General features: G+C 58.6%; 38 protein-coding genes and 1 riboswitch (1 of these 39 running past the window's edge). Of the genes, 24 read left to right on the top strand and 14 right to left on the bottom strand.

The window, feature by feature from the left end; all coding sequences use genetic code 11:
* The 4 genes from H7C18_RS27425 to H7C18_RS27410 all read left to right on the top strand — a co-directional run.
* On the top strand, positions 1–1,325 hold the 3' portion of the coding sequence (locus H7C18_RS27425; RefSeq protein WP_185132325.1) for a sensor histidine kinase. Its footprint begins 220 nt before the window's first position; 1,325 of the gene's 1,545 nt are visible here — the last part of the coding sequence; the start codon falls outside the window, past its left edge; the stop codon is at positions 1,323–1,325.
* The gene (locus H7C18_RS27420; protein ID WP_185132324.1) at positions 1,322–2,125 is read left to right on the top strand and encodes a hypothetical protein; all 804 of its coding nucleotides are present in this window, start codon (positions 1,322–1,324) and stop codon (positions 2,123–2,125) included. The genes H7C18_RS27425 and H7C18_RS27420 overlap by 4 nt, the downstream gene beginning before the upstream one ends.
* A 142-nt stretch (positions 2,126–2,267) precedes the next feature.
* Positions 2,268–4,277, top strand: coding sequence for a beta-galactosidase (locus tag H7C18_RS27415; RefSeq protein ID WP_185132323.1), 2,010 nt, complete (start codon positions 2,268–2,270; stop codon positions 4,275–4,277).
* Between the two features lie 239 nt (positions 4,278–4,516).
* Positions 4,517–5,668 carry a Ger(x)C family spore germination protein gene (locus tag H7C18_RS27410; RefSeq protein WP_238357995.1) on the top strand — a complete coding sequence of 384 codons (1,152 nt, stop codon included), beginning with the start codon at positions 4,517–4,519 and terminating at the stop codon, positions 5,666–5,668.
* A 116-nt stretch (positions 5,669–5,784) separates the two neighbouring features.
* On the opposite strand, the gene H7C18_RS27405 is transcribed toward H7C18_RS27410, so the two are convergent.
* The 3 genes from H7C18_RS27405 to H7C18_RS27395 are packed head-to-tail and all read right to left on the bottom strand — an operon-like array spanning position 5,785 to position 9,602.
* Positions 5,785–6,876: an endospore germination permease gene (locus H7C18_RS27405; protein WP_185132321.1), complete on the bottom strand. Its 1,092-nt coding sequence runs from the start codon at positions 6,874–6,876 to the stop codon at positions 5,785–5,787.
* Positions 6,877–6,918: 42 nt separating this feature from the next.
* Positions 6,919–8,070 (bottom strand): Ger(x)C family spore germination protein, encoded by a 1,152-nt coding sequence (locus tag H7C18_RS27400; protein WP_185132320.1) that lies wholly within the window; start codon positions 8,068–8,070, stop codon positions 6,919–6,921.
* On the bottom strand, positions 8,067–9,602 hold the full coding sequence (locus tag H7C18_RS27395; protein ID WP_185132319.1) for a spore germination protein: 1,536 nt from the start codon (positions 9,600–9,602) through the stop codon (positions 8,067–8,069). Before H7C18_RS27395 ends, H7C18_RS27400 begins: the two co-directional genes overlap by 4 nt.
* Before the next feature lie 197 nt (positions 9,603–9,799).
* Here H7C18_RS27395 and H7C18_RS27390 point away from each other — a divergent pair, with 197 nt between their 5' ends.
* Entirely contained in the window at positions 9,800–11,347 is a 1,548-nt protein-coding gene (locus H7C18_RS27390) for a malate:quinone oxidoreductase (RefSeq protein ID WP_185132349.1), read from the top strand.
* 80 nt (positions 11,348–11,427) lie between these two features.
* On the opposite strand, the gene H7C18_RS27385 is transcribed toward H7C18_RS27390, so the two are convergent.
* The 4 genes from H7C18_RS27385 to H7C18_RS27370 are packed head-to-tail and all read right to left on the bottom strand — an operon-like array spanning position 11,428 to position 18,175.
* A complete protein-coding gene (locus H7C18_RS27385) occupies positions 11,428–13,179 on the bottom strand; it encodes an allophanate hydrolase (protein WP_185132318.1) in 1,752 nt (583 codons plus the stop codon).
* Positions 13,179–16,793: an urea carboxylase gene (gene uca / locus H7C18_RS27380; protein ID WP_185132317.1), complete on the bottom strand. Its 3,615-nt coding sequence runs from the start codon at positions 16,791–16,793 to the stop codon at positions 13,179–13,181. Before uca ends, H7C18_RS27385 begins: the two co-directional genes overlap by 1 nt.
* Positions 16,786–17,451 (bottom strand): urea amidolyase associated protein UAAP2, encoded by a 666-nt coding sequence (locus H7C18_RS27375; RefSeq protein WP_185132316.1) that lies wholly within the window; start codon positions 17,449–17,451, stop codon positions 16,786–16,788. The genes uca and H7C18_RS27375 overlap by 8 nt, the downstream gene beginning before the upstream one ends.
* Position 17,452: 1 nt before the next feature.
* The gene (locus H7C18_RS27370) at positions 17,453–18,175 is read right to left on the bottom strand and encodes an urea amidolyase associated protein UAAP1 (RefSeq protein WP_185132315.1); all 723 of its coding nucleotides are present in this window, start codon (positions 18,173–18,175) and stop codon (positions 17,453–17,455) included.
* A 71-nt stretch (positions 18,176–18,246) separates the two neighbouring features.
* A riboswitch (guanidine-I (ykkC/yxkD leader) is annotated at positions 18,247–18,351 on the bottom strand.
* Positions 18,352–18,516: 165 nt separating this feature from the next.
* Here H7C18_RS27370 and H7C18_RS27365 point away from each other — a divergent pair.
* The 7 genes from H7C18_RS27365 (at position 18,517) to H7C18_RS27335 (ending at position 32,019) form a co-directional block, all read left to right on the top strand.
* A complete protein-coding gene (locus H7C18_RS27365) occupies positions 18,517–19,851 on the top strand; it encodes an APC family permease (RefSeq protein WP_185132314.1) in 1,335 nt (444 codons plus the stop codon).
* A 124-nt stretch (positions 19,852–19,975) separates the two neighbouring features.
* A complete protein-coding gene (locus H7C18_RS27360; RefSeq protein ID WP_202887536.1) occupies positions 19,976–22,006 on the top strand; it encodes a glycoside hydrolase family 2 protein in 2,031 nt (676 codons plus the stop codon).
* Positions 22,007–22,128: 122 nt separating this feature from the next.
* Positions 22,129–24,492 (top strand): AraC family transcriptional regulator, encoded by a 2,364-nt coding sequence (locus tag H7C18_RS27355; RefSeq protein WP_185132313.1) that lies wholly within the window; start codon positions 22,129–22,131, stop codon positions 24,490–24,492.
* Between the two features lie 124 nt (positions 24,493–24,616).
* Entirely contained in the window at positions 24,617–28,420 is a 3,804-nt protein-coding gene (locus H7C18_RS27350) for an Ig-like domain-containing protein (protein WP_185132312.1), read from the top strand.
* Positions 28,421–28,588: 168 nt separating this feature from the next.
* A complete protein-coding gene (locus H7C18_RS27345) occupies positions 28,589–29,557 on the top strand; it encodes an ABC transporter permease (RefSeq protein WP_185132311.1) in 969 nt (322 codons plus the stop codon).
* 13 nt (positions 29,558–29,570) lie between these two features.
* Positions 29,571–30,467 (top strand): carbohydrate ABC transporter permease, encoded by an 897-nt coding sequence (locus tag H7C18_RS27340; protein WP_185132310.1) that lies wholly within the window; start codon positions 29,571–29,573, stop codon positions 30,465–30,467.
* Positions 30,468–30,492: 25 nt separating this feature from the next.
* Positions 30,493–32,019 (top strand): ABC transporter substrate-binding protein, encoded by a 1,527-nt coding sequence (locus H7C18_RS27335; RefSeq protein WP_185132309.1) that lies wholly within the window; start codon positions 30,493–30,495, stop codon positions 32,017–32,019.
* Between the two features lie 171 nt (positions 32,020–32,190).
* Here H7C18_RS27335 and H7C18_RS27330 read toward each other — a convergent pair whose 3' ends face one another.
* The 4 genes from H7C18_RS27330 to H7C18_RS27315 are packed head-to-tail and all read right to left on the bottom strand — an operon-like array spanning position 32,191 to position 36,256.
* Positions 32,191–33,291 (bottom strand): GerAB/ArcD/ProY family transporter, encoded by a 1,101-nt coding sequence (locus tag H7C18_RS27330; RefSeq protein ID WP_185132308.1) that lies wholly within the window; start codon positions 33,289–33,291, stop codon positions 32,191–32,193.
* Positions 33,292–33,307: 16 nt separating this feature from the next.
* Positions 33,308–33,535 (bottom strand): hypothetical protein, encoded by a 228-nt coding sequence (locus tag H7C18_RS27325; RefSeq protein ID WP_185132307.1) that lies wholly within the window; start codon positions 33,533–33,535, stop codon positions 33,308–33,310.
* A 22-nt stretch (positions 33,536–33,557) separates the two neighbouring features.
* Entirely contained in the window at positions 33,558–34,736 is a 1,179-nt protein-coding gene (locus H7C18_RS27320; RefSeq protein WP_185132306.1) for a Ger(x)C family spore germination protein, read from the bottom strand.
* The gene (locus H7C18_RS27315) at positions 34,733–36,256 is read right to left on the bottom strand and encodes a spore germination protein (RefSeq protein ID WP_185132305.1); all 1,524 of its coding nucleotides are present in this window, start codon (positions 36,254–36,256) and stop codon (positions 34,733–34,735) included. The genes H7C18_RS27320 and H7C18_RS27315 overlap by 4 nt, the downstream gene beginning before the upstream one ends.
* 201 nt (positions 36,257–36,457) lie before the next feature.
* On the opposite strand from H7C18_RS27315, the gene H7C18_RS27310 reads away from it, so the two are divergent.
* The gene (locus H7C18_RS27310; RefSeq protein WP_185132304.1) at positions 36,458–37,036 is read left to right on the top strand and encodes an acetylglutamate kinase; all 579 of its coding nucleotides are present in this window, start codon (positions 36,458–36,460) and stop codon (positions 37,034–37,036) included.
* A 14-nt stretch (positions 37,037–37,050) separates the two neighbouring features.
* Here H7C18_RS27310 and H7C18_RS27305 read toward each other — a convergent pair whose 3' ends face one another.
* Positions 37,051–37,926: an AraC family transcriptional regulator gene (locus H7C18_RS27305; RefSeq protein WP_185132303.1), complete on the bottom strand. Its 876-nt coding sequence runs from the start codon at positions 37,924–37,926 to the stop codon at positions 37,051–37,053.
* A 140-nt stretch (positions 37,927–38,066) separates the two neighbouring features.
* Here H7C18_RS27305 and H7C18_RS27300 point away from each other — a divergent pair, with 140 nt between their 5' ends.
* Positions 38,067–40,958, top strand: a complete 2,892-nt coding sequence (locus tag H7C18_RS27300) for a family 78 glycoside hydrolase catalytic domain (protein ID WP_185132302.1) — start codon at positions 38,067–38,069, stop codon at positions 40,956–40,958.
* A 49-nt stretch (positions 40,959–41,007) separates the two neighbouring features.
* On the opposite strand, the gene H7C18_RS27295 is transcribed toward H7C18_RS27300, so the two are convergent.
* On the bottom strand, positions 41,008–43,260 hold the full coding sequence (locus H7C18_RS27295; protein WP_185132301.1) for an AraC family transcriptional regulator: 2,253 nt from the start codon (positions 43,258–43,260) through the stop codon (positions 41,008–41,010).
* Positions 43,261–43,558: 298 nt separating this feature from the next.
* On the opposite strand from H7C18_RS27295, the gene H7C18_RS27290 reads away from it, so the two are divergent.
* From H7C18_RS27290 to H7C18_RS27275, 4 genes are read left to right on the top strand one after another with little or no spacing between them, the layout of a single operon-like run.
* Positions 43,559–44,473, top strand: coding sequence for an ABC transporter permease (locus H7C18_RS27290; RefSeq protein ID WP_185132300.1), 915 nt, complete (start codon positions 43,559–43,561; stop codon positions 44,471–44,473).
* Positions 44,474–44,491: 18 nt separating this feature from the next.
* Positions 44,492–45,403, top strand: coding sequence for a carbohydrate ABC transporter permease (locus tag H7C18_RS27285; protein ID WP_238357993.1), 912 nt, complete (start codon positions 44,492–44,494; stop codon positions 45,401–45,403).
* Between the two features lie 13 nt (positions 45,404–45,416).
* Positions 45,417–46,973, top strand: coding sequence for an extracellular solute-binding protein (locus tag H7C18_RS27280; protein WP_238357992.1), 1,557 nt, complete (start codon positions 45,417–45,419; stop codon positions 46,971–46,973).
* A 25-nt stretch (positions 46,974–46,998) separates the two neighbouring features.
* Positions 46,999–47,703: an SGNH/GDSL hydrolase family protein gene (locus tag H7C18_RS27275; protein ID WP_185132298.1), complete on the top strand. Its 705-nt coding sequence runs from the start codon at positions 46,999–47,001 to the stop codon at positions 47,701–47,703.
* Here H7C18_RS27275 and H7C18_RS27270 read toward each other — a convergent pair.
* Complete coding sequence (locus tag H7C18_RS27270) at positions 47,666–48,748, bottom strand: LacI family DNA-binding transcriptional regulator (RefSeq protein WP_185132297.1); 1,083 nt, start codon at positions 48,746–48,748, stop codon at positions 47,666–47,668. The two genes, H7C18_RS27275 and H7C18_RS27270, sit on opposite strands and share 38 nt — an antisense overlap.
* A gap of 460 nt (positions 48,749–49,208) precedes the next feature.
* On the opposite strand from H7C18_RS27270, the gene H7C18_RS27265 reads away from it, so the two are divergent.
* From H7C18_RS27265 to H7C18_RS27240, 6 genes are all read left to right on the top strand, one after another.
* The gene (locus tag H7C18_RS27265) at positions 49,209–50,843 is read left to right on the top strand and encodes a hypothetical protein (RefSeq protein ID WP_185132296.1); all 1,635 of its coding nucleotides are present in this window, start codon (positions 49,209–49,211) and stop codon (positions 50,841–50,843) included.
* Positions 50,844–50,868: 25 nt separating this feature from the next.
* Positions 50,869–51,705, top strand: a complete 837-nt coding sequence (locus H7C18_RS27260) for a sugar phosphate isomerase/epimerase family protein (RefSeq protein WP_185132295.1) — start codon at positions 50,869–50,871, stop codon at positions 51,703–51,705.
* Positions 51,706–51,772: 67 nt separating this feature from the next.
* Complete coding sequence (locus tag H7C18_RS27255) at positions 51,773–52,687, top strand: ABC transporter permease (protein WP_185132294.1); 915 nt, start codon at positions 51,773–51,775, stop codon at positions 52,685–52,687.
* Between the two features lie 77 nt (positions 52,688–52,764).
* Positions 52,765–53,607: a carbohydrate ABC transporter permease gene (locus tag H7C18_RS27250; protein ID WP_238357997.1), complete on the top strand. Its 843-nt coding sequence runs from the start codon at positions 52,765–52,767 to the stop codon at positions 53,605–53,607.
* 24 nt (positions 53,608–53,631) lie between these two features.
* On the top strand, positions 53,632–55,278 hold the full coding sequence (locus H7C18_RS27245) for an extracellular solute-binding protein (RefSeq protein ID WP_185132292.1): 1,647 nt from the start codon (positions 53,632–53,634) through the stop codon (positions 55,276–55,278).
* A gap of 71 nt (positions 55,279–55,349) precedes the next feature.
* Positions 55,350–57,671: glycoside hydrolase family 38 C-terminal domain-containing protein (locus H7C18_RS27240; RefSeq protein WP_185132291.1), on the top strand; the 2,322-nt coding region annotated here is incomplete at its 3' end.

Genomic DNA, 57,671 nt, shown 5'->3' with positions numbered 1-57,671 from the left:
CCGACGATTTTTTTAGCCGGAACGCCTCCAAGTATCTGAAATCCTTCGACCCCGACCATGTCTCCATTGAAATCCGAAACGAGCGCGATCAGACGGTATTTTCCAACTTCTCCGAAACGATTGCCGGCCCGAGACCGGAGCTGGATAATGAAAAACCCGCCGTCAGAAAATACATCATTCGCAGCGTCGGCCGCAGGAGCGTTCTGTTTGTCTCCGGCGAACTCGCTGTGAGCGGGCGCGATTTCAAGCTCACGTACATCCGGGATTTGACGGGCATTTATGAGGATAAACAAGCGCAGATCCGGAATTTTGTCAAAATCAACATCGTCATCGCCGTCGTCCTGGCCGGCGGCTTGTACGGCCTGATCTGGTTCCTGACACGTTCCGTCCGCCAGCTCACCAGATCCGCTCAGACGATCGCTTCGGGCCAGTATTCGCATCGCGTCAATGTGCTGTCGAAAGACGAGATCGGCCTGCTGTCGGAAAATTTCAACGCCATGGCCGAGGCGATCGAGGAAAAAGTCGTGGCCTTGGAGACGGCTGACCGGAACAGGCAGCGGTTTATCCATTACTTGACGCATGAATTAAAGACGCCGCTTACTTCGATCATCGGTTACGCCGATTTTCTTAGAACGACGCCATTTAAGGAAGAAGTGTTTTACAAATCCCTCCATTATATTTACGGCGAAGGAAAAAGGCTGGAAAGCCTCGCTTTTAAGCTCATGGACCTCATCCTCGTTGAAAACAGCCAGCCCCGCATGACCGTCGGGGAGATCGGGCCGGTATTCGAAGAGATCGCGCTAACGATGAGACCGCAGCTGGAAAAGGCGCAGGCGGAGCTGATGATGTCCGTGGAAACCGCGAAGCTTCCGATGGAAAAGGATTTGCTCCAAATCCTCTGCACCAATCTGATCGACAATTCCATCAAAGCTTCGAAAGCCGGGAGCAGCATCTTTTTCCGCGGCTATCGGACTGAGGACTCCCGATATGTCATCGAAGTGCAAGACGAGGGAATCGGGATCCCGCAGGAAGATATCCCGAAGGTGTTCGAGCCGTTCTTCACCGCGGGGCGGTCCCGTACGCAGCCGAATCGCGGCGCCGGACTGGGGTTGGCCATTTGCGCCGAGATCGTCCGGCTGCATAAGGGGCAGCTCGACATTCAGAGCCGCCTGAACGAAGGAACCATTGTCCGGATCCTCTTGCCGGATGATACAACTAATTTACAACTTGCCGATCCTTATGAAATATCGCGTTCTTATAATGAAAGTGCAAGTAGGAACTGCGCATTCCAAACGCAAATCACAAATCCGGAGGGAAAGACATGAAACTTCTCGAAGCAGTCAAAAGCAAAAAAGTAGCGGGAACGGTCCTGGCGTCGGCGCTCGTCGTAGCCAGCTTCGGCACTATCTCCGCATTCGCGGCAAACGGAAGCGACGCGATTCCGAAAAATACGGTCATGACGGCGTCTGCGCCGACGGATGCGCCGGTCGCAACGGACAAAGCCCAAGGGACGATCGAGTACAGCAAAGATACTTATTCGAGAACCGACGGCAGCCAGAACTTCACTTTGGAAAACTGGTATGATCCGCAAACGAAAAATTTCAGAACGGATGTAAAGGATTATTCGGCCGATCATCAGCTTCTGGACTATCGAAGCACTTATTTCCTCAACGGCAGCGACATGGTCGTGATTCAACGTAATTCTAACGGCGATCCCATCAGCGGAAAATGGGTCAAGAGAACGGATGATTCGCACACATTCGATATTCTGGAGAAAAAAACGCTCGGCTTCAGCGGCGTGAAGCAGAATTACAAAGCCGACTATTGGACTTCCGTCGGCACCGGGCAAACGCCCGACGGGAAGACTCTGAACAAGCTCATGAACAGCTATCAGTCCTATATCGATGACAACACGCTGGCCAATATGCAGAACATCGTGTATGTCGATCGGCAGACCGGCCTTCCGGCCAAGGAAGAGCTTTATGAAGATTCCACCGGCACCTTCAAGCTCTTCAGCAGCGATACGGAAGAATACCAATATGTCTCGGATGACGGGTCTATCTTCAGCACGGACGGGGTAACGCTGGAATCCGTCAAGACGGAGAAAGATGCTTTGGCCAAATAACGCTGTCTCATCGCACCAAAGGTTTCAGCTCTCGCGGCTGAAGCCTTTTTTGCGGTCGTCGATACATTCGTAGATATCTCCATTGAATTCAAGGACGTTTGGATTATGATGAGGGTAACCGATTCCGAATGGAGATGAGAAAATGAAGATCGATTTTGAACGTTCGGACGCAAGGGATGCGGTATTCCTCTACCGAAGCGCCGATCGCTGCGAGGTTGCGTTGGGAGCCGAAGGCGGCGGAATCTCGCTGCACGAAGTCAAGCATTCCGGGAAGCGCTTTATTGTCGGCGACGTCGAAGTGCTGGAGGAGCATTCGGCCGCGATGATGTTCCGCTGTTTTTTGCCGGGAGCCGTCAAGGAGCGGATCTTTATGCGCTTTGGCCTTCTGCCGAAATTCAAGACCAGGATCTGTCTCGATCTTCATTGGCTGGACAACAGCACGATCTTCACGAACCGCACGCCAGGCACGCTCAAGTTGGTCATTCACGGCCAGCGCACCGACATTCGGGAGGTCGATCGGTTCGAGCTCGGTATAGAGCGCGCCTTCCACGATGTGAAGCTGCGGTTTGAAAACTTTTATTTGACGGATGAGAAGCCCGAGGATTTTCCGCTTCCCCAGCGGAAAATGGTCGATGAGTTCGGCCAATGGAAGGAGAAGGAATGGCCCGGCAAGATTCATTCGATGAAGGAATTAAGCGCGGCGCTGCAAGCCCATGAAGGTGCGGCCGAATATCCGTTTCCCGAATGGAACCGGTGGGGCGGCGACGCCGGGCGGAAGCTGAAGGAGGGAACGGGCTTCTTCTCCACCTTCAAATCGGAGGACGGGCGTTGGCATCTGACGGATCCGGACGGCTGCGACTATTTTTCCCTGGGCCCGTGCGGAACTCGTCCGGGCGACCGGTGCCGGGTGGACAGCTTCGAGCCGGTGTGCGATTGGCTCCCGGACGAGGAGGACCCGGAATTCAAGGAGCTGTACAGCAGCGGGACGATCCGCCGCGCCGCATACATGCCTTTGGACCGGTTTAAAGCGATCAGCTTCACGGCTCTGAATTTGAAAAGAGTGTACGGCGACAAATGGCGGGAGAAGTGGGAGGAGATCTCCTACCGCGTCCTGATGAAGAGCGGGATAAACTCCCAGGGGAATTTTCCGGGACTGGGCGTCAACGACGGCCGAAGCAAGCTGCCTTACGTGCGGGAGCTTCCGGGCTTTCCGACCACGAACGCTTTGATTTTCAGAGATTTCCCCGACGTGCTGTCGCCCGAATACCGCGAAAAGTCGGAAGTGTACGCCCGGACGCTTGAAGAATGGAAAAACGACGCGTGGCTGATCGGTTATTTCCTTCGGAACGAGCCGGAGTTCAACTTTGTGGAAGGGCTGGCCATCGCGGACGAGGTTCTGCGCCATCCGGCGCAAACGTATTGCCGACTCGGTTTGATTCAGTTTCTGAAGATCGCCTATGGAACCATTGAAGCCTTGAATCGGGCCTGGGGATCCCGGTTCGCCGGCTTCGCCGATCTGGAGCGGCCGATCGAAAACTGCTCGTCCGCCTATCCGGGCTCGCAGCCGGATATCCGGAAATACTCGGCTCATCTGATTCGCGAATATGTCAAGATTCCTTCCCTCGCGTGCAGATCCGTGGATCCGAATCATTTGAACCTGGGTCTGAGGTGGTCCAAGGCGTACAATCTCGACATGATGGCGGGCTGGGAATATTTCGACGTATTCTCCATCAACTGCTACGACTTCGATCCGACCCGGGATATGGATTTTGTCAAGAACGCCGGCGTCGATCTGCCGATTCTGCTGGGAGAATACCATTGCGGAGCGCTCGACCGGGGTTTGTCCGCCACCGGCCTGAAGGGCGTCGTCAATCAGGAGGAACGGGGCGTGATGTGGCGGCACTTCGTGGAGAAGGTAGCCGCCCATCCCTACGGCGTAGGCGCGCATTGGTTCCAGTACAACGATCAGTTCTGCCTGGGAAGGTACGACGGCGAGAATTACCAGATCGGCATGGTCGACATCTGCATGCAGCCCTATCCCGAACTGATGGCCGCGGCTTATGAAACGTCCAAGATCCTCTACAAGGTCAAGAACGGTGAGGCGGAGCCTTACGCCAGGCAGTCGCAATCCATCCCGATGATCGGCTATTGAGCATGGCGAATTCCCGAGATGCTGCCGGCTTCCATGTTTAAACAGCTGCATTAAACCAAAGAATGAAACAAGCGGGCATTCGCCGGGATGGAGCTAGCCGACATCGTTGCTCGTTTTTCATGGTCCCGGAAGAAATGAGGGAATCCGTTCTGAAGGTTACAGCTGCTTGGACTAAACCCATCCTATTGTTCACGGCTTTGCTTACAGCGGTGCCGGCGCTGACCGGGTGCTGGGACCGCTTGGAGATCGAAGACCGGGCGGTGGTTCTCGGAATATCCGTGGATACGGTCGAACCTTCCGAGGCGGAGCATGTGGACGAAATTACTCATCTTCCGGGCAGTTATTTGGAGCCGGGGAGGACGATGATCCGGCTCGGAGTCCAGATTGCGGTTCCGGGAAGAATTCCGCTCGGTCCCGGCGAAGGAGGCGGAGGCGGACGTTCGGCATCGAACCGTACGGTTTGGGTGATGGACGTTCCGGGCTATACGGTCGACGATGCGCTGATGAATTTGCAGCAGCAGTTGTCCGGGGAGCTGTTTTTAGGCCATGTGCGGGTCATCGTTGTCTCGGAAGCGATGGCCCGCAAAGGGCTGCAAAATTTGAACGATTATTTACGGCGCAATCCTCAGTTGAGACGGATGGCCTGGATGATGGTCTCCAAGGGCAATGCGCTGGAATTCATGAAGTCGACGCCGGAGCTGGAACGGATCCCGACCCTTTATTTAATGGCAACGATGGACAGCGCGGTCCGGATGGGCAAATTTCCTGCAAATTACATCGGCATGTTTTGGAGCCGATCGTCGAGAAAAGGGCAAGAGGGTTACCTGCCCTATGTAGAGATGAAAAAAGAACAAAACGTCGAAATCAAAGGCCTTGCTTACTTCCAAAAGGATCGCTTTGTTGGCGTTACGAGCCCAATCGAGATCTCGTCGTATATGTCCATTATGGGAATGAATCCGGGCGGTTACCGCGGATTATTCAAGATTGGAAACTCAAAGCAGGTAGTGAATATCGGAGCGTATTCGCGTAAATCGCAAATCAAAGTCGATATTCGAAATAAGATGCCGCACTTCACGGTTAATGTGTTCGACGAGTTTATTCTTGAAGAAAAAAACAGCGAGGATCTGATCGTCAACGATCCAAAGTTATTGATGGAACTCAACAAAAAAGTGGAGGAAAGTGTTTCCAAACATGTGAAAGGATTAATCGAGAAGACGCAGCGTGCGCATAGCGATATTTTCGGCTTCGGCGAACAGTTGCGCGCCAAGAAACCGGGTTACTGGCGAAAGTATGTGAAGAGCAAAGAAAAATGGGAAGAAATGTACGAAAACATAACGGTCGAAATTCACATTGAGTGCAGAATCAGACGAATTGGAATGAAGGCGAAGTAGAAGCATTGGCTCGAGTAAAGCCCGCAAACATGCGGGCTTTTTTCATGATCGGTTAATCGATCAGGTTGATTTCGATTGGAGAGGAGTATACATCTTCGACCGTCATCTGTGTATGGTTAAAGGCGACGAGCCTCCCGGCGTTTGGAGATCGCTGTCGCGAGCAAGAGCAGCATGGGGATGGCGATGCCGCACAAGGGAATGACAATCAATCTCCACAATTTCTGCAGCATTTCAATCGCCGTTTCGTTCGGAATCGCCACTGCGATCGCCACGATGAGAGGCGCGCTGAACCAGACGACCTTGCGCCAGTTTTTCAAGCCGAGACAATTGGCCATTTCGAAGCTGGTGAGGAACAGGTAGAACGATATTTTGGCGCAAACGCCGAACACCCAGATGAACAGAACGAAGATGTCCACGTTCTGGATGAAATCGAGAATGTTGATCGACCTTACAAGCGTGAAATACGGGAATCTCATCTTGGCCGATACGTTCGGTCCGAAGACAAACAGCACCATGATCGTCGAGACGAGCACGATTCCGACGATGGTTATGATGCTCGTCATGGATCGCAAAAGCGCCTTGTCCGAACGCTGCACCATCGACACGATGACGAGCAGCAGGAACGACTCGCCAAAAAAAGAGGCGGGAGGGTAAGCAGCCTTGAGAATGTTTTTCCAGCCCGTATCGGCGATGACTGGAAAAAGATTCGACAAGTTCACATTTCCGATGTTAAGCAAGAAGCTGAGGATCAACGTGATCAGCGTGAGGGGGCCGGCGATCTCGCAAAATCGGGCGATGCCGTTCATGCCTATAGCACCCGTCATTACCGTCATCATGGCTGCCATCAGGAACATGATGACCCACAGAGGCGTACGGTCGAGGAGGATCAAATGAACGAAATCGGCGAACGTGCGCAGGACATCTCCCGCCAGGATATACCAGGAGGCCAAATAAGGAAGGACAAGCAGGCCGCCTACCCATTTGCCGAGCAGCTTGCGGCTGAACACGGCCAGGCTTTGCCCTGGATGCTGCAAGCTTAGGCAAACGACCAGAAAGGTAATGGCGGCTCCGATCATCCCCGCGACCAGCATGGAAATCCATGCATCCTGCCGCGATACTTCAATAGCAGGCGAAATTCGGAGCCATACGGCCATGACGACTTCGACCGTAAACAAGATCCAGAAAAGCTGGGTGCCGGTTATTTTCACGGTGATCTCTCCTGATCGGACTTCCTGTTTTCGCGGCTTCTCTTAGATGAACCGCTTCATGGCTGAATTGCTCTGCCCGGGATCCTTCACATGCAGGGTAACTTGAACCGATACCGGAAGTTTGGAAAAGCTTTGGTCCCAATCTCTCTTCAACGTCTTCCATCGCTGAGGATAACGGCGATGGATGTGATCGCCGAACCCGAACACGTCCGTTTTGTATTGGTGCTGGACCTGATCGATCAATTGCTCCACCTTTTGGCGGGTTGAATCGGAGAGCTTCTGTTCAATGATCCGCCGATCGGGGCCTTTGGACGGATCCAAGTTTGAGTTGTTCTCGATAACGGAGCCCCCCCCGGACAAACGAACTTCGATGGCCGGCTTGCCGCTATCCGTCAGAATAACGCGGATGCGGCTTTTCAAGCTTCCCAATCTTATGGTTGCGAGCCCGCCGTCGCGGTCGACAACCGAGGTAACGGAGATCGTCGATTGTCTGCCGATCATCCAGTAAGCGAGAAACGATTGCTCCGCGTTCAAAAACCCCTTCAATTTCAAGTCGGCCGTGTTGTCGAGCATAGCCGCGCCCACGCAGGCAAATTCATTCTTACCGACGATATGGAAGGCCGGCACCAGCGGAGTCATGCCTTCGTTCAACGCATCGGATAGAAAATGCCGATAGAAATACGGAGTCGAACCTACCGACGACTGGACGCGGAGAATCGCCAGGCCCGAGAAGGGATCGAACTTCGGCTTGATGTTCAGCAGATCTTTCGCCGTTCCGTCCTTTACGACGGCTACCGTAGAACGTATTTCCGACTTCGGATTGCGTACGAACATGTCGAGCATATCTCCGACTCCGCGCTGGGCCATGCTCTGTCCAAAGATAATCGCCTGGCGATGCTCGTAGAATAAGCTGCGGGACAACTTTCCTTGCATGGTGCGGCCCGCATCCATCACATTTTTGCCCATGGCGCTCACGACGAGAAAGCTTTTGCCGATGCTGCTCTGATTCTGCTGGACGTCGATTGCCGAAGGAACCGCGATTTGAGAGCTGATCTCGATCCGTCCGTCCGGCGCGGCGTCCATTCCCGCGGCGGTAATGAAAGCAAGTTCGTCCGGTTCCGTCAGGTTCCAGCATCCCGTCGTGCACGTTATGACGAAGAAGAGCACGATCCCCAGCTTGATGATTCGCTTCATGGCGAATCTCCCTCTCGGATGGGATTGGCCTTCATGGCACGCTTGTGCGGGAAACGGACAAAAACCTTCTTGATTCGGCCGAACATGATCGGCGTCACCGGACTCAAATAGGCCGTACCGAACGGTTTGAGATGGATCAGGTGAACGAGAATCGTGATCAAACCAAGCGCGATGCCGAATAAACCGAACATGCCGGTAAGAATCAGAAGCGGAAAGCGCAGCATTCGCAGGGGAATGCCGAACCGGTACCGCGGGATGACGAAAGAGGAGATGCCGGCGGCGGATACGACGATGACGATCGGCGCGGAGATGATGCCGGCCTGAACGGCCGCCTGTCCGATGACCAGGGCGCCGACGATGCTGACAAGCGGACCGATCTGCTTGGGCAGGCGGATGCCCGCTTCCCGCAGGCCTTCGAACATGAACTCCATGATGAAGACTTCGATGACCGTCGGAAACGGCGACTTTTCCCGAAGAGCGGAGATGCTCAGCATCAGCTTGGGCGGGACCATCTCCGGATGAAAGCTGGTCAATGCAATATAGATCGATGGAAACAAGACCGAGAAGATGGCAAAAGCATATCGGATCCAACGATTCAGCGTGACGTACATAAAGCGCTCGAAGTAGTCGTCGGGCGCCTGCAGGCCATCCCAGAACGTCATGGGCACGATGAGCGCGTTCGGAGTGCCGTTCGTTAGAATGGCTACCTTGCCCTCCAGAAGTCCAGCCGCTACGGCGTCGGGGCGCTCGCTGCTCATCATTTGCGGGAACGGCGAATAATTCGTGTCCTCGATCGCCTCCTCAATATACCCCGATTCGAGCACGCCTTCGAGACGAATCCGCCGGACACGGTCGCGCACTTCCTTCAGCACAGGTTCCGCAACGCTTCCTTCGATGTAGGCGACGACGACTTCCGTATTCGTCAGCTTGCCGACGCGGTACGCTTCCAGCTTCAGCTTCGGAGTTACGATGATCCGGCGGAGCAGCGTCGTATTCGTCCGGAGCAGTTCCGTAAAGCTTTCCCTTGCGCCGCGAAGCGTCGCCTCGTTGGTGGACTCCTCGATGCTTCTCGTCTCGAAGCTCGAGACGTCCGCCAGCAGCGCCTCGTTCTCCCCGTCGGCCAGAAAAGCGGTATGTCCTCTCAAGATGAGATCTGCAATTTCGAAGACATCGGAGCTTTTCTTCACTTGAAGGATGCTCATGAGTTCGCGTCCGCACATTTCGGCGATGCTGTCGATCATGCCCAGCCCTTGCGGCAGCCCCTCGTACAGGAGCGGCTTTAAGACGGCGGATTGCAAAATATCGCTGTTGACCATGCCGTCGGTGAACATAATCAGCAGCTTCGTACGGCCTTGAACCTCAAGATCGCGAAACACGATATCCGAGCAATGCCGGAACAGATCCTGGAACGTGCGCTCGTTCTCGTCCAGGTCGAAGCTGATCGGCTGCGACGGCTCCAGATCGAAGGCGTCGGTCTCTTGAACCGGGGGTCGGTTGTCGTTCGAAGCGTTCGATTTTCCACGCCTGTTCATAAGTTGGCCGCCTTCGCTTTGGATTGATTCCCATAATATGCCCTATAAAAGCACGGTTTAAGCACGAGGCAAGACGGCCTATAACGATCGTTTATAGCGTGATCAAATATAATTATTTATCAATTTGATCGATTCGCTATGATATAATTATTCCTGACAAGCAGCGCGACGAGGTCGCGCCTTTGGTTTGCCGTTTGATGGCTTTCTTTAAATTTCAGGTTATAAGGACGGTTAACATGAGCAACGAACAAACGAAATCAGACGTGATCTTAATCGGGGCCGGAATCATGAGCGCGACATTGGGAACGATGCTCAAGCAGTTGGCGCCGGATTGGAAAATTACCGTGTTCGAGAAACTCGGCAAACCGGGAGAAGAAAGCTCGAACGAATGGAATAACGCGGGAACGGGGCATGCCGCCCTGTGCGAGCTTAACTATACGACCGAAAAATCGGACGGATCCATCGACATCAGCAAAGCGATCAACGTAAACGAACAGTTTCAGGTGTCCAGACAGTTCTGGTCTTACCTGGTAGACAGCAAGCTGATCCGCAATCCGCAGGACTTTATCGTGCCGTTGCCTCATATGAGCTACGTGCGCGGGGAAAAGAACGTATCGTTTTTGAAAAAACGGTTTGAAGCATTGTCCCATAATCCGCTGTTTCAAGGAATGGAGTATTCCGACGATCCGGCCAAACTGGCGGAATGGATTCCGCTCATGATGAAGGGCCGCTCTTCCAGCGAGCCGATCGCGGCTACCAAGATCGATTCCGGAACGGATGTCAACTTCGGCGCGCTGACGCGTATGCTGATCGAGCACCTCAAGAAGCATGACGTCGGAATCCATTACAACCACTCCGTCAAAAACATGAAACGCGCGAGCGACGGATCGTGGGAATTGAAAGTGAAAAATCTCGGCAGCGGATCCGTGGAGCGCCATACCGCGAAGTTCGTCTTTATCGGCGCGGGCGGAGGAAGCTTGCATATTCTGCAAAAATCCGGAATTCCCGAAGGCAAGCATATCGGGGGCTTTCCGGTCAGCGGGCTCTTTATGGTGTGCAACAATCCGGAGGTCGTCGAGCAGCATCACGCCAAAGTGTACGGCAAAGCTTCGGTCGGCGCTCCGCCGATGTCCGTTCCGCATCTGGACACCCGGTTCATCGACAACAAAAAATCGCTGTTGTTCGGACCGTTCGCCGGCTTCTCGCCGAAGTTCTTAAAGACAGGATCCATGTTCGACTTGATTACATCCATCAAGCCGCATAATCTTCTCACGATGATGGCGGCAGGCGTCAAAGAGATGTCGCTTACCAAGTACCTGATTCAACAGCTGATGCTGTCGAAAGAACAGCGCATGGAGGAATTGCGCGACTTCATTCCGAACGCCCGAAGCGAGGATTGGGACTTGATCGTTGCCGGCCAACGCGTGCAGGTCATCAAGGATACGGCCCAAGGCGGCAAAGGAACGCTTCAGTTCGGTACGGAGGTCGTGAGCGCCGCCGACGGCTCGATCGCCGCGCTGCTCGGCGCATCGCCGGGCGCTTCCACCGCCGTGTCCGTTATGCTTGAGATTATCAAAAGATGCTTCCCTCAGCATCTCAAAGCCTGGGAGCCCAAGCTGACGGAAATGATTCCTTCGTACGGCTTGTCCTTGCTCAAAAATCCGGAACTGATCCGGGAAATTCATACTTCGACGGCACGGTCGCTGGGTCTTAGCGAGAACGAGCCGTTGCAGGCAGCGCGCTAAATCGCAGCGTGAACGAAAAACCGTCGTCTACCGGGACGACGGTTTTTTTGTGTTCCTATTATATAGAAGAAATACGCAGCCTATTCTCGAATCGACTCCTGCTCCATCGTTAGGGCCGCACGCCATCCGCCGGCTTCGGTGATGTCGACGGCTCCTCCGCCGGCATACGCTTCGCACAAGAAGCCGGAGACGATTCGGCCGTCGTCGAGCTCGATTTTGCCGATGCCGAGCGGGGCGGGGATCGAGGCCGCGAAGGCGCCGAAGGAGGCGGCGGGCATCCGCCACAGTTCAACCGCGATGGCGGCGCCGCCTTCTGCGACCCGCACCAGACCCGGCTTGGCGGGAGAGGTCGGAAGCTTATACAGCCTGTAACGCCCGGCGGTTCGCGCTTCCGCAACGAACTCCGCGCGCAGTCCCGTCATCTGGGGTTCCAGGCCGAAATCGCGCATATGCAGCCCGCAGACCGCTACGGTAACGGATTCCGCCGCTCGTTCAAAGAACGAAGCGGCCGGGTCAAGATTCGCTTCTTCTTCCGGCACGGTGAAGAGGGTGATGCCGAAGGGCAGCCGATCGCCGGCATCGTACGAAGGGATGGCGACGGCGCTCAAGTCGAGCAGGTTGCAGTGATTCGTATACCAACCCATTTTGCTGTTCGCGGCGATCGGATCGGCTTCGACTTGCTCGCGCGTCCAGGTGCCGCCGCAGGTGGGCAGAACGAGCACGGAACCGCGCAGCATTTCCCGCGTCGACTGCCGGATGGCCGCCAGCCGATGCTGAGCCCGGAACAGAGTGGGGGCGTCGAAGTCCGGCCGGACGCCGGAACGAAGAACCGTCTCGGTCGCCGGATAGAGGGCGCCGGGATGAGCGTCGGCGAACGGTCCGAGATCGGCCCACCGCTCGGCGACGAGCGGGCCTTCGTAGAGCAGGGCGGCCGCCTCGCGCAGCAGTCCGGTGTCGACTTTCCGCACGCGGACGCCGGCATGCTCCAGCGTCTCGAGGGTCCGTTCCCATGCCGCTTCGTATTCCGCCGCGAACGGACCGTAAAATTCCGGCTTCTGCTCCGGCAGGAGCCACGTCTTCGGCAGTTCGGCGCGGCGGAGCGGACGATCCGCCGAATAGGGATCGTCGCTGGCCGGGCCGCGGACGACGCGGTCCACTTCCTTGGCGTCCGTCATCCGATAGGCGAAGACGGTGACGCAGTCGATGCTGCGGCAGGCGGGGAGCACGCCCCGCGTCGGCCAGGCGCCGACCGCCGGCTTGTAGCCGACAAGCCGGTTGAGGGCGGCGGGCACCCGTCCGGAACCGGCGGTGTCGGTGCCGAGCGCGAAAGCCGCCTGGCCCCGCGCCACGGCGACCGCCGACCCCGAGCTGGAGCCGCCGCTGATCAGCTCGGGCCGCAATGCGTTATGGGTCGCGCCGTACGGGCTGCGGGTGCCGACGAGCCCCGTCGCGAATTGATCGAGGTTGGCCTTGCCCACCGGAATGGCGCCTGCCGCCAGCAGCCGTTCCACGACTTCGGCATGAGAGCCCGGAATCCGCTCGAAGGCGGGACAGGCGGCGGTGAGCGGCCAGCCCGCAACCTCGATGTTGTCCTTGACGGCGAACGGGATGCCCCATAGCGGGCAGTCCAGCGGGTCGAGATCCGCCAGCCGAGTCAGATAGGGAACGATCCGCTCGTACGAAGGCGGAACGATCCAGATGTTCATGCCGCTGTCCCGCCGCGCCCGGTCGACGATGACCCGGACGACTTCCTCCGGGGTGAAGCTTCGGGAGCGGTAACCTTGCCGCAGCGCGTCGACGGTCATTTCGAACGGAACGGAATTCGCGGCCATCAGCTTCTCACCTCTTCCATGGCGTAGATCGCCGCGATGCAATCGCCGGCTCGAACCTGATCGCCCGTCTCGACGAAGACGGATGCGATCACGCCGTCGAACGGCGCCAGCTGGGAGAACTCCATCTTCATGCTCTCCTCGACGATCAGAACGTCGTTCTTTTTCACCGATTGGCCCGGCTGCACCAGCACCTTCCATACGCTCCCCGACATCAGGCAGTTCACGCCGACGCTTCCTTCCGGCAGATCGTCCTGCCCCTGAGAGGAGGCGGACTCCGGCTCGGATACGTATTCGGCGATGCCGAGTTCCTTCCAACGCGCGCGCTCCTCTTGGAACGCCCGCTGCTGCCGGCTCCGAAATGCAGCGGCAGGCTCCTTGATGCCGTCGAGCCAAGCCAGATAATCGCCCAGGCGGAAGGTCGTCTCCTCGATCTCGACGACGAAGTCGCCGCGCGGGAAGTCTTCCCGCATCCGGAGCAGCTCCTGTTCGGATACCGGATAGAACCGGATCTGATCGAAGAAGCGCAGCAGCCAGGGCTTGCCCGGCTCGAAGTTCGATGTGGCGCGATGCTTGTTCCACATTTGGACCGTGCGTCCGACGAATTGATAGCCGCCCGGGCCTTCCATGCCGTACACGCACAGGTAAGCGCCGCCGATGCCGACGGCATTCTCTGGCGTCCAGGTGCGCGCCGGATTGTACTTGGTCGTCACCAGCCGGTGCCGTGGATCCAGCGGGACCGCGACCGGCGCTCCCAGATATACGTCGCCGAGTCCCATGACGAGATAATTCGCGTTGAAAACGACTTCGGCCACTTCCTCAAGCGAGCCGAGACCGTTCATCCGACGGATAAACTCGAGGTTGCTCGGGCACCACGGCGCATCGGGCCGGACGTTCTGCCGATACCGTTCGATCGCAAGCCGCGTGGCGGGGTCATCCCACGACAGCGGCAGCTTCACGATGCGCGACGGAACCTCGATCGTTTCCAGTCCCGGCAGACGCAGATCCAGCTCCATGACTTTCGCCGCAGCTTCTCTGACGGTGATGAGGTCCGGCTTCAGATGAATCTGCAAGGAGCGGATGCCGGGCGTCATCTCGACGTACGGAATGCTGCCGCTTTCCTTGATCGCCTGCATAAGAACGTAAACCTGGAACCGGTACAGCAGGTTCAGCTCCCGTTCGCCGTATTCGACCAGAATGTTCTCGTCGCCCGAGCAGCGGACGGCGATCGGGAATCGGCGGCCTTCTTCCTCGTATGCGAGCAGCGGCGCGTAACGTCCGCTTGAGGATTCAGGCAGGGAGGGGAGAGGGGGATTCCCGGTCGGTAGTCCGTTCAAGAATCGTTCCTGAGCGTGCCGCAGCGCTTCCGCTTCTTCGACCGTGATCAAGACGAAACGCACCTTGTCGCCCGGATGGAGCTGGCCGATCTTCCACAGCTCCGCCGAAGCGGTCGTGACCGGGCAGACGAAGCCGCCGAGACTCGGGCCGTCCGGGCCGAGCAGGATGGGCATGTCGCCGGTCAAGTCGAGCGCGCCGACGGCATACGCGTTGTCATGGATGTTCGAGGGATGAAGCCCGGCGTCTCCTCCGTCCTCGCGTGCCCATAGCGGGGCGGGCCCGATCAGGCGGACGCCCGTTCGCGAGCTGTTGAAATGAACTTCCCAGGAAGTTGAGGTCAGCTGCTCCAGATAGGCGGGCAGCAAGTATTCCTCCGTGCAATGCGGGCCCGGGATGACGCCGATCGTCCATTCCTTCGCCGGCTCGGGACGCGACGCCGGAGCCAAGGGAGAGAGGGGGCGCGCCGGATCCGCCGGCCGGTTCACGCCCAATACGGCGCCGGTGCGAAGCGCGCCGCCCGAGTGGCCGCCGAATCCGCCTAGCGTGAAGGTCGAGGCGCTGCCGAGCGTCAACGGCATATCGAGCCCGCCGGCGACGAGCAGGTACGATCTCATGCCGGCGGCCGCCTCGCCGAACGCGAGCACCGATCCGGCCGGCGCCTGAATCGGCGCGTACATCGGAATCGGTGCTCCGTCGAGCGTTGCCCCCATGTCCGCGCCTGTCAAGCAGATCAGCATATCGTCGCGGAAGCGGTAAGAGCCGCCGCGCAACGTCATCTCCAAGCCCGGCGCGGATTCGTCGTTGCCCAGAAGGCGGTTGCCGATGCGGAAGGACAGACTGTCCATCGGTCCGGAGGGAGGGACGCCGATGTCCCAATAGCCGTTCCGGCCGGGATAATCCTGAACGGTCGTCTGCACGCCGCCGTCCAGTACCTCGATCGCATGCTCGCGCGGCGTATAGCCCTGCAGCATCGAGGTGTATACGTGCCCCTCGCGAAAAGAGGCCGTTCGCAGAAACGACTCGATGTACGATTGGTTCGTCGCAAGCCCATATACGCGAAGTTCTCCGAGAGCCGAGATCATCCGGTCGATGGCCGCTTCGCGGGTCTCGGCCCGGACAATGATCTTGGCCAGCATCGGATCGTATAGCGTCGTGACGTTCAGTCCGGGCTGAATCCATGTCTCGATGCGCACGTCGGGGAAGCGTACATCGTCGATCCGGCCGTCGCTCGGACGGAAGTCATGCACGCTGTCCTCGGCGTAAAGGCGAACCTGGAGGCTGTGTCCCGCGGACTTGCCGGCCAGATCCTCGAGTCCGCGCAGCGATCCGTCGGCCTCGCGAATCATCCACTCGACCAGGTCGATGCCGAACGCCTCTTCCGTGACCCCGTGTTCGACTTGAAGCCGCGTGTTCACCTCGAGGAAGTAATAGCGCTCCTCGTCCGGATCGTACAGAAATTCGACCGTTCCCGCGCTGCGGTAGCCGGCCGCATGGGCAAGCCGTCGCGCATGCTCGTGCATGTCGGTCCGGACGGCTTCGGGGAACAGAGGAGCCGGCGTCTCTTCGACGATTTTCTGATTCCGCCGCTGTACGGAGCAGTCGCGTTCGCCGAGCGCCACGGCCTCGCCGTACGCATTGCCGAAGATCTGCACCTCGACATGACGCGCGCGGCGGATATATCTCTCAAGGAAGACGCCGCCGTCGTTAAAGTTGGCGGCCGCGAGACGCGTGACCGAATCGAATGCCTCCCGCAGCTCGCGCTCGTCCTCGCAGATGCGCATGCCGATCCCGCCTCCGCCGGCCGTGCTCTTGAGCATGACCGGATAACCGATCTCGGCGGCAAGCCGGAGGGCTTCTTCGATCTCGCCGACAAGCCCGGTGCCCGGGAGCAGCGGGAGCCCCGCTTCCATGGCGATCGCGCGGGCCGTATGCTTGAGGCCGAACAGCTCGATCTGTTCGGGCGAAGGGCCGATGAACGCGATGCCGCGCTCCGCGCAGGCGCGGGCGAACGCCGTGTTTTCGCTGAGGAAGCCATAGCCGGGGTGGATAGCTTCGGCGCCTGTCTCCAGCGCGGTCCGCAGAATAAGCTCTGCGTTCAAATAACTGTCTTTGGCGGGGCCGTCTCCGATCCGGACCGCCTCGTCGGCGTGCGAGACGTGCAGGCTGTCGCGGTCGGCGTCGGTGAAGACCGCGACGGAGGTGATGCCCATTTTTTTGAGCGTTCGGATGATTCGGACGGCAATGGCGCCGCGGTTGGCGATCAGCACTTTATTAAACATGGGCATCTTCTCCCTTATCCCAGATGAGAACTTGAGCCGGCGTCGGGTTGTACGCATTGCAAGGGTTGTTGAGCTGCGGGCAGTTGCTGATCAGCGCCGTGACCGGCTCAAGCGCGTGCAGCTCCACGTAACGGCCGGGACCGGAGACGCCGTCGGCGAATTCCAGACCGCCCTCGGGCGTCACCGGAACGTTCATGAAGAAGTTCACGTTCGGCGCAAGGTCGCGCTTGCCGTATTCGCTTCGCTGCGACAGCATTTTCATGAAGGTGTCCCGGCAATTGTGCATCGGCAGCTTCTCGTGCGCGTAGCGGACCGTATTGCTCTGGGCCGAGCAGGCGCCGCCGATGGTGTCGTGCCGGCCGCAGGTGTCGGCCGTGATCTTCAGCATCGGGCGTCCGGATTCCGACACGAGGACGGAGCCGGTCGTCAGGTACAAATTGCGCTGACCGGTAATCGTCCGGATCGCGCTGTAGCGATCGCCCGGGTCGTCCGTCAAGTAGAACAGCGTATCGACGGCCTGGTTGCCCTCCAGATCCACAATCCGAAGCGTCTGACCGGGCAGCAGGTCGTAGATCCAGCCGTCTCCCGCCGGAATGACGCGAGAGTAGACGGCGTCTTCCTCGCGAAGCTGGCTCGTTGCGTTCCGATATTCGCTCATCTCAGTAAGCCCCCTTCAGCAGCATCTTTGCGTTCCATGTATTCTCGAAGGCCCGGCGGTTCTCGCCGCACCGCGTCAAGCATGGGTCGTCTTCCCGGACCGGCATCGCATCCTCGATCCGCAGCTCGATCGCGGCGTCGGGATAGACCCCGGAAGGATCGAGCGGGTTCGGAGTATTCGAGAGGACGATCAGCAAGCTCATCTCCGTGCGCAGCGTCACCGATCGGCCCGCCGCGGGCTGGGGCACGTACCGCATCGTGCCGTCGGCCTCGCATGCGACTTGGGAGAAGAAGTTCACCGGCGGCGCCAGATCGCGAACGCCGAGGCCATGGCGGAACAGCTCGACCGTCAGATTTTCTTCCCCGCTTCTCAGCCATTCGTTGCGGTTCGTCTGGTAGGACGTATGCCCGTACCTGTCGTCCGTGCCCTGTCTTGTGGAGTAGCCGGACAGCGGGTCGTGCCAGCCGACCTCATCCTCGACGATCGAGACCATGGCTTTGCCCTGGTCGCTCATCAGAATGTGGCCCGCGGTCAGGCGGGCGGTATGCTGGGCCTTCAGCGTGTCCGGCATATTGTAGCGTTCGGACGGATGCGCGGCGTTGAAGAACAAACCGGACAGATTGGCTCGGTCTCCATGCGCGGTCATGCGGATCGTTTTCCCGCTTCCGACGCAGGCCGACCATTTGTGGCCCGGGCCTAGCGTGATGGCATACAGTTTCGACATGGGAAATCCTCCTCGAAGAAAAAATAAAAAAGCCCTGGAAGAATCGTCAAAAAGAAAATCTTTCTGAACGGTTCTCCCGGGCTTTTATCCCGCCGTGTACATCGGTTCGCGGACCGATGCGTTTTCTCTCGGTCCAGGCGATTGCGGGGCAATCCGGAACCCTAGAAAACATTTGGTTATGAAGTTTTGTTATGTCATGAATGTTAACACCAAATTTAGAGATTGGCAATACGGAAGAAAAAAAATAAATTTCTCACTTGATTTTTAAGAATTTCCGCCTTAATAATGTGAAGTATTATCACGCCGATTCCGTTGGGGAGTTGACGAGGGGGACAATTGCGATGATCAAACCCGTTAGTCTGAAACGAAACCTGTCATTGTACCATGTCGTAGCCATGGGGCTAGCCTGGATGTCGCCGATGATCTTTTTTACGAGCTTCGGAGTGCTGAGCGAAGGGGCCCATGGCATGCTGCTCGCCGCTTACGTCCTGGCATTCGTCGCCATCCTGTTTACGGCGGGGAGCTACGGCGAGATGTCGAAGGCTTATCCGGAATCCGGGTCCGCCTATACGTACGTATCCAGGTCGATGCATCCGTTCCTCGGCTTCGTCGTCGGCTGGGCCATTCTGCTCGATTATTTGTTCTCCTGCATCATCGCCGTTCTGATGTTCGGCATCAACCTTCACGCCCAATTTCCGTCCGTTCCTTCGGCCTTCTGGATCGTATTGATCACGCTGATCGTGATGATCGTCAACATTATCGGCATCAAGACGTCCGCCAACGTCAACCGGATCTTCGTGCTCCTGCAAATCTTCTTTATCGCCGGATTTTGCGCCCTTCTCGTCTACAAAGCGGTGCAGGGCGGCTTGAGCGCGGGCTTCAACCCGTTCGGCGGCGCGGACGGCGTTACCGTCTCCGAGCTGCTGGCCGGAGCATCGCTCGTTTGTTTCTCTTTCCTCGGATTCGATTCCGTGACGACGATGGCCGAGGAGACGAAGGACCCCCGCCGAACGATTCCCCGGGCGATCATGATCATCGTCGCCGTCGCGGCGCTGCTATACTTCGCCACCGCCTACTTGATTCAACAGATGTACCCGGGCTACTCTTTCAAAAACATCGATTCGGCGGGCTTCGAGCTCATGGGAACGATCGGCGGCAGCGCTTTGGCCTCCATCTTCACCTTCGTCATCATCTTCTCGATTCTCTCCCAATCCATGTCCTCGATGACCACCGTTTCCCGCATGATGTTCGTGATGGGCCGGTCCCATATCCTTCCGGCCGGAAGTTTCGGCTCGGTGCATTCCCGGTTTCGCACGCCGGTCTTCAACATCGTCCTCGCCAGCGTCGTCTCGCTGTTCGCTCTTTTTATCCATCTGGATACGGCGATCAAATTCGTGAACTTCGGCGCCTTGACCGCGTTTCTGTTCGTGAATCTGTCCGTCGTCTTCCACTACATCGTGAGGGAGAGAAGGCGCTCCGCCGGCGACTGGATTTTCCGGTTCGGCTGCCCGTTGATCGGGGCCGGATTCGTCTTTTACCTGATTACCCGGCTGGATCTGGCATCCTTGATGCTGGGCGCGGGATGGCTGGCGTTCGGCCTCGTCTATTACGGGATCGCCAAGCTTGCAAGAGGGGGAAGAGAAGTCGCATTCGTCCATGTGGAGGAAGCACAATAGAGGACGAAGCCAACTTAGCCCGATGATGTGGCTGGACAGCCGGATATTACGTTCGCTACCGCGAAGAGAGGATTATACTGGGAGGTGAAAATAAAGAACCGACGAAGGAGAGGTGCAAGTTGCAATGAAGTTGTCACGTGCGAAAGCGCTAGTCGTCCCGCTGCTGGCCTGCATGATCGGATGGCCGGCAGCCGCCTCGGCGGAACCTTCTTCAACCGGAATTTTGGAAGCGGATTCTTTCGCCAAGGAACCGATGGACACCGTCGTCAAGCCGATTGACGGCATCAATGTGGTCTATCAATACGGCAAGCCGGTGCCCGCGTTCGATACGTGGGATTCTCCGGAAGCGGCCAGAGACTACCTGTCGTTGGACGGAATGTGGAAATTCGCCTTCGACCCGCAAGACCAAGGACTGGCCGACGGTTGGCAGGAGCAGAATTTCGACGATTCCTCCTGGGCTTCGGAGAAGGTGCCCGGCAGCTGGGATTTGTACGATACGCCGGGCTTCGGCACCTATGACGGCAGCCGGTTCGGAGAAGGGAGCGCGTTCCGGGACGGGTACGCCTGGTATCGAACGCACCTCAAGCCGGATGCCAATTGGAAAAATCGGTTCGTGAAATTGAACTTTCTCGGCGCCGGCTACAAGACCTGGGTGTACGTGAACGGGGAATTCGTCGGGGCCCATGAAGGAGGCAATACGCCGTTCTCGCTCGATGTCGGGGATCGGCTGCAGCCGGGCAAAGACAACGTGATCGCGGTGAGAGTCTATCGGCGACCTTCCTTCGATACCTATACGGGGCCGAATCCGAAGCCGATCCGATCCCAGACGGAGCTGCCGCCCGGTCCGGTCGACTACTGGCCATATGCCGGGATCACGCGCAGCGTCTACCTGGAAGCTTCCTCGCAGGTTACGGTCAGCAAGCTGTTAACCGTGGCGAAGGATCACCGGCTTCGGCTGGCGGCCGTCCTTTACAATCACGGCGAGAAGGAAGAATCGAGGCTCGTCGCGGCGGACCCGGGCGAGGGAACCGGAGGCGGCATTCAGAACCGGGAAGTCACGATTGGGCCCGGCGAAGCGAAGGTCGTCTCGTTCGATCTTCCGATCCCGGAAGCCCAGCCCTGGGATACGGCGACTCCGAATGTGTACGAAGCGTCCGTCGCTTTGTACAAGGGCAATGGAGAAGGTCAGCTTCAGAACGGACACGGCTCCGTCGACGACCGGCTGTCGGTCCGGTACGGCATGCGCACCATCGAGGCGGCGAACGGAAAGCTGATGCTGAACGGAAGGCAAATTTTCCTGAAGGGCGTCAATTGGCATGAGGAGACGGCGGCGAGCGGCCGGTCCATGACCAAGGAGGAGTACGACGCCGAGCTCGGCCTGGTGACCGATCTGAAGGCGAACTTCATCCGCAACAGCGTATACAACCGCCATCCCTACGTCTACGAATATGCCGATAAGCATGGCTTGCTCGTGATGGACGATCTCGACAACATGTGGGTCGATACGGCAAGCATTCAAACCCAGACCGAAACGTACGGTCTTTCCCGGGCGCTTGCCCTGACCATGGCCTGGAATCAGGCGAACGATCCTTCCGTGATCCTGTGGTCGCTGCAGAACGAATCGACGATCGGCTCGGATCCGACCGCGTACCGGAATTGGCTGGCGGACATGAAGCAGGCGGTGAAGAGCGTCGACCTGCAGAACCGGCCGGTCACATGGGCGTCCAGCAGCAGCTGGGATCCGGCGTTCGACCTTGCCGACGTGATCGGGTTCAACGAGTACTTCGGCTATTTTTACATGAAAGACAGCGATCTGGGGCCGACGCTCGATGCCGTTCACCGGCAGTATCCGGACAAGCCGATATTGATTACCGAGAACGGCACCTGGTCCATCTACGGCACCCACGGTTCCGCGGACACGGCCGGCACCGAGGAATGGCAGGCGAACAAGTTCAAGCTTCACTGGGACCAGGCGGTCGCCCGGAAGGACTTCATGGCGGGATACACGTTCTGGAACTTGAAAGATTACAAGGAACGCGATAATTACAACCAGTCGCTGAACGGCATTTCGGGTATGGGGCTAGTGACCTTCGACAATGAGGCTCGCCGTTTGGTCTATTACGATTTCCGCGATGCCGTCAATCCGAATCCTTGAGAAACTCCTTGCGCACCCCTTCGGGGTGCGTTTTTTCGTATGATTCGCAATTTTTATAACTTGACGATGAACCTAAATGCTTTAAGATATTCAAAAAAGGAGAATGAGGGGGAGCCTTTCGCATGGGCATGATCCGAGCGCTCGGCAGCCGGAAATACTTGCGGCGAATCCTGATTTATTTCAACTTGTCGGCCGCCTCCGTGCTGATCATCTTTTCGTTCTCCTACTACTTTTTCACCAAGGATATCGTGTTGAAGACGCAGCAGGACGCCAACGAGAAAGTGCTGACGCAGATCAAGTACAACATCAACTATTTGAACGAGATCGTTCAAAATATCGCGATCATGATGAGCTTCGACAAGAGCATGGTCTATCTGATGAACGCAAGAGAGCCGGACCCGTTCACGAAGTTCCAGACGCTGCGGACGCTGGACACCGTAGCCGATTCCACGTCGTTCGTCGATTCCATCGCCGTCTACAGCGGCGCGGCCGAACAATTGTATGTAAGCGGTTCAGGAAAATGGTCGCGGGACCACATGGACGAACTGCGCAAGATGACGCTGGAACAGCTGCGGCAATTCGCTCCGTCGCCCAGCGGCAGGCTCGTTCCGATGAAGAGGGACGAAGGCAGTTCGAACGTGGATCTGTTCTCTTACTTCGTGCTGGACAGCCATCCGTCGGGCGACGCCCTCCCGAACGCCGTGATCGTGAACGTCAGGCCGCAATGGATCTTCGACAACATCTCCAATCTGAACGAGCTGGCCGATCCGCGGGACGGCATTCTCGTCCTGGATCAGAACGGACGGCTGCTGGCCTATCATGACGGGAAGAACGGCGGAACGGAGGAGGCCGATATCGAGACGGTCAAGCGGATCCCCCGAGACCGTCCCGGCGAATCCGGGCAGTGGTCGATCCTCAGCGAAGACGGACGCAAGTTTTATGTCTCCGAGATGAGCATCGGCCTGAACGATTGGCGGCTGGTCAGCCTTCTCTCTTACGAGAAAGTCATGGGCCGGGTGGAATCGTTCCGGAATATTTCGTTTCTCTTGATCGCCGTCTCGCTCGCCGTCTCCATCGTTCTCTCCGTCGCGGCCGGGAACCGGCTGTACCGGCCGGTCGGCAAGCTGACGGAGCTGTTCCGGCGCCACTCCGCCCATCGGGAGCAGGAGCCGCCGAGTACCAGGGACGAAATGAGCTATATCACCGGCGTCTACCGGCATACGCTCAGCGAGCTCGAGTCGGCCAACCGGGAGGAGAAAAGAAACCAGCGAATCGTCGGCGATTACCGCCTTAGGCGATGGATAACCGACAGCGGTTCCATGACGGAGGCGGAGCGGAAGGAGTGCGCGGACGCGCATCCCGAGCTCTTCCCCGGAGAAGATGAGAGCCCGCAATGGAAGCTGGCCGTTCTGGTTCCCGACTTGCCGACGGCGACTCCGTCCGTTCAGGAGGACCTTTATCGGTTCGCGGTGTGCAATATCGCGGAAGAGACGCTCTCCCGGACGTATTCCGCGAGAGTGCTGGATATGAAGAACGAGTTTATCGTCGCGGTCGTTCGGCTGCCGGAAGGCAAGGAGGATCCCGAAGAGCTGAAGGCGCTGCTGAAGGAAGCCGTCGACACGTGCGGCCGCTATTACCGCAGGACGTTCTCCGTGTCGGTCAGCCATCCCGTGTCGGATGACAAAGCCGTCAGCGAAGCCTATCATTTGACGGTTCAGCAATTGATGTATCGCCTGCTGTACGGTCGCGGTTCGGTCATCTTCCCCGAGGATGTCGCGGCCAATATGGACCGCCAGGATGCCGCGATCCCGCCGGAATGGGAGAAGAAGCTGGGCGAAGCGATCCGCTCGAGAGAGAGCAAGGCGATCCGCGCCGCGCTGGACAAGTGGTTCGCGGCGATCTCTGCCTTCCCGTACGACGAGATGACGTTCGCGGTTCAGCAGCTCGTGCTTGTCATCAAGCCGCTGCTGCGGGAGCCTGCCTTTCAAGATCAGGTTCATCCGGTCGAGATGCAGACGCTTGGCGCCAAGGTGATCCGGTCCGATACGCTCGCGGAGATGAGGGAGAAGATCGAACAGTTCCTGGAGCAGCTCTGCCAGTCCGAGCCGCTCCCGCAGAAGGAAGACAAGAACCGGATGATCGTCGACGCGATCAAGGAATTCGTGGAGAAGAACGCGCTCGACGTCAATCTGAGCCTGCAGAACATCGCATCCAACTTCAAGATGTCGACGGCCTACGTCGGCCGCATTTTCAAGCAGTACGAGAAGATGTCGGTCGGAGACTACATTAACGGGCACCGGCTGGAGAAAGCGCGGGAGATGCTGCTGGGCAGCGACTTCAGCGTCAAGGAGATCGCCGACTATCTCGGCTTCAACAACTCGAGCTATTTTATCACCTTGTTCAAAAAAAGGTTCGGCGTCACGCCCAAGGATTACCGTTTCCATCGGACGATCGGCGCCGAAGCGCGGGCCGGAACGCAAAATTGAGACGATGTTCGAATTTTGGGATGCGCATCGCGACATTGTCTCCGATTTGGGATGGCCGGCGCCGGGTGCCGTTTGCCAGAATGATACCGGTAACACATTTCGAATCCGAAAGGTGTGAAGGGTAATGGGCAAGCGGTATTCGGCATTAGGGCTGGCAGTCTGTCTATTGCTGGGCTGGTTCCCCGTGGCGCATGGGGTTCCGCATGGGTATGCGGAGGGGAGCGCCGGGACGGCATTTTATGTCGCTCCGAATGGAAGCGATTCCAACTCCGGCGGTCCCGGCGATCCGTTCCAAACGCCGGAGGCGGCGAGGGATGCGATCCGAACGCTGAAGAGCACGAACGGATTGCCGGCCGGAGGCGTCACGGTCTATTTGCGGGAAGGAACCTACGAGAGAAACGAAGCGTTCGAACTTACGGAGGCGGATTCGGGCACCGCGGATTCCCCGATCGTCTACCGCTCGTATCCGGGCGAGACGGCGCGGCTGACGGGCGGCACGAATCTGGACCGTTCCGGCTTCGAGCCGGTGACGGATCCGGCCGTTCTGCAGCGAATCATCGATCCGGCCGCGCGCGGTCAGGTGCTGCGCTTCGATCTGAAAGCCCACGGCCTGACCGATTACGGGACGATCAGCCGGCACGGGTACTGGAAAGCGAGCGATATCAGCGAGCTGCCTCCGATGGAGCTGTACATCGACGGGCAGGGGATGACGCTGGCGCGCTGGCCGAACGAAGGGACGGTCCAGATGGGGGACATCGTCGATCCCGGTCCGACGGTGGACGACCCGGATCTTCAGACGAGAGGCGGGACGTTCCATTACGATTACGACCGCCCGTCGTTATGGACGCAAGCGGACGATATTTGGCTGGACGGCATCTTCGGCTACAGCTGGGAATGGTCCTACAACAGGATCGCGTCCATCGATACCGAGCAGAAGACGATTACGCTGCAATACGGGGAGATGTCCGGCATCCAGAAAAACTGGTACCCCGACTTCCATTTCGCGGAGAACCTGCTCGAAGAGATCGATCGGCCGGGCGAATATTACATCGACCGGACGAACGGACTCCTGTATCTGCTGCCGAACGCGGCGTTCAAGACCGGGCATGGCGACGTTACGGTAACGACGCTGCGCGATCCGATGATCTCCGCGCGCGACGCCTCCTACGTGAGCTTCGAGGAGTTGTCGCTGGAGTACGGCCGGGATACGGCGGCCGTCATCATCGGCGGAAGCCACGTGACGATCGACCACTGCGATATCGGCAACTTCGCGAACAAGGCGGTGTCCGTCAACGAGACGACGCGGTTTATGGATCCGGTCCCGGACGATGCGCTTACCGGTCACGACCATCTTGTCTCGAATACGCATATCCACCATATCGGGGGCGCCGCCGTTACGCTGAACGGAGGCGACGCGGTCACGTTGACTCCCGGTAACAACAAGGTGGAAAATTCGCATATCCATGATTTTGCCTACTACAACAAAGCGTACAATCCCGGCGTGTCCCTAAGCGGAGTCGGCAATCAGGCGATCGGCAACGAGATACACGACGCGCCGCATCCGGGCATTCTGATCTTCGGCAACGACCATCTGGTCGAGAACAACGACATTTACGACATCTGCAAAATGTTCTCGGACCTGGGCGCGATCTACATGAACGAAGGCGCCACGCCGCAGCACCGGGGAACGGTCATCCGGCACAACTACTTCCACCATATCGGCGAGAACAAGCCGGGCGTGGAGGGCGTATACCCGGACAACCTGACAATGGGGCTGACGATCGAAGGCAACATTTTCTACAAGATGGGCAATTCCGGAATCAAGAACAATATGGGCTCCTATATCAAGGCCGACAACAACATTTTCGTGGACACGTACATCCCGTACGACAACCAGGAGCTGTTCATGGGCGACGGACCGGGCAACAAGGTCGATACCGCCTACATGCCGCAATGGAAGGCGCTGTTCGAACAGAACGACAACTTCGCCGGAACGCCTTATTTGGAGCAATATCCGGAGCTGGCAAACTTCTTCGACGAGAACCGGTATTATCCGGACACCAACACGTTCACGAATAACGTCGTCTATAACAAGGCGGTGCAGCGTTCGAAGGATGTGGACGCGCAGGGCGCGCGGGACGTCAATCAGCTGCTTCATGCCGAAGGCAACTGGGTGGCCGATCAGGATCCGGGCTTCGAGGACCTCGCGGCAGGAGATTTCCGGCTGAAGGACGACGCGGCGGTGTTCGCGCGCATTCCGGGATTTGAGGCCATTCCGTTCGAACAGATCGGGACGCACGGGAAAATCGGCCTCACCGCCTCGCCCGATACGGTCGAACTGGCCGGAGTCGCTTTCCCCTCTTCTAGCGTGACGCTGGAATTGGGAACGAAGGCGCCGGTCCGGGCGGAACCGATTCCGTGGAACGCCTCGGAGACCGGCATCGCGTACAGCAGCAGCGATCCGAACGTTGCGGCCGTGGATGCCGGCGGCGAGGCGGAGGCGTTGGCGCCGGGAACCGCGGTCATCACGGCCGTGTCGAAGGCGAATCCGGCTTTGAAGGCCGAATGCGAGGTGACCGTCGCGGACGGCGACGGGGTGATGCACTTCACCGACTTCGAATCGGGGGGCAACGGCTGGCCGGTCGACGCCAATCGAAGCATTGCGGAAGATTCGGATGGCAACCATTGGTACCGAATCGTCGGCGGCGCGAACGCGCAGTCGCCGCGCGATTTTTCCGACTACGTGCTCGAATACAAGGTGAAGATGCCTGCCGCCGTACCGGTCGGAGCCAACTTCCTGATGTACGATCGCAACGGGGAGAACGGGAGCGGCTACGTATTCTACAAAAAGACGGAAGCCGGTTCCCTGTGGGGGTACTACGACTCGCAGTGGCAGGCGCTTCAGGAGGTTGAACTGCCGCAGGACGATCTGAAGCCCGGCAGCGTCAACGAGATCCAGCTCGTCGTTCAAGGCGCGAGCGTCAGCCTGTACGTGAACGGGGAACTGCGAATGCAAGGCGCCAACCCGGCGCACAGCGCGAGCGGCAAAGTGGGCTTTTACGTGGAAGGGCTCACGGATCTGCAATTCGACGACGTGAAGTTCTCGGTCATCCGGGAGCCGGTGACGGGGATTACGCTGGATCGTGGCGCATTCACGCTCGAGATGGGCGAGATCGTTCCGCTTACAGCCGCCGTCCAACCGGCGAACGCTTCCAACCGGAAGATCAAATGGGTCTCCAGCGCGCCGGAGACGGCCAGTGTCGATGAAGCCGGCGTCATGACCGGACACGGGCAGGGCTCGGCGGTCATTACCGCCGTATCGGACGCGGACGAAGGGATCAAGGCGAGCGCGAAGGTTACGGTGCGGCCCTGGCCGAACTATCCGATCGAGCTGTTGAACAAGGCGATCAAGGATAAGAAAAATTGGACGGATTCGCAGGCGGTCAGCTTCCCGCGCAGGAACGTCCGGTTTGCCGGCGAAGGCGCGTTCGGATACGAGAAGACGAAGCTCGGCGGCAAGCTGCTGCGGTTCCGCGCCAAGTTCGGCGCCTATGAAGGGGGCTGGTACGGGTTCGCGCTGCGGTCCGACCGGACCGGCGACCCGACCTGGGTGAACGGGAACAAAGGCTATCTGGTCGTCATCAAGGAAGACCAGATCGAGCTGCAGTCATGGAAGCCGGGCCAGACGATGATGCGCATCGTCCCGAATACGGCGTTTAAGGCGGGAGGCGAGTACGACATCGAGATCGGCGTCGTCCCGGTCGAGGGGGGTCGGCGGTTCATTCTGAAGTCGGGCAAGAACGTCGTTCTGAACGAGCTGGACGCCGATCCGTCCAATCCGATCGCGGCGGAAGGGTACTTCAATGTGTACAACTACGCCAAGGGCGGCAACGCGATCGAGCTGATGGCGGCCAAATCCAAATCATAAGCGAATATCGCGATTCATTTTGATACGATATCGCCTTTTTAGGATTTCAAAGGCGAGTCGGGCGATGGCATGATGGGATGGGCGGATCGGACGGCCGATATTCGAACCGATCCGCGCCATTCCGCTCGAACGGAGAAAAAGAACAAAAAAGAAAGGAGGACAACCCTCATGAACCAGAACGAAGCGGGCGCTCGCATCGCCGGCATCGCCGAAGCGAAGAAGGGCAAAGCGCGAAGAAAGCTGCTGCGCAGCGGCGACAAGGAGCTGAGCTTCCTCGCGCTTCCGGCGGTTCTTTACATCTTCGTCTTCAGCTACCTGACGATGTTCGGCGTCATTATCGCCTTCAAGAACTACCGTTACGACCGGGGGATATGGGGGAGCGAATGGGTCGGGCTTCAGAACTTCAAGTTTTTCTTCATTTCCGAGAAGGCTTTCATCGTGACCCGCAACACCATTCTGTACAACGTCTGGTTCTGGATCGTGACCACGTTCTGCGCCCTGCTCGTGGCCGTCCTGCTGAACGAAATCTCGAGAAAGTGGAGCAAATATTATCAGACCGTCATGTTCCTGCCGACGTTCGTCTCCTGGATCGTCATCATGTTCCTGGTACAGATGTTTCTGGATCACGACAACGGATTCGTTAACCGGCTCATCCTGTCGATGGGCGGGGAGCGGATCCGATGGTACCTCGAACCGGCTTACTGGCCGTTCATTCTGACCTTGGCCCATCTGTGGAAATCGATCGGCTTCTCCGCGCTCGTCTATTACGCCGGCATCGTCGCCATCGACCCTTCCTATTACGAGGCCGCGAGAATGGACGGAGCGACCCGATTCCAGATGGTGCGCAAGATTACGATTCCGATGCTGGCCCCGCTCATTACGATTCTGCTCATCATGGCGATCGGCAGCATGTTCCGGGGAGACTTCGGCCTGCACTACTTCGTCTCGAACAATTCGCCGCTCCTGTACAACACGGTCGATATTATCGATACGTTCGTTTACCGTGCGCTTGCCGTCAGCGGGGATACTTCGATGGCGGCGGCCGTCGGTCTGTATCAGTCGCTGGTCGGGTTCGTGCTGGTCGTGGCCGCCAACTACACCGTCCGCAAAATCAACGAGGAAAATTCTCTGTGGTAGGAGGCGAACTTCGATGAACGCTGCCGCGCTGTCGGACCGCAAAGCAGGCAATATCGTCATCCATCTTTTTTTCATCCTTCTGTCGATCGGGATCGTGGCGCCGTTCCTGCTGATCGTCTCCGTCTCCCTGACGGACGAGAAGGCGCTCGCGGAATTCGGGTACCGGTTCTTCCCGAGCAAGTTCAGCCTGGTCGCTTACGACTTCGTGCTTCAGACGCCCGGCATCGTGCTGAGGGCTTACGGCAACACGATCTTCATCACAGCGGCGGGCACGGTTCTCAGCCTGCTGCTGACCAGCATGGTGGCGTACGCGATCTCGCGCAGGGATTACAAGTGGAGAGTTCCCTTGACGGTCTATATCTTTTTCACCATGCTGTTCTCGGGAGGACTCGTGCCGTTCTACATTCTGATGACGCAATATTTGCACCTGAAGGACTCCCTGTGGGCGATTATCCTGCCGGGGATGCTGTCCCCTTTCTACGTGCTCATCATGAAAGGCTTCATGGGCAAAATCCCGTACGAGCTCATCGAATCCGCGAAAGTGGACGGCGCCGGCGAGTGGCGGATCTTCTTCCGCATGATCCTGCCATTGTCCACGCCGGCGCTGGCGACTTTGGGTCTGTTCATCGCCTTCAATTATTGGAACGAATGGTTTAACGCGCTGCTGTTCATCGACGACGACCGAAAGGTGCCGCTGCAGCTTCTGCTCGTGCGGATTATGAATACGCTCGATTTCCTGCGCAACAACAGCAAATACATTCAGAGCCTGGGGCTGGACATGAGCCAGCTGCCCGACGAGTCCATGCGGATGGCGCTCGTCATTCTGGTCGCGGGTCCGATGATGTTCGTGTTCCCGTTCTTCCAGAAATATTTCGTGCAGGGCATGACGGTCGGTTCGTTGAAAGGATAAGAGACCTATACACGGAGGGGTTACGATGGCTCACAAAAGGATGCTAGGCGTTCTCGCGCTCGGTCTGGCACTCACGTTATCGGCTTGCGGAGGCAATAACGGCAATAACGGCGGCAATGGAGCCGCGGCAAGCGGGGGCTCGTCCCCGGCGGCATCCGGTTCCTCCGCGGGCGATCAAGGGGGAAGCGGGCTGCCTCCGGTCGAGCTGACGTGGTATTACGGCGTCGCCCAGGTGCCGCCCGACCAGCAGCTGATCGAAGACGAGGTCAACAAGATCGTCAAAGCGAAAATCAACGCCACCGTGAAGCTGAAGCCGATCGACTTCGGCAGCTATACGACGAAGATGAATACGGCCAGCGCCGCGGGCGAGCGCTTCGACTTGGTCTGGACGGCGAACTGGGCGTTCAACTACGACGAGAACGTGAAGAAGGGCGCCTTCCTTCCGCTGGACCGGCTGATCGACCAATACGCGCCCAAGACGAAGGCGTCCATTCCCGATTTTACGTGGAACGCGACGAAGTACAAGGGCGAAATCTATGCCGTTCCGAACTACCAGACCGTCACTTCCCGCTATGGCGTGAACGTGATCAAGGAGTACGCGGACAAGTACGGCTTGGACGTCTCCAAGGTGAAGAAGCTGGACGACCTGGAGCCGTTCCTGGAGCAGGTCAAGCAGAACGAACCGGGCATCACGCCGTTTATGCTCGCCGGCCCGCTGACCAAGTTCAATCCGTTCTCCAACGGCTACGACGACGACTACGGAGTCAAGATCGGGGATGAATCGTTCAAGACGAACGTCATCGAGTCGACGCCGGAATACAAGCATTTCGTCGAGCTGATGCATAGTTGGTTCGAGAAAGGCTATATCAACGAGGACGCGTCCACCGTCAAGCAGATCGACGCCAGCTATAACGGCAAGTTCGCCGTCTCGATCGAATATTCGATGAAGCCGGGCTACGAGGCGGAGATCAAGGCGAAGAACGGCGGCCGGGAGATCGTCGGCATCCCGCTCGCCGACGTAACGACGACGCGCACGTCCAATATCGCGACGCTCACCTCCATCAGCCGCACTTCCGCCAACCCGGAACGCGCCATGATGCTGATCGAATTGGTCAATACGGATCCCGAGCTGTTCAACCTGCTCAGCTTCGGCATCGAGGGCAAGCATTACGAGAAGCTGGACGACAAGACGATCCGGGTGAATCCGAACGGCGGCTATACGGCTTCCAACTGGGTGTTCGGCAACGTGTTCAACGGCTACCTGATCGAAGGCCAGGCGCCGGATACGTGGGAAGTGACCAAGAAGCTGAACGAGACGGCGGTCGTGCAGCCGACGTTCGGGTTCAACTTCGACGATTCGGCCGTCAAGGCGGAGAATGCCAACATCGCGGCCATCAAGGCGGAATACGAACCGCTTCTGGACACGGGAACGGTCGATCCGGCCGAGTATTTGCCCGAGTACCTGAACAAGCTGAAGAAGGCCGGCGTCGACAAAGTGCAGGCCGAGCTGCAGCGGCAGCTGGACGCCTGGTTGGCGGAGAACAAGAAATAAGCGAAAACGGGAGAAGAGAGCGCTCTCCAGGTCCGTCCGGACTTTCGGGAGCGGTCTCTTCTTTTCTTCTCTATAAAGAAAGTATAAGTTTCCCGGGGTCCCCGCAAAGTACCTGAGTATGCTTCGAAGCTGAGCCCCGCTTTGTGGGGTTATCTTCCATTGTCCGCCGCTTTAGTTCCCCGAACCGAAGCTTTTACGGATCAGAGCGATAAACAGCAAGGCGGCCGGGATGAGAACCAGGCAGAGCAAGGAGAAGACGGGACCTGTCGTCAGGAAAAAAGCAAGCATGTCCTGGAAGTTGGGCGCCACCCACTTGGCGAACGCGATGACGAGGAAGCCGAGCGGGAACACGATAGGGCGGTAGTCCGTGAGCTTGAGCCATTGGGCGGTTCCGATCGTCAGGGCGTACTGCCACATGGAGATCTGAACGAATCCGCCCAGCAGCCATAGCGTCGCCACGATCGATTCGACGTGCGAGAAGAAATCCGCGATGCTGATGAACCGCGAAGCGGAGAAGACGGGGAACATAAGGTCGGCCGTGAGATCGCCGAACAAGAGCAAGCACGTCAAATGAGCCAGCACCATCGTGGCGAGCATCGCCAGCACGGCGCCCAATCCCGCGCGAAGACCGCTCTTCCGGTTCCGCAAGCAGGGCAGCAAAAAGGCGATCGCGAAAAATTCGATGAACCAGGCGATCGGTTCGATAGCTCCCTTGATCGAGGGCATCACCCCGTATCCCAGCACGGGGCGAACGTTTTGCCAATCCAGATCAGGCAAAAGGAACAAGAAGATAAACGCGAGCAGTAAACCGAACAGAGGCGCGAACAAGACGGCGAACCGGACGAGAACCTCCAAGCCGCTTCGCACGGCGAAGGAGCTGGCCATCACGATGCCGGCCACGACGACCGCCATCGGCGTGTTCGGAAGAAAGGCGAGAATAATGAATTCCTCGTACTCCCGGATAATCGAACCGATGACCAGCAGAAGGAAGAAGAGGAAGACGAAGCTGATCGCCTTGCCCGCCACTTTTCCGACAATCCGTTCGCTGTATTCCACGAACGTGGACCGCGGATAGAGACGCTCGAGCTTCCAGGCCAGGAAGATGCAGAGGATGCCCCATAAGGCTCCCCAGATCGGGGAGATCCACATGTCCTGCTTCGCCTGCTTGGCCGAGATGGCGGGAACGATCAATGTCGAGGTGGCCCCGATCATCAGATACATGGCCAAGCCCAATTGCAGCGACGAAATTTTCCCCTTCTCGATCATGGGCATTGCCAACCTCCTCCGGCTATGTTTTCAAGATCGAACCGAGCGGGCCGAACAACAGATCGATCATTTTCATGGCGCTTGGGATCCGGGGAAACCAGATGAGCAGGATCGACAGAAAAGCCGCGACGGCGATAATGCCGATAAAGGCGGTTTTTTCTTTTTTCATACCGGCATTCATGCGCGGCCAATCGTATCGGAACAGCCCCCATACGATCAGAGCCAAGCTAAGCGTAAATAACAATTTCAAGCGGTTCCCTCCCCGGCGGTTCTTATTTGCCCGAGAAACCCGGCCGCTTCAGCCGGACATCGGAACTAACGTCGACTCTGACTTGCGGGAACTTCTCGCTCCAATTCTTCTTGACGCGCTCCCACTGCTTCGGGTAGCTGCGGCGAAACGTATCGGAGAAGCCGAAGATGTCGGCGTCCATCTTCCGCTGAGCTTCGGCGAGCGCGCTCTCGATCCGGTCGGACACTTCATCGTTCAGGCCTTCCTGGATCCGATTCGCTTGACGGGGTTCAAGCGGGTCGAGGCCCGACTCGTTCTGGATCAAGTTGGCTTCGGAAGAGATTTGCACTCGAATGCTCCACTCGTCCCCCCGGATGGACGGAATCAGCCGCACTTTGGATCGGTTCAGATGGGCCGATACGAATCCGTTCGATCCGGCCGGCTTGAACGTAATGACGGATTCCTTGACCGAATTCCGCAGCCACATGATTCCCCGGGTCGTGTACTCGTCGATCTGTCCGACCATCTTGCCGTCCTTGAGCACGGCGGTGCCGGAGATAAACGGCGACTGATTGGACTCCGGGTTCCGCTTATTGATCGAGACAAGAGGAAGAGCCTCCGCCCCCGCGTCACTCTTCAGCATCTGCATCAGCTCTTTCACGTTGACTCTAAGGCCGGTCTGGGACTTGGCCATCTCTCGCAGGCCCTCCGAGATATTGCGTTCGAGCTGGGAGGGGCGTGCCATCACATCCTTGGCTTTGCCTTTGCTCACGAAGACAAAGGCGCCGAGCCTCGGACCGGGATGCCGCATCAGGAAGTCGGTCTGATCGGTAATCCCGTGCTTGGCCAATTGTTCTCCGAAAACGAACACTTCGCCATGACCCCAGAAGACTTTCCGCGGAAGCAGCTCCTGCAGTTTGGTCGCCGCATCGGCGATCGTGTCGCCGGTTGCCGTGTAGACGGTCGTTTGCTCCTTGGCGGTCCCGCTGCTCATGCCGCTTCCTCCGCCGGCGGATCCCTGCTGGTCGCCGGCTTGCTTGGCAACGAAGATTTGAACCGACAGCTCGAGCTTGTTGTCTTCGGACAGATCCAGGCCGGCGCCCATTACAAGCGCCAAGTCGTTGACCTCCTGACGGTCCCAACAGCCGGTCAGACCGATGGACGAAGCAACCAGGAGGGCTAGTACCAGTCCCATTCCGGAGCGTCTCGCGCTGCCGTTCACTTCGGGCCTCCCCTGCGCCGGACTTGATACGAGCTTCCAGGCTGCTGCCGATATTTGTTCCATCGGCCGGTGAAGTGCGGACGAATCCGCATGTTCCAGAGCGGCGCCCGCACGAGCACGTCCTTCAAGCCCGTCTTCTCGGTTGTCGCCACGGGCGCCATGTATGGAACGCCGAACGAGCGAAGAGAAAAGAGGTGGGTCAGCAGGAAGAGCGTCCCGAGAATCAATCCGTAAAAACCGAGAAATCCGGCCAGCAGCATCATGGGAAAACGAATGATCCGGATGGCGATGCCCATCGTATAGTGGGGAATCATGAACGAGGCGATCCCGGTAACGGCGACGACCATGACCATCGGCGACGAGACGAGCCCGGCGGAGATCGCCGCTTGACCGATGACGAGCGCGCCGACGATGCTGACCGCGGCGCCGACCTGCTTCGGAAGACGGACTCCGGCTTCGCGCAGCGCCTCGAACGTCACTTCCATCAGAAGTGCTTCGACCAGCGCCGGGAACGGGATCAACTCTCTCGATTTGGCCATGCTGAGCAGCAAGGTAGTCGGAATCATCTCTTGATGGAACGTAATGATCGCGACGTAGAGAGACGGGCCGATCAGCGCAATTAACGTGAACAGATAACGTAACCAGCGGATCGCCGTGCCGAAGTAGAAGCTTTGGTAGTAATCTTCGGCGGATTGAAGGAACGAGAAAAAGGAGACCGGCGCGATCAGCGTGAGAGGCGTCCCTTCTACCAGCAAAACGATACGGCCCTCGAGCAGATGGGCGGCGGCGATGTCGGGCCGCTCCGTCGTCTGCAGAAGCGGGAAAGGAGACATGGGATTATCCTCGATCATCTCTTGGATATAGCCGGTTTCGAGGATGCCGTCGATCTGGATCCGCTTCAGCCGCTGCTCCATCTCCGAGAGCAGGCCCGGATCCGCCACTCCGTCCAGATAGGCGATGACCACTTGCGTCTGCGAGAATTTCCCGATGGTCATCGTTCGCATCTTGAGGCTGGGTGTCTTTAACTTGCGGCGCAGCATGGCGGTATTCACCTGGAGGGTCTCGATAAACCCTTCCCGCGGACCCCGAACGACCGCTTCGGCTTCGGGCTCCTGTACGGAGCGTTGGTCCCAGCTTGCCAGAGCGACTGCCAGCCCTCCGGTTTCGCCGTCGACGAGCAGGACCGGATTGCCGTCCGACACTTCTTTGACCACGTCGTTCGGCGTCGAGACCGGATGGGTCGACGAGACCGGCACGATCGGGCGGTAGGCGTCGATTCCGGAGCCCTTCTCGGGAGGCTCCGTCTTTCCGGCGGACTGAAGAATCATGCGGTTGATCTCATCGATGTTGGACAGGCCGGCAATGTAGACGAGAGCGGCCCGCACGGATTTCCCGTAACGGAACTCATGAAAGACGACGTCGAAGCAATCCTGATAGAGGCTCCGCAACTGAGTCAGGTTGTCATCCAGCCGGGAACCAAGCTTTGAAGCGGCTTGATCGTTGTTCTCGCTGCGGCGCATCTTTTCTTTTCCTCCACGGTGCTGGTTTCCAATCCTGTCATCATCCCCATTATGGTCTTCGGAAACCGGGTTTATAAGCCGAGTCGTCCGAATTCCTCGCGAATGGTCGAAAGGGTCAGGAAGCGGAAGCCCGCGCACACAAGGGAGATTCGCCCATATACTGACCATTGAGCGAAAGAGAGGGAGCGTGATTGATTTAAGATGTTGCGCGATTATTCGAATGCCGCACGGATGTGGACGCCGTCCGCCGTAGCCCTGAATCAGAATTTGCGAAAGCTGTGGGCGGACCACGTCTATTGGACTCGTCTCACCGTGAACAGCATCGCCGGCAAGCTGCCGGACGAGCAGGCGACGACGGCCCGGCTGCTGCGGAATCCCGACGATTTCGGAGCGGCTCTGGCACCGCTGTACGGTCCGGCGATCGCGGCGGCGGCCGCCTCCTTGCTCCGCGATCACTTGACGATCGCGGCCGATCTCGTCAAGGCGCTGCGGGACGGCCGCTCCGCGACGGCGGCGGCGCTTCAGACCCGCTGGTACCGGAACGCGGATTCGATCGCCGAGCTGCTGGGCCGGATCAATCCATACTGGACTGTAGACGAGTGGAGGCGAATGATGTACGATCATTTGCGCCTCCTGACCGGGGAAGCGTCGGCCCGATTGGCCGGCGATTACGCGAAGAACGTGGCGACGAGCGATCCGATCGTAGCGCAGGCGCTCGGCATGGCCGATACGATGACATCCGGGATCCTCCGGCAATTCCCTGCGGCATTCTCTCATTAAGCGCGGTGAACCGGTTATCGGCTCTTTTCCAGACGATAACGCGCGGGGGTCGTACCGGTCGCCCGCTTGAACAGGAGATGGAACCGCTTCGGATCGGAGAGGCCGACTCGGGACGCGATGTCGGCTACCGTGAGGGAAGACAAGGAAGGGTCGGTCAGCAGGCGGCAGCTGCGGTCGATTCTTTCTTTTTGCACGAAGTCGGTGAACGTTTGCCCCGTCCGGCTCCGCAGCAGCCGCTGCAGCTGCCGTGCCCCGATGCCCGCCCGTTCGGCCGCTTCGGACAGCGACAGCGCGCCGTGAAGACGATCGCGAACGTATTGCCGGACGGCATCCAGCCGGGCCGAAGGCGACGGCGGCTCCGGCTCGCCTTCCAGCGTCCGCTCCATCCCGATCAGGAGCTGGAGCAGCAGGCCGCACATCATCGTCTCGTACCCCGTTCGCTTGCTCTCGAACTCTCGCAGCAGGTCGTCGAACAAGGCGCCGAACTCGCCCGCCTTTTCGCGCATCCGGAACCATCCGTCCGTCCCGGCCAGAAGCTTGCGGAACCGGTACAAGCCGTGTTGCGCCGGCAGCATCGACGTGAGGAAACGGAACAACTGCTCGCCCAGCACGCAATTTCCGATCATGAGCGGCTCTTTCGGACGGGCGGAGGCGGGCCGGAAGATATGCGAGACGCCGATCGGAAGGAAAAACAGATCTCCCTGCCGGACGCGCATGACCTGGTCTTCGATATAATGGAATCCGGTTCCCGCCCACACATAGCAAATCTCGATAAAGTCGTGTTCGTGCACCGGCAGATCGAACCGCTCGCTTACACGGTTTACGTAAAGGGACATGTCCCCTTCGAAAAATTGCTCGCCCTTCTCCAGCATCGGGCTTGTCCGGCTCATGATCCCGCCTCCTGGCTGCGCCAATCGATCTGATGTCATCATAAACCCATCGAATGTCGCGATCAACCCATAACATGAGCCGCGATGTTTTTTACAATGAAGGGAGGCGGTTCTACTCTATTGGCAAAGGGCGTGTTCGCATGAATTGGCAGGCTTCCTGGATCTGGGGGGAAGGAGAAGAGAGCCCCCGCAACGAATGGCGCTGCTTCCGCAAGACGTTCGAAGTTCCGCGGCCGGCGACGAAGAGCGCCGCGCTGTCGATAACGGCGGACTCCCGGTACGTGCTTTTCGTCAACGGCACGCAGGTGGGAAGGGGACCGGTGAGGTCCTGGCCGTTCGAGCAAAGCTACGATACGTACGAGATCGGACATCTGCTGAAGCCGGGACGGGAAAATACGATCGCGGCGCTCGTGCTGCATTTCGGGCTGTCGACGTTCTATTACTTGCGCGGCCGGGGCGGTCTGCTCGTGCAATTGGCCGATGCGGACGGGACGGTGATGGCGGCGACGGACGGATCGTGGAAGACGTCCCTCCATCCGGGACAGCACCCCCGCGCGCCCCGGATGTCGTGCCAGCAGGGCTTCTCGGAATACGTGGACGCGTCCGCGCCGGGGGCGGATTGGATGGGCGAAACGTTCGACGATTCGGCCTGGGACGGCGCGAGCGTGCTCGGACCGGCGGGGATGGAGCCATGGACGGCGCTGAAGCCGCGCGATATTCCGATGCTGACGGAGGAGACGGTCTACCCGGCGCGCGTGGAGTCTCTGGCGAAGACGAAGTCGTTCGGGTTGACGACCGCCGTCGACGTGAGGGCGGCGATGGTGCCGGGCAGCGAGGATCACGCCAACCACGTTCGCTTCACCGGCTATGCGGCGACGCTCGTGAGGGCAAGCGGCCGGACGAAGGCGACGATCGGCTCCGTATTTGCGGGAGAGTGCTTTCGCGCCTGCTCGCTCAACGGCCGAGTGATCGCGGCCGACCGGTTCTACGGCGAGCAGCCGGAGCGCTACGCGGACGTCGAACTGAACGAAGGGGATAACCTGCTGCTGATCGACGTATCCGGACACGTCCATACCGGCGTGCTCCATCTGGGCGTTTACGCCGAGGAGCCGGTCGAGCTGGTCTTCGCGAATCCGGTTCCGCATCTGGCGGATGTCTCGCCGTTCTGCGCGATCGGGCCGTTCGACTGGGACGTGCCTCTGGACCATCAGCCAAGCCGGGCCTGGACATGGGAGGACCCCGTTTACCAGGCGGTGCTCGGAGAGGTTCGGGAACCGGCCGATCTGGAGAAGTACGGCGATCTCCTGCGGCCGATCGGTCTGAAGTACGTAGCCGAGGCAGACGTGTTCGGCTTATGCGTCTGGCGCAAGACGAATCTTCCGCTGGCCGTTCCGTCCGAGCTGCAGAATGCGGTCATCCCGAACGGCAGGGGGGCGGAAGTTCCGCTCTTCGAAGGCTGCGATACGGAGATCGTGATCGACTTCGGCAAGGAGTATTCCGGCTACTTGTCGTTCGAGATCGAAGCGGCGGAAGGGACGATTCTCGACTGGTACGGCTTCGAATACATGTCGGATTCCTACCGGCAGCATATGTTCGGACTCGACCACACGGTCCGCTACGTGGCGAAGGAAGGGCGGCAGACCTACGTTTCGCCGATCCGCCGCGGCTTCCGCTACCTGGCGCTTAACGTTCGCGGCGCCAAAGCGCCCGTGCTCGTAAGGGGGGTTACTCTTGCGCAAAGCAATTACCCGGTCGCCGAGGTCGGCGCTTTCGCCTGCTCGGACCCGCTGCTGAACGACATTTGGGAGATCAGCCGGCATACGACCAAGCTGTGCATGGAGGATACGTTCGTCGATTGCCCGGCTTACGAGCAGACGTTCTGGGTCGGGGACAGCCGCAACGAGGCGCTCGTCAGCAACTATTTGTACGGAGTGCAGGACATCCTCAAGCGCTGCCTGAGACTCGTTCCGGGCTCCCGAACGCAGACGCCGCTATACGCCGACCAAGTGCCGAGCGGATGGAGCAGCGTTATCCCGAACTGGACGTTCTTCTGGGCGATCGCCTGCCAGGAATATTACGAGCAGACCGGCGACCGCGCGTTCGCGGCCGAGATGTTCGGCCCGATCCGCTATACGATGGACCATTACTTGCAGCGGATCGACGAGCGGGGACTGTTCGCGATCAAAGGCTGGAACCTGCTCGACTGGTCGCCGATCGACCAGCCGAACGACGGGGTGGTCGCCCATCAGAACATGTTCCTGGCGAAGACGCTTCGCGTCGCGGCGTCGATGGCCGAGCTGGCGGGAGCCGGTGAGGACGCCTCCCGGTACGGGGAAGCGTCGAACCGGCTTGCGGACGCGATCAATCGCTGGCTCTGGGACGAGAGCAACCAAGCGTACATCGACTGCATTCATGCCGACGGACGCCGCTCGTCCGTCCTCAGCATGCAGACGCAGGTCGTCGCTTCGTTGACCGGCGTGGCCCAAGAGGAGCGCAAGCGTACGATCGAAGGGTATCTGCTGAATCCGCCGGCCGCTTTCGTCCAGATCGGAAGCCCGTTCATGTCGTTCTTCTACTATGAGGCGCTGGCGCAGATCGGCGAGACCGATCGGATCCTGAGCGATATCCGCCGCAATTACGGACAGATGATTCGGCACGGAGCGACGACCTGCTGGGAGATGTACCCGAATTTCCTGGAGAACCGCGCCAATCCGGAGATGCTCACCCGCAGCCACTGCCATGCCTGGTCCTCCGCGCCGGCGTACTTCCTCGGCCGCGAGACGCTCGGCGTGCGCAGCCTGGCGCCGGGCTGGACGAGCGTCGAGATCGCGCCGATGCCGTGCGGACTCGAGTGGGCGCGCGGCAGCGTGCCGCATCCGGCCGGCGGGCGAATCGACGTGCGCTGGACGGCGGATTCGGCCGCGAAGCGTATGGATTTGGACGTGACGTACCCGGCGGACGTGGACGTGCAGATCCGGCTTCCGGACGGATACGACGGACAGATTCGCAAGCGGGAGCTGGCACGCCTGTAAGCGGCTTGCGAATCATGCCGGGCTTCCGGCGTTCCGGGCGAGAAGGGAGTCAGCCGCTCCCTTCCGCTCCGACGTGGATCTCCCGGTACTGCTTCGGCGTCAGGTCCGTAAACTTCTTGAACGAGGAGAAGAAATGACCCTTGGACAGGAAGCCGCATTGACCGGCGATCTCCAGCACGGAGAGGCTGGTGGAGACGAGCTTCTCCTTCACCCGCTCGATTCGCTGCCGGAGCACGTAATCGGACAAAGAGACATTCTCGATTTCCTTGAACAGCTGCCGCACGTAACTGACCGAGTACGAGAAATTGCCGGCGATCTGCTCGACCGACAACTGCTCGTCGTGCAGATGGTTGTCCACGTATTCCTTGATCTCGGCTACGATCTCTTCCTTGCGGCTTAAAGACTTGGGGGCGTCGGTTCCTTCGGCAAGCGTGCGGACGACGTCCTCGAGCCAAATCTGAAAATCCTCCAGCGTGCGATAACGGTCGAGCAGCTGATGGACGCTGCCGATGCCTTGCGTCGCGCTGGATTTGGTAAAGCTTTTGAGCAGCTCGTAGGTGAAATAAGTCAAGTGAAGCTTCCATTCCCGGGACGGCATCCCTTGAATGAGCCTCAGCTGCTGGCGAAGCACCGTCACGGCCAGATCCTGGCGCCCGCTGCGGATCGTGCGAATGACTTCGGTCGCATCCAGCGCTTCGGAAGCGGCGGGATACCCCTCCATGAACTCCTCGTAATCGTTTTCAATGAAGATTCGGCTTTCGCCCTTCAAAAACCGGAGCATCGTCAACTCGTAAATATGATCGTAAACGGTCCGGATATTCGCTTCGAACTCGTAGGCGTTGCTGACGGCCACGGTCGTGTCGACGTTCAGAATGCGCCCGGTCTGCTCCCGTGCCTCCATCAGACGGTTCCGAAGCGGTTCGCCGTCGGATTCGCGCCCGCCGACGAGCAGAAGCAGATGATCCCCGCCCATATCCAAGCCTTCGGCAGCCAGAGAGCCCGCGCCGATCACTTCCTCCGCGATGTTCCGGATGGCGTACTTGATCAGCTTGCGCGACGGATAATCGTACCGTTCGCAAAAGACCGAGAACGCTTCGATCCGAATGACGGCCAGGAACAGCGCCTCGCAGGAGGCGAGCTTGGTGTTCCGCCGGATGTATTCCGCGTTATTGGGACCCGGCGTCCCGTGCAGCGCCCATTGGCTGAGCGATTCCGAACGGACAAGCTCGGATTGGTTCCTCATGGAAGCGTGAAGATGCTCCACGTTGTCCAGCAGCGCTTCGATTCCGTCGTCGATCCATTGAATGTCCGGCTTGAGCGCATCGCGGGAAGTCGGGAACTTGACCTTCCTCTGAAGCTTCTCCGACAGCGAGGTCAAAGCCCGCAAGGAGCGTCGCGAGCTCCAGAAGAACAGCAGCGAGACGATTCCGAGCAACAGGATCGTATCCTCGATCAGACGATTCCGGTACGAAGCGAGATGACGATTCAGAATATGGTATTCGTTCGAATAGTAGACCGTCCAGTCCTCGTAAGGCAGCTGAGCCGTATGAACGAACCACTTCTGATGCGGCAGCCGCACCTCGAGGGCGGTCCCTTGCGTTTGCCGCGCCGCTTGGTACAGCCGTCCGCTGAGCGTCTCGTCGGGTTTGCCCAGAATCAGGCCGCCGTTCCCGTCGAGAATCCGAATATCCTGTTCCGACGACAAGGATTGCCCGAACAGGAGATCGGATAGCATCGTCTTGTCGATCAGCAGCGCCAGATAGAAATCGGAAGATTTCTCCGGCGTGGCGGGCAGCAGCAAGGCGAGCTGGTCCGTTCCGTTCAGAGAATGATTGAAGAAATGCAAATAGGGATGCTTGTTCGCCTGGACCTGTTCCAGCATCTCCGGATCGGCGAATCTCGAGAACGGCAGGATGCCGGCTTTGGAGTCGACGACGAGTCCGCTCCGCAGGTTAATCAGATAGGATCTCTGGATGAGCGGTTCGGTCGACAAAAAATTGGACTGGGCGATCTGCGCCAGACGGTCGACGATCGGATCTTCGCCGGTGTTGAAAAACCAATTCTGGATATTCTGGTCGGCGTACATGCTCAGACCGTACGATTTCAGATTGCCGAGAATCGTATCCGCTTTCGAAGCCAGATTGTCGACTTCGTTCTGCGAATTGCCGCGAACCTCCAGCATCGAATATTTCGCGAATTCGGCAGACAAAAAATATACGAACGGAATCATCGAAAAGATGAGGATGCCGGTAAGGAAAAGAAAGGTGCGGATATAAGTTTTATGGAAAAAGGGCTTGATCATCGTATACGTACACCCCGCGCGAAATGATCGGATTTAGTATATCATAGGTTTCGCCCGGGCAGTACCGATTCCAAGGGCAGAACGCCTTCCAGCATAAGCACGATCCTCCTTCCTCGTGAAGTCCTCATTTTGACGATCGCCGAATGAAGACATCGGTCGGTCGCGCCCCGGCTCCGAATCCTTCGGTTCGATACTCGATTGGCGGAATGAAGACTATCGGCCCCATCCGAGCCCATGCATAATAAATGAGGCCGGTGCGGCGAGCCGTTAATCTGTGGACGGAAAGGAGGCGATTCAAATGAACAACTTGCTGAAAGACGCGATCAAGCAACGATACTTATACTCGATGGCCGTACCGGGGATCGTCTTTCTCGTCGTATTCTCGTACATTCCCTTGGCGGGACATGTTCTGGCTTTCAAGAACTTTCAGATCAGCCGGGGAATATGGGGCAGCAGCTGGGCGGGCTGGAACAACTTCCGCTTCTTCTTCTCCGGCCGGGATTGGATTCAGGTGACGGTCAACACCGTAATCTTAAACGCTTTGTTTATCGTATTCGAGATGGCCTTTGCGCTATTGATCGCGCTCTTTCTGAACGAGATTCGTCTGAAATGGTTTAAGCGAACGGTTCAATCCGTCGTGTTCCTGCCTTACTTTATTTCCTGGGTTGTCGTCGGCTATATGGCGTTCGTTCTGTTCAACAACACCGACGGGCTCGTCAACCATGCGCTGCGAAGCGTCGGGCTTCGGGACGTCGACTGGTATCAGACGCCGTGGGTCTGGCCGTTCATCCTGACGGTGACGCGCATCTGGAAGAACGCCGGATACCTCTCGATCATTCTGCTCGCCGCCATTGCCGGCTTGTCGGTCGATTACTACGAGAGCGCACGGCTGGACGGCGCCACCCGCTTCCAGCAGATGAGATTCATTACGCTTCCGCTGCTGAAGCCGCAGCTCATCATCCTGGTGCTGCTCGGGGTCGGCCGGATCTTCTACGGGGACTTCGGCATGATCTACGGAATTGTCGGGGATAACGGAATCTTGTTTCCGACGACGGACGTTATCGACACCTATTCCTATCGCGCATTGCGGCAGCTCGGGGATTTCAGCATGTCGTCGGCGATCGTGCTGTACCAATCCGTGATGGGACTGGCCGCGGTAATCTCGTTTAACGCGATCGTCCGGAGAATCGACAAGGACTCCAGATTGTTCTAGAGAAAGGTGGGGATGGGCATGATTCGTTCGGCAACGCCGGAAACGACTGCCCGATCGCGGCGCCGACCGTTCCGATCCGAGAAAGCGGCGGCGGCCGGGATCGGCTTGTTTCTGATCGTTTTTGCGCTGGCCTGCCTGTTTCCGTTCTGGCTGATGGTGATCAATTCGTTCGCCGTCGCCAAGAGCTTGGCCTTACACGGGTACGCCGTATTTCCGAGCGGCTTCACGCTGCAGTCGTACCGCTTCCTTCTTCAGGGCAAGCAATTGTTCCTCAGCTACGGCGTTACCGCTTCGGCGACCGTCCTCGGAACCGCCGCCGGCCTAGCGGTGACCGCGCTCTTCGCTTACGTGCTGGCTCATCCGAAGAACCGGTACGGCGGGTTTCTCTCGTTCATGACTTACGTGCCGATGATATTCGGTTCGGGTCTGGTCGGCTTCTATCTGCTCGTCGTCCGCTGGCTGCATCTGAAGGATACGCTGTGGGCGCTCGTGCTCCCTTACGTCATGAACCCGTTTTACGCGTTCATCTTCGTCTCCTTCTACCGCTCGCTTCCCTATGAGCTGAACGAATCGGCCACGGTGGACGGCGCGAACGAATGGGTCGTCTTCTTCAAGATCATCCGGCCGATCTCCACGCCGGTCATCGCGACGATCGGCTTGTTCTATGCGCTGCAGTATTGGAACGATTGGTGGCTGTCGCTGCTGTTCATCGACAACAGCGATCTGTACCCGCTCCAGCTTCTGCTGAGGCAGCTCATGTCGCAGATGGACCTCGCGTCGCTCAATCACGGCAACGTGCTGACCCTGCCGCCGTCGGAGGGGGTGAAGCTGGCGACCGTGTGCCTGACGATCGGACCGATTATTTTCGTCTATCCGTTTATTCAGAAATATTTCGTCAAGGGTTTGACGTTGGGCTCGGTGAAAGGCTGAGGATGAAAGACGAATGATTCATAAGAGAGGGGATTCGGGCATGGCTGCACTCAAGCGTCTGTTCCTGGCGGGGGCTCTGCTCGGGCTGACGAGCGCGTTGGCCGCATGCGGCGGCAATAACGGGGAGGATTCCTCCGGAGCGGGGAGCGGTTCCCTGCCGCCGGTTACGCTCAAGCTGGTCGTTCCGGGGGCCAAATCGGCCAACTTCGACGAAGTCATGGCGGAGGTCAACAAGCGGCTGAAAGCGGATTTGAACACCCAACTGGACTTGACGTTCATCGATTTCGCCGATTTGAACCAGAAGACGAACGTCATGCTGGCTTCCGGCGAGAACGTGGATTTGATCTTCGACGCTCCCTGGCTTCATCTGGACTCGATGGCTTCGCAAGGCTTTTACGAGGAATTGACCGATCTGCTGAACCAATACGGCCCCAACGTGCTGAAGACAAGGCCGCAGCAGATGTGGGACGCGAACAAGATCGACGGCAAGATCTACGGCGTGCCGCTCGGAAGCGCGTACACCCAGGCCCGATCGGTCTTCATCCGCAAGGATCTGAGAGAGAAGCTCGGCCTGCCTCCCGTCCGGACGTACGACGACCTAGAGAAGTACCTGTATGCGGTCCGCGACAAAGAACTCGGCATCACGCCGCTGATCGCGGGCGGAGACGACGTCACCTACAGCTGGGTCAATTGGCGAATCCGCGACGACACCGGCGTGAACATCCGTCCGACCAACGCGTTCGGAGCCAGTCTGATGCTCTATTACAAAGGGAACGACGGGAAAGTCTACAATCTGTTCGATACGAAGGAGCCTCAGATTTGGAACGACATCCTGGACGCGCGCAAGCTGTTTACGGACAAAGTCATGTCGCAGGACGTCCTGACGAACAAAAGCTCGCAGTCGGACATGCAGCTCCAGAACAAGGTCGCTGCCACGCCCGAGATGGCGTTCGGCATTCCGCAGGCGTTCAACGACAAGCTGAAGCAGGTCGTGCCTGACGGCGAGCTGGAAGCGGTCCGTCTGTTCGATCTGACGCCCGGAAGCAACCTGTCCAACTACAAGATGGACAATTTTATCTGCATCGTGAAGGCGAGCAAGCATAAGGACCGCGCGATGATGTTCCTGGATTGGGCGAACAAGCAGGAAAACTACGACCTGCTGGAGCACGGAATCGAAGGGAAGAACTGGAAGGCCGTCGGCGACCGTCAATACGATACGCTGGGCAACGACGGAGGGGTCGTCTCCTTCCAGCTGATGCTAAATCCCGCGCTGGAGCGGGATTGGGTCGGCACGGACGAGGAGACCCGGAAATACAACGGGTTCATCGCGAAGGCGGATAATTTCTCGAAGGATATCATGACCGGCTTTACCTTCGATCCGACCCCGGTCAAGAACGAAGTGGCGCAGTTCTCGACGATTCAAGCGAAATATTACAACGGCTTGTTTAACGGCGCGCTCGATCCCGACGACTATTTCTCCAAGTTCAAGGCAGAAGGGGAAGCGCCCCTCAAGAAGATTCAGACCGAGCTCCAGAAGCAGGTCGACGCGTTCCTGGCGAAGCAGAAATAAGCAGAGGCGAGAGGGAGGAAGCACCATGAAGTTGAACGACGGGCAACGGTTGGTCATGATCGGAGATTCCATAACGGATTGCGAGCGCAAATTTCCGTATGGGGAAGGCTTGTTTCAGGGGGTGGGCAAAGGCTATGTCGCCCTCTCGGATGCGATGCTTCAAGCCGCGTACCCGGAGCGGACCATCCGCGTAACGAACATGGGGATCGGGGGGAACACGGTACGGGATCTGAAGATGAGGTGGGCTTCGGACGTGCTCGCGTTGAAGCCGGATTGGCTGTCGGTCATGATCGGCATCAACGACGTTTGGCGGCATTTCGATCAGCCTGCGATTCGGGAATCGCACGTGGAGCTGGAAGAATACGAGCGGACGCTGGACGAGTTGGCGGAGAGCGCCCTTCCCGGGCTTCAGGGGCTGATCGTGATGTCGCCGTTCTATCTTGAACCGCATGCCGGGGATCCGATGAGAAAGAAGATGGATCAGTTCGGCCAGGCGGCGAAGCGGGTCGCGCAGCGGCACGGCGCCCGATTCGTCGACACGCAGGCCGTCTTCGAACCGTTCCTGCGTCACCATCATGCCACCCTGCTGGCATCGGATCGCGTTCATCCGTCGCTGGCCGGCCATATGGCGCTCGCCCGCGCCTTCCTGAACGCGATCGAATTCGATTGGAGCCGCATGGGCGAGGGGAATTCTATGCCTGCGACGGAGGAGCGACCGTATCGCGGATGACCAGGTCGGTCGGCAGCAGGATTTTCTTGTAGCCGTGCGAGTTGTCCCGGATTTCGAACAGCAGCTTGGCCGCTTCGTAGCCGAGCGTATCGAAATGCTGCCTGACGGTGCTTAAAGACACCTTGGCGAATTTGGAGCCTTCGAAGTCGTCGAAGCCGAACAGGGAGAGCTGCTCCGGTATTCGGATTCCTTCCGACGTCAGCCGATCCAGCGCTTCGAGGGCTCTCTTGTCGTTCGCGCAGAAGAGTGCGGTCAGCTCGCCGTTTCGAATCCGGGAGGCCAGCTTCCGGTAATCCAGATCCTTCTCCAGGTAGAGCCGATCTTCGTCAACGGGCAGCGACGCGTTGGCCATGGCGCTCCGGTAGCCGTTGTAGCGTTCGACTTCGGGACCGAGATGGAAGTCGTAAGCGGCGAATCCGATCCGGCGGTGGCCCTGCGCGATCAAATATTCGACGGCCTCGTAAGCGCCGTCGTGGTTGTTGCAGGCGACGCTGTTGACGGGATAGCCGGTCGGAAAGCGATCGAGCATGACGACCGGAATCGACTTGCGACGAAGCTCGTCCAGATAGCCTTTGGCCGCATCGGGATCGGAAGAATAGACGAGCAAGCCGCGGATCTCGGACGGAATCAGCTGCCGGACCAACTCGCGTTCCTGCTCGAAGTTGTTTTCGACGAATTCGATCATCAGCTTGCAGTCGTTCCGGCCGAGAAAAGATTGAACTCCCTTCATAATCCGCAAGTACGAGCTATCGTTGATCTCGAAGCCGGACAGGATGAACGCGACCAGATTCGAAGAGGTTTTGACCGCGGCGGCGTTCGGATTGGCCACGAAGCTGCCTTTGCCCCGGATGCGGTAAATGACGCCGTCGTTGACCAGATCGGTCAGCGCTTTGCGAACGGTAATCGAACTGACATCCAGCATTTTCGCAAACTCCGACTCGCTCGGAATCCGGTCGTCCTGGGAAATCTCGTTATTCTCGATCTGGGATAGAACGTAATCCTTCACCAGCTGGTATTTTGGCGACGCCGGCTCTTTCTTGTTCAATCGATTCACCTCAAGCAAGTCATTTCCTCGATTATAACCGACCTGAATCAAATAGTATACTAAGTAATCTTTGAATTTTATAGAACCTCTTGTTTGCGGCAGCGGGTCAATCGATTGAAAGGCGGGAATGTCCGAGTTTTATAGTGTATTTGTCGTAAATTCGCACCTCGAAAGGGCCAAAAAGGGTTTGCAAAAGGGGGAGGTCCGTATTAAGATGAAATCGAACCTAGTATGCTTTATTTTATTGGTTAGCATGATAACTTTGAAGGGGCGACATTAAAAATCAGCTTCGGTTCGGTCTATGTTTGTATGCGCTGCCATCAGACATCCCGAAGGAGAGGCGGAGAGGGGGCAGAGCTTTTCGAACGGCGGCAGGAAGTTGGAAGCAGCGCAATCGCGAGATTATCCCGGTTCCGGCATAAGAGCGAGGCCATCGTTATCTTTCATGGAGGGGATCTTGATGAGAAGGAATTCGTGGAGCAAAACCGGCTTGTGGGCTTGTGCGATGCTGATGGTTGCAACGTCTTCGGGAATGGCGTCCTCGGCGGCCGCGGAAGGCGGCGCGGCGCCGGATGCGATGACGGCCGCAGCCGCCGCCAAGGCGCAGAAGCCGTTCAAGATCCGGGTCGTCGATGCCGAGACGGGGCGGGGCATTCCGCTCGTGGAGCTGATGACGACCAACAAGATCAAGTATTACACGGACAGCGCCGGCTATGTCGCCTTTGACGAGCCGGGCCTGATGAATCAATCCGTCTTCTTCTTCCTGTCCAGCCACGGTTACGATTATCCGGCCGATTTCTTCGGCAACCGCGGCCTGGCCGTCGACGTGACGCCCGGAGGCAGCGTGACGCTGCAGATGAACCGGGTCAACATCGCCCAGCGCCTGTACCGAATTACCGGACAGGGCATCTATCGGGACAGCACGCTCCTAGGCTTGAAGACGCCGATCAAGGAACCGCTCCTGAACGGGCTGGTCATGGGGCAGGATTCGGTGCAGACGATCGAATACCGCAATCGCCTGTACTGGTTCTGGGGGGACACGGACCGCCCGGCCTATCCGCTCGGGAATTTCCGGGTTACCGGCGCCACGTCGAAGCTGCCGGGGAAGGGCGGTCTCGATCCCGACGTCGGCGTGGACTTGTCTTATCTAACGAACGACGACGGCTTCGTGAAGAGCCTGGTACCGCCGCTGCCCGACGGAGCCGGAATCGCCTGGGTGTTCGGCCTCATGACGGCCAAGGACGACCAGGGACAGGAGCGGCTGCTCGCCGGCTACAGTACGCACAATCCGGATTTAAGCGCTTTCGGCATCCTCGTCTTCAATGACGAGAAGAACGAGTTCGAACCGCTCGTCCAATTTCCCGACAAGAACGACTGGCGCCATCCGGGCGGGCAGGCGACCTATTACGAGGAGAACGGCAAAGGCTACTGGGTGTTCACCGAGCATCGAATGCCGAACCTGCGGGTGGCGGCGGACTACGATTCCATTCTCGATTACACGCAGTACGAAGCCTTCACCTGCCTGACGCCGGGCACGACGTACGACGGCGCGAACACGTCGCTCGAACGCGATGCCGGCGGCAACCTGGTATGGGGCTGGAAGCGCAACACGCCTCCGCTTCAGCAGGATCAGGAGAAGGAGCTCATCAGCCTCGGCTTGATCAAGGCGGACGATCCGCGCTACTTCCAGCTGAAGGACGCGGATACCGGTGACGAGGTTCAGATCGCCTCCGGCTCCGTCGAATGGAACGATTACCGCCAGAGCTATGTCATGATCGGGCAGCAGGTGGGCGGAACGCCGTCGGGACTCGGCGAGATCTGGTATGCGGAAGCTCCGGCGCCGCAAGGTCCGTGGACGACGGCCAAGAAGATCGTCACGCACAACAATTATACGTTCTACAATCCCGCTCACGACGAATTCTTCGACAAGGACGGCGGACGCGTCATTTACTTCGAGGGCACCTACACGAACACGTTTACGAACGCGGAGCCGACGCCCCGCTACAACTACAATCAGATCATGTACAGACTGGACCTGGACGACCCGAAGCTGGATCTCGCGCCGGTGTCCGGGCCGGAGGCGGCGACCCCGTAACGGCAACTGGAAGGAGGAAGATCGGATGATCAGAGGATTGACGCGCGCCGGACTCGGCGATGTCGGAACGGACGAACGATTGATCGCGCTCGCGGCGGCGGAAGGGTTCGGAGCGGTCGATATCGACGCGGCCGGGCTGGTCGGCCGCCTGGGCGCGGAGGGAGTGAACGGCCTGCTCCGGCGGCATGGAATGAAGATCGGAGCGATCGGGCTGCCGGTGGAATGGAGAGCGGGCGACGACGAGTTCCGCGCGGGTCTCGCGGGATTGACCGAAGCTGCCGCGGCGGCGCGGGTGGTCGGCTGCACGAGCTGCTGCACCTACATCTTGCCGTCCACCGACCATAAGCCTGCTCCCTTCATGGCTGCGGCCACCCGCCGTCTTCGCGTCTGCGCGCAAATTCTGGGCGCCTACGGCATCCGTCTCGGATTGGAATTCGTAGGGCCGCACCATCTGCGTACGGCATGGCGGTTCCCCTTTATCTGGACGATGGAAGAGACGCTCGATTGGATCGGCGCCATCGGCGAACCGAACGTCGGCCTGCTTCTCGACTCGTTCCATTGGCATACGACCGGCCTGAGCGCCTTGGACATCGAGCGGCTGAAGCCGGAGCAAATCGCGCATGTGCATCTCAACGATGCGCCGGCGGGGCCGGTCGAGGAGGCGCGGGACAACGACCGGCTGTATCCGGGAGAAGGGAGCATCGACTTGGCCGGATTCCTCGCGGCGCTGAACCGTATCGGCTATCGCGGCGTCGTCTCCCAGGAAGTGCTGCTGCCGGAGGCGCCGTCCGAGCCGCCGGAGCGGCTGATCGCCCGTTCCCGGGCCGGCTTCGATCGGGCGTTCGCCGCGGCGGGGCTATAAACGGTCCGGCCGTCGCTGCCGCCTGATCGGAGGCAGAGGAAGTCCGACACCGTAGGGAGGTACGACATTGGAGACAACGAGCAACCGGTTATGGCCCAAACTGTGGAGGCAGCGCTATCTCTATCTCATGGTGCTGCCGGGTTTTCTGACGGTATTGATTTTCAGCTATTTTCCGATGTACGGCATTACGATCGCATTCAAGGATTTCAACGCTTCCAAAGGAATCCTGGGAAGCCCCTGGGTCGGATTCAAATATTTCACGACCTTTTTTCACGACCCGCTGGCGTTCCGGGTTCTCAAGAACACGCTTCTGCTGGGATTGTATTCCTTGCTCTGGTCCTTTCCCGCGCCGATCATTTTGGCGCTTCTGCTGAACGAGCTCAGAAGCAAGCGCTTTAAAAAGATCGTGCAGACCGTCTCGTACTTTCCGCATTTTATCTCGGTCGTCATCGTGGCGGGGCTGCTGAAGGATTACTTGGCCCGGGACGGGCTGTTCAATCACCTCATCGCCCATTTCGGCTGGGGCCCGATCACGTTTCTGCTGGAGCCCGGCTACTTCCGGACCATCTTCATCTCCTCGGGGATCTGGCAGGGCGTCGGGTTCGGCTCGATCATCTACCTGGCCGCGTTAAGCGGAATCGACCCGACCCTTTACGATGTCGCGGAAGTGGACGGAGCGGGCCGCTGGAAAAAGATTTTGCACATCACCTGGCCCTGCATCCGGCCGACGACGGTCATCCTGCTCATCTTCTCCATGGGCGGCATTCTCGGCACCGATTTCCAGAAGATCATTTTGCTCTATGCGCCGGAAACATATAACGTGGCGGACGTCATCGGCTCTTATGTCTACCGGCAAGGGATTTTGGGCGCGAGATACGAGTACACGACGGCGATCGGCTTGTTCATGTCCGTGATCTCCTTTATCATCCTGTACATTACCAATTGGTTCAGCCGCAAAGTTTCGGAAACGAGTTTGTTCTAGGGGGGGCGATGAGGTTGAACAAGAAGAGAACCGAAAGCGCGGGCTCCCGAATTTTCGACGTCGTCAATATTCTCATCATGATCGTCATTCTGGTGGCGGTGCTGTATCCGATCCTGAACATCATCTCCACCTCCTTGAGCAGTTCCCGCTTCATCTCCTCGGGCAGCGTCACCGTCTGGCCGAAAGGTTTTACCGTACAGGCTTATAAGGATGTCTTCCAGGACCCGTACATCTTCAAGGGCTACGGCAATTCCATTCTTTACGCCGTCGGATCGACCGGCATCATGCTGATCTTCACCTCCTTGATGGCGTATCCGCTTACGGTGCCGGGCTTTATCGGGAAAAAGTTTTTTACGATCTTTCTCATGATCACGATGTTCTTCAGCGGAGGGCTCATTCCGACCTACCTGCTGATGCGCAGCCTGCACATGCTGGACACGGTGTGGGTCATGATCATTCCCGGCGCGGTCGGAGCCTATAACGTGTTCCTGTTCCGGACCTTCTTCTCCAACATTCCGGCCGAGCTGAAGGAATCCGCGCTGATCGACGGAGCCAACGACTTCACGGTTCTGTTCCGAATTATTATGCCGTTATCGAAAGCGCTGCTCGCGACGTTCGCCTTGTTCGGTCTGGTCGGCAGCTGGAACAGCTGGTTCGAAGCGTTGATCTACCTGAGGGATCAGGATAAGTATCCGCTGCAGATGATTCTTCGAAACTACTTGTTCGCGCTCGATACGACGGCGATTCAAGGACGGGTCGGAGCCGGCAACGTGGCGATCAACGGACCGGGGAACGCGCTCGATCCGAAAGCCATTCGCATGAGCGTCATCATCATCACGATGTTTCCGATTATGGCGATTTACCCGTTTTTCCAGAAGCATTTCAACAACGGCGTATTCGTAGGAGCCATTAAGGGTTGAATCATGACCAAGGGGGAAATATCCATGAAAAACAAAGCGAAGCTCGCGAGTCTCGCCGCCGTCTCGATGCTGGCGCTGACCGTGGCGGGCTGCAAGTCGTCGGACGATCAGGCGGCGGGAAGCGCTTCCTCGTCGGCAAGCGGCAATTCGGGCGGCACGCTCAGCTTCTCGGTCACGCTGCCGTCCAACGGCGTAGACAATGCGGGCAGCATGGTCGGCCAGGAATGGCTGAAGCAGATGGAAGCCAAGCTGGGCAAGAAGATCGACATCAAGTACAACTACATTCCCGCTTCCGAGTATGACGAGAAAGTGAAGCTGATGATCGCGAGCGACGACTTGCCCGATCTATTCATGACGCCGTTGTTCTACGATACGACGGATATGGCGAAGCAGGGCCAGATCCTAGAGCTGAGCCAGTACGAGAAAGACATGCCGAATTACATGAATTACCTGAACTCGGTGAAGAACGGATTGGCGCGCGTCACGAACGCCGACGGGAAGATGTACAAATTCATGGAAACGTCCAGGCCCCGGTTCCCCGCCGACAGCGGGATGCTCATCCAGAACGGGTCTTCGTACCGGTACGATGTGTTCAAGGACAACAATATCAAAATACCGCAAACGTTCGACGAATTTTACGACGCGGCCAAGAAGCTGAAGCAGCTGTATCCCGACAAGTATCCGGTCAACACGAGATGGAACGACCTGCGCATGCTCTTCTCGGCGGATCACATCAAGGCCGATATTTTCTGGGACGGAAGCAAGTACGAATACGGCATCTTCGACGACGGCTACAAAGACGCGCTGCAATTCGCGAACAAGCTCTATTCGGAGAAGCTGCTGGACCCCGAATATACGATCGATACGGACGACACGCTGAAGAAGAAGCTGCTGAACGGCGACAACTTCATGATGATGGCCGACTGGTTCACGACTCCGGGCGACTATACCCGAACCGCCAATGACGGCAAGATTTTCGCGATCTCGCTGTACCCGGACAACCCGAAATACGGCACGGCCTGGCAGGAAGTGGCGAACGTCAACACCCCGGACCTCGGCTGGGCGCAGTTCTGCATCAGCTCCAAGGCCAAAAATCCGGAGGAACTCATCAAGTTTATCGACCTGCAGTATACGGACGACGTGACGAGACTGCTCTCTTGGGGCATTGAAGGAACGACCTACAAGATCGGCGACGACGGCAAGCCGACGTTCGTCGATTCGATCAAGAACGCGCCGGACCCGTGGGTGGAAGGAGACAAGTACGGGATGCGGGCGAGCAAGAAGCACAGCCCCGGCCTGCAGATGTCGGTCGATTCCACGGCGTTCGTAGACTTCGCTCCCAAAGACTATACCGTGTTCGAAGGCAAATACGAGGAAGTGCCGATCGAGAAGTCGCCGTTTATCCGCAGTTTGCCGATGCCGAGCAACAAATATATCGCGCCGTGGTTCTCGGAGCCGCCGATTCAGTTCACGCCGGACGAGAGCCAGCAGATCTCGGAGATCATGAACCCGGTCAAGACATTCGTGACCGAAGAGCAGGCGAAGTTCGTCTCCGGCAAGAACAGCTTTGACGATTGGTCCAAGTTCATCGACAAGGTGAAGAAGATGGGCGACATCGATAAAGTGCTGAAGATCTACAACGATGCCGCGCAAAGAGTCCAATCCAAATAAGAGGAAAAAGACGATGCGGTCCCTCCGTCGCGCTTGGCGGCGGAGGGTTCGCGTTTGAGAAGAGGGATGAGATGAAAGCGGCGAAAACAGCTTATTTCGTGGACGGCTATCACGGCGGAATCAAGGGCCACATGCCGCTCGGCTCTTGGGCGGACGTGATCCGCAGGCTGGAGAACCGTCCGGACTGGCGAATCAGTCTCGACATCGAGCCGATCTCGTGGGAAGCGCTGCGGCGGACCGATCCCGCTTCTTACGCCAAGCTGAAGCGGTACTTGCTGGACGAGGCCGATTCGCGCGTGGAGATGGTAGCGGGAAGCTACGCGCAGCCGTTCGGCTGGGTCATCGGCGGAGAGAGCAACATCCGCCATCTTCTTCGCGGCAGAGAGATCATTCAGGAGCATTTTCCGGGCTTGACCGTCGACACGTACGCCACGCAGGAGCCTTGCTGGACCAGCAGTCTGCCGCAAATCCTGCGTTCGCTCGGCTACCGGCGTGCGGTGCTCAAGAACCCCGGCACGGCCTGGGGCGGCTATGCCGCGGGCTTCGATGCGGAGACGGTGCTGTGGACGGGGCCGGACGGCACGTCGATTCCTTGCGTGCCCCGTTACGCATGCGAAGAGCTGGTGAATTGCTGGGAGACGGAAGCCGGGTATATGGAGCCTTCGTTCGTCGACAAATGCGTGGAGCGGGGGATCCCTCATCCGGTCGGCAGCTTTCTCCAGGACCTGGGCTGGCCCGCCCGTCCGAAGCTGGACGGAGAAGAGATCCGGTACGTCACTTGGCGGGAGTATATGGACCGAATCGCGGAGAAGCCGAGCCGGGAATGGCATGTCACGCAAGAGGATATCCGGGGCGCGCTCCCTTGGGGAGAAGCGACGCTTCAGCGCATGGCCCGGGAAGTGAGGGCGGCCGAGAACAACCTCGTGCAGACGGAGAAGCTGGCTGCCCTCGCGAGCGTGCTGAGAGGCTTTCCTTATCCGGCGGAGAAGCTGCGTCAGGCCTGGGATCAGCTGCTGCTGGCGCAGCATCATGACGCCTGGATCTGCGCTACGACGAGAGAGGGGCGGGACAAGTGGGCTTGGCAGGCCGGCGCCGAGACGTGGGAGGCGGAGCGGCTGTGCGGGGAAATTCGCGACGGCGCGGCCGACTGCTGGCGCAACGAGCCGGACGAAGAGGGATCCGCCTGCGGCGTGCGCGTGTGGAACACGCTCGGAACCCCGCGCAAAGAGCTGACCGAGGTCGAAGTTCCCGCGCCCGAAGGCACGACGGCTTATATCGTTCGGAATCGGGAAGGGCAGCGGATTCCCTCCCAGCTGACGCCGACCCGAATCTATCGTCCCGACGGCAGCGTCAATGCGGGCAAGCTGATCTTCGAAGCGGAGACGCCTGCGATGGGCTTCGCCTCCTATACCGTCGAACCGGTCTCGGGCGATGCCGCCAAGGACGGGCAGGCCGCGCGTGCGCAGGCGACCGTTCGCGACGGCCGGGTCGAGATCCATACCGATCTGTACGCCATCCGGATCGACACGGCCCGCGGAGGCGTCGTCACGGAACTGTTCGATAAGAAGCGGAGCCGATCGGTTACTCCGGAGAGCGGCGGGAATGACTTTTTCAACGAATATGTCGGGTACATGATCGATCAGGAGCGATGGGCGAGCAGTACGGAAGGACCGGTATCCGTGGAATTGAAGGAGAACGGTCCGCTGCGGGTCGTCCTCGAGATGAAAGGGAGCTTCGCGGGCGTTCCGTTCGCCACGAGCCTGTCGGTCGCCGCCGGACAGAGAAGAATCGATTTCGGCGCGAAGTTTCATTACGAGAAAGAAACCTGGATCGGCGACCCATGGGATATCGAGCCGGAGAATCGAACCACCGAGAGGAGAAAATCGCATCATAACGACCGGTTCAAGCTGCAGGCGAAATTTCCGGTGCCGCTGCGCAACCGCAAAGTATTCAAGAATTCCGCGTTCGACGTAACGGAGGGCCGTCATGCCGATACTCATTTCGAGCGGTGGGACGACATCAAGCACAACCTTATTCTGAACTGGGTCGACGTGTACGACGAAGAGCGGAACGAAGGCTTCGCCCTCTTCTCCGACCATACGACGGGTTACGCCCATTCGGAGGAAGGCTCTTTGTCCCTGGTGCTGGGCTGGGGCTGGGAAGGCGGCTTCTGGTGGGGGAAGTGCCCGCTGAAAGGCGTTCAGGAAATCCGTTACTCCGTTCTGCCGCACGGCGACCGCTGGGACCGGGCGGGCGTGCAGCAGGAAAGCGCGAGCTGGAACGAGCCGCTCGTGCCGGTATTCGGGCAGTGGTCCGAACCCGGGGAGTCGAATTCCCTGATGTTCGTCACCGATCCGTCCGTCGAGATCGCGTCGTTCCAGCGGGGCGGGCGG

The organism is Cohnella zeiphila (genome assembly GCF_014212055.1).
In the GTDB taxonomy this organism is placed as follows: Bacteria; Bacillota; Bacilli; order Paenibacillales; family Paenibacillaceae; genus Cohnella; species Cohnella zeiphila.
Note: the sequence above shows the minus strand (reverse complement) of the source record. Positions and strands in the feature narration are given on the sequence as shown.

What these genes read in the sequence shown, in the direction of transcription:
- H7C18_RS27420 (WP_185132324.1), top strand. Translation starts at nt 1,322, where the DNA reads ATGAAACTTCTCGAAGCAGTCAAAAGCAAAAAAGTAGCGGGAACGGTC.
- H7C18_RS27415 (WP_185132323.1), top strand. Translation starts at nt 2,268, where the DNA reads ATGAAGATCGATTTTGAACGTTCGGACGCAAGGGATGCGGTATTCCTC.
- H7C18_RS27400 (WP_185132320.1), bottom strand. Translation starts at nt 8,070, where the DNA reads ATGAAGCGAATCATCAAGCTGGGGATCGTGCTCTTCTTCGTCATAACG.
- H7C18_RS27395 (WP_185132319.1), bottom strand. Translation starts at nt 9,602, where the DNA reads ATGAACAGGCGTGGAAAATCGAACGCTTCGAACGACAACCGACCCCCG.
- H7C18_RS27390 (WP_185132349.1), top strand. Translation starts at nt 9,800, where the DNA reads ATGGCTTTCTTTAAATTTCAGGTTATAAGGACGGTTAACATGAGCAAC.
- H7C18_RS27385 (WP_185132318.1), bottom strand. Translation starts at nt 13,179, where the DNA reads ATGGCCGCGAATTCCGTTCCGTTCGAAATGACCGTCGACGCGCTGCGG.
- uca (WP_185132317.1), bottom strand. Translation starts at nt 16,793, where the DNA reads ATGTTTAATAAAGTGCTGATCGCCAACCGCGGCGCCATTGCCGTCCGA.
- H7C18_RS27375 (WP_185132316.1), bottom strand. Translation starts at nt 17,451, where the DNA reads ATGAGCGAATATCGGAACGCAACGAGCCAGCTTCGCGAGGAAGACGCC.
- H7C18_RS27370 (WP_185132315.1), bottom strand. Translation starts at nt 18,175, where the DNA reads ATGTCGAAACTGTATGCCATCACGCTAGGCCCGGGCCACAAATGGTCG.
- H7C18_RS27365 (WP_185132314.1), top strand. Translation starts at nt 18,517, where the DNA reads ATGATCAAACCCGTTAGTCTGAAACGAAACCTGTCATTGTACCATGTC.
- H7C18_RS27360 (WP_202887536.1), top strand. Translation starts at nt 19,976, where the DNA reads ATGAAGTTGTCACGTGCGAAAGCGCTAGTCGTCCCGCTGCTGGCCTGC.
- H7C18_RS27355 (WP_185132313.1), top strand. Translation starts at nt 22,129, where the DNA reads ATGGGCATGATCCGAGCGCTCGGCAGCCGGAAATACTTGCGGCGAATC.
- H7C18_RS27350 (WP_185132312.1), top strand. Translation starts at nt 24,617, where the DNA reads ATGGGCAAGCGGTATTCGGCATTAGGGCTGGCAGTCTGTCTATTGCTG.
- H7C18_RS27345 (WP_185132311.1), top strand. Translation starts at nt 28,589, where the DNA reads ATGAACCAGAACGAAGCGGGCGCTCGCATCGCCGGCATCGCCGAAGCG.
- H7C18_RS27340 (WP_185132310.1), top strand. Translation starts at nt 29,571, where the DNA reads ATGAACGCTGCCGCGCTGTCGGACCGCAAAGCAGGCAATATCGTCATC.
- H7C18_RS27335 (WP_185132309.1), top strand. Translation starts at nt 30,493, where the DNA reads ATGGCTCACAAAAGGATGCTAGGCGTTCTCGCGCTCGGTCTGGCACTC.
- H7C18_RS27330 (WP_185132308.1), bottom strand. Translation starts at nt 33,291, where the DNA reads ATGCCCATGATCGAGAAGGGGAAAATTTCGTCGCTGCAATTGGGCTTG.
- H7C18_RS27315 (WP_185132305.1), bottom strand. Translation starts at nt 36,256, where the DNA reads ATGCGCCGCAGCGAGAACAACGATCAAGCCGCTTCAAAGCTTGGTTCC.
- H7C18_RS27310 (WP_185132304.1), top strand. Translation starts at nt 36,458, where the DNA reads ATGTTGCGCGATTATTCGAATGCCGCACGGATGTGGACGCCGTCCGCC.
- H7C18_RS27305 (WP_185132303.1), bottom strand. Translation starts at nt 37,926, where the DNA reads ATGAGCCGGACAAGCCCGATGCTGGAGAAGGGCGAGCAATTTTTCGAA.
- H7C18_RS27300 (WP_185132302.1), top strand. Translation starts at nt 38,067, where the DNA reads ATGAATTGGCAGGCTTCCTGGATCTGGGGGGAAGGAGAAGAGAGCCCC.
- H7C18_RS27295 (WP_185132301.1), bottom strand. Translation starts at nt 43,260, where the DNA reads ATGATCAAGCCCTTTTTCCATAAAACTTATATCCGCACCTTTCTTTTC.
- H7C18_RS27290 (WP_185132300.1), top strand. Translation starts at nt 43,559, where the DNA reads ATGAACAACTTGCTGAAAGACGCGATCAAGCAACGATACTTATACTCG.
- H7C18_RS27285 (WP_238357993.1), top strand. Translation starts at nt 44,492, where the DNA reads ATGATTCGTTCGGCAACGCCGGAAACGACTGCCCGATCGCGGCGCCGA.
- H7C18_RS27280 (WP_238357992.1), top strand. Translation starts at nt 45,417, where the DNA reads ATGATTCATAAGAGAGGGGATTCGGGCATGGCTGCACTCAAGCGTCTG.
- H7C18_RS27275 (WP_185132298.1), top strand. Translation starts at nt 46,999, where the DNA reads ATGAAGTTGAACGACGGGCAACGGTTGGTCATGATCGGAGATTCCATA.
- H7C18_RS27265 (WP_185132296.1), top strand. Translation starts at nt 49,209, where the DNA reads ATGAGAAGGAATTCGTGGAGCAAAACCGGCTTGTGGGCTTGTGCGATG.
- H7C18_RS27260 (WP_185132295.1), top strand. Translation starts at nt 50,869, where the DNA reads ATGATCAGAGGATTGACGCGCGCCGGACTCGGCGATGTCGGAACGGAC.
- H7C18_RS27250 (WP_238357997.1), top strand. Translation starts at nt 52,765, where the DNA reads ATGATCGTCATTCTGGTGGCGGTGCTGTATCCGATCCTGAACATCATC.
- H7C18_RS27245 (WP_185132292.1), top strand. Translation starts at nt 53,632, where the DNA reads ATGAAAAACAAAGCGAAGCTCGCGAGTCTCGCCGCCGTCTCGATGCTG.